The sequence below is a fragment of the Cohnella sp. GCM10012308 genome (assembly GCF_042649185.1).
Classification (GTDB): Bacteria; Bacillota; Bacilli; order Paenibacillales; family Paenibacillaceae; genus Cohnella.
Genome location: NZ_JBHRYU010000043.1, coordinates 1 through 57671, shown reverse-complemented (window position 1 = coordinate 57671; position 57671 = coordinate 1). Strand labels below are relative to the sequence as shown.

34 protein-coding genes (1 of these 34 running past the window's edge) are annotated in these 57671 nt (G+C 60.3%); 11 read left to right on the top strand and 23 right to left on the bottom strand.

Annotated features, from left to right (window positions below):
- Window positions 1-1674, bottom strand: partial view of a glycoside hydrolase family 2 protein gene (locus ACFOTD_RS30985; protein ID WP_378123808.1) — the 5' portion only. The gene continues 1119 nt to the left of window position 1, outside the view; the window shows 1674 of its 2793 coding nt (coding positions 1-1674); it begins with the start codon at window positions 1672-1674; its stop codon lies off the left edge, out of view.
- A 146-nt stretch (window positions 1675-1820) separates the two neighbouring features.
- On the opposite strand from ACFOTD_RS30985, the gene ACFOTD_RS30980 reads away from it, so the two are divergent.
- Window positions 1821-2846, top strand: a complete 1026-nt coding sequence (locus ACFOTD_RS30980; RefSeq protein WP_378123807.1) for a LacI family DNA-binding transcriptional regulator — start codon at window positions 1821-1823, stop codon at window positions 2844-2846.
- A gap of 128 nt (window positions 2847-2974) precedes the next feature.
- On the top strand, window positions 2975-3391 hold the full coding sequence (locus ACFOTD_RS30975; RefSeq protein ID WP_378123805.1) for a pyridoxamine 5'-phosphate oxidase family protein: 417 nt from the start codon (window positions 2975-2977) through the stop codon (window positions 3389-3391).
- 569 nt (window positions 3392-3960) lie between these two features.
- Here ACFOTD_RS30975 and ACFOTD_RS30970 read toward each other — a convergent pair.
- A complete protein-coding gene (locus ACFOTD_RS30970) occupies window positions 3961-4521 on the bottom strand; it encodes an NUDIX domain-containing protein (protein ID WP_378123814.1) in 561 nt (186 codons plus the stop codon).
- A gap of 2 nt (window positions 4522-4523) precedes the next feature.
- A complete protein-coding gene (locus ACFOTD_RS30965; RefSeq protein WP_378123804.1) occupies window positions 4524-5321 on the bottom strand; it encodes a Cof-type HAD-IIB family hydrolase in 798 nt (265 codons plus the stop codon).
- Between the two features lie 172 nt (window positions 5322-5493).
- On the opposite strand from ACFOTD_RS30965, the gene ACFOTD_RS30960 reads away from it, so the two are divergent.
- The gene (locus ACFOTD_RS30960) at window positions 5494-7131 is read left to right on the top strand and encodes an MDR family MFS transporter (RefSeq protein WP_483862642.1); all 1638 of its coding nucleotides are present in this window, start codon (window positions 5494-5496) and stop codon (window positions 7129-7131) included.
- 81 nt (window positions 7132-7212) lie between these two features.
- Here the strand turns inward: ACFOTD_RS30960 and ACFOTD_RS30955 are convergent, their stop codons facing one another.
- The 4 genes from ACFOTD_RS30955 to ACFOTD_RS30940 all read right to left on the bottom strand — a co-directional run bounded on the left by ACFOTD_RS30955 (window position 7213) and on the right by ACFOTD_RS30940 (window position 18643).
- Entirely contained in the window at window positions 7213-7725 is a 513-nt protein-coding gene (locus ACFOTD_RS30955; protein WP_378123802.1) for a MepB family protein, read from the bottom strand.
- 29 nt (window positions 7726-7754) lie between these two features.
- Window positions 7755-8330, bottom strand: coding sequence for a 5' nucleotidase, NT5C type (locus tag ACFOTD_RS30950; protein ID WP_378123801.1), 576 nt, complete (start codon window positions 8328-8330; stop codon window positions 7755-7757).
- A gap of 133 nt (window positions 8331-8463) precedes the next feature.
- Complete coding sequence (locus ACFOTD_RS30945; protein WP_378123800.1) at window positions 8464-18057, bottom strand: S-layer homology domain-containing protein; 9594 nt, start codon at window positions 18055-18057, stop codon at window positions 8464-8466.
- Window positions 18041-18643, bottom strand: coding sequence for a cupin domain-containing protein (locus ACFOTD_RS30940; RefSeq protein ID WP_378123799.1), 603 nt, complete (start codon window positions 18641-18643; stop codon window positions 18041-18043). Before ACFOTD_RS30940 ends, ACFOTD_RS30945 begins: the two co-directional genes overlap by 17 nt.
- A gap of 228 nt (window positions 18644-18871) precedes the next feature.
- Here ACFOTD_RS30940 and ACFOTD_RS30935 point away from each other — a divergent pair, with 228 nt between their 5' ends.
- The 4 genes from ACFOTD_RS30935 to ACFOTD_RS30920 all read left to right on the top strand — a co-directional run bounded on the left by ACFOTD_RS30935 (window position 18872) and on the right by ACFOTD_RS30920 (window position 24709).
- Window positions 18872-19384 (top strand): SRPBCC family protein, encoded by a 513-nt coding sequence (locus ACFOTD_RS30935; RefSeq protein WP_378123798.1) that lies wholly within the window; start codon window positions 18872-18874, stop codon window positions 19382-19384.
- A 58-nt stretch (window positions 19385-19442) separates the two neighbouring features.
- On the top strand, window positions 19443-19772 hold the full coding sequence (locus ACFOTD_RS30930; protein ID WP_378123797.1) for an ArsR/SmtB family transcription factor: 330 nt from the start codon (window positions 19443-19445) through the stop codon (window positions 19770-19772).
- A 195-nt stretch (window positions 19773-19967) separates the two neighbouring features.
- Complete coding sequence (locus ACFOTD_RS30925; RefSeq protein ID WP_378123796.1) at window positions 19968-23327, top strand: DUF4073 domain-containing protein; 3360 nt, start codon at window positions 19968-19970, stop codon at window positions 23325-23327.
- A gap of 185 nt (window positions 23328-23512) precedes the next feature.
- Window positions 23513-24709, top strand: coding sequence for a ParB/RepB/Spo0J family partition protein (locus ACFOTD_RS30920; protein ID WP_378123795.1), 1197 nt, complete (start codon window positions 23513-23515; stop codon window positions 24707-24709).
- A 214-nt stretch (window positions 24710-24923) separates the two neighbouring features.
- Here ACFOTD_RS30920 and ACFOTD_RS30915 read toward each other — a convergent pair whose 3' ends face one another.
- Both ACFOTD_RS30915 and ACFOTD_RS30910 read right to left on the bottom strand, forming a co-directional pair.
- Window positions 24924-34010, bottom strand: coding sequence for an S-layer homology domain-containing protein (locus ACFOTD_RS30915; RefSeq protein ID WP_378123794.1), 9087 nt, complete (start codon window positions 34008-34010; stop codon window positions 24924-24926).
- A 111-nt stretch (window positions 34011-34121) separates the two neighbouring features.
- Window positions 34122-38159 (bottom strand): cadherin-like beta sandwich domain-containing protein, encoded by a 4038-nt coding sequence (locus ACFOTD_RS30910; RefSeq protein WP_378123793.1) that lies wholly within the window; start codon window positions 38157-38159, stop codon window positions 34122-34124.
- 432 nt (window positions 38160-38591) lie between these two features.
- Here ACFOTD_RS30910 and ACFOTD_RS30905 point away from each other — a divergent pair, with 432 nt between their 5' ends.
- Entirely contained in the window at window positions 38592-39224 is a 633-nt protein-coding gene (locus tag ACFOTD_RS30905) for a zinc-binding dehydrogenase (RefSeq protein WP_378123792.1), read from the top strand.
- Window positions 39225-39298: 74 nt separating this feature from the next.
- Here the strand turns inward: ACFOTD_RS30905 and ACFOTD_RS30900 are convergent, their stop codons facing one another.
- The gene (locus ACFOTD_RS30900) at window positions 39299-40153 is read right to left on the bottom strand and encodes an AraC family transcriptional regulator (protein WP_378123791.1); all 855 of its coding nucleotides are present in this window, start codon (window positions 40151-40153) and stop codon (window positions 39299-39301) included.
- A 166-nt stretch (window positions 40154-40319) separates the two neighbouring features.
- Between ACFOTD_RS30900 and ACFOTD_RS30895 the strand changes: the two genes are divergently transcribed.
- The gene (locus ACFOTD_RS30895) at window positions 40320-41663 is read left to right on the top strand and encodes an alpha-L-fucosidase (RefSeq protein WP_378123790.1); all 1344 of its coding nucleotides are present in this window, start codon (window positions 40320-40322) and stop codon (window positions 41661-41663) included.
- Window positions 41664-42047: 384 nt separating this feature from the next.
- On the opposite strand, the gene ACFOTD_RS30890 is transcribed toward ACFOTD_RS30895, so the two are convergent.
- The 4 genes from ACFOTD_RS30890 to ACFOTD_RS30875 all read right to left on the bottom strand — a co-directional run bounded on the left by ACFOTD_RS30890 (window position 42048) and on the right by ACFOTD_RS30875 (window position 46529).
- On the bottom strand, window positions 42048-43292 hold the full coding sequence (locus tag ACFOTD_RS30890) for a M48 family metallopeptidase (protein WP_378123789.1): 1245 nt from the start codon (window positions 43290-43292) through the stop codon (window positions 42048-42050).
- Between the two features lie 120 nt (window positions 43293-43412).
- The gene (locus ACFOTD_RS30885) at window positions 43413-44600 is read right to left on the bottom strand and encodes a polysaccharide pyruvyl transferase family protein (RefSeq protein ID WP_378123788.1); all 1188 of its coding nucleotides are present in this window, start codon (window positions 44598-44600) and stop codon (window positions 43413-43415) included.
- A 180-nt stretch (window positions 44601-44780) separates the two neighbouring features.
- Window positions 44781-45329 (bottom strand): NADPH-dependent FMN reductase, encoded by a 549-nt coding sequence (locus ACFOTD_RS30880; protein WP_378123813.1) that lies wholly within the window; start codon window positions 45327-45329, stop codon window positions 44781-44783.
- 504 nt (window positions 45330-45833) lie between these two features.
- Window positions 45834-46529 (bottom strand): hypothetical protein, encoded by a 696-nt coding sequence (locus ACFOTD_RS30875; protein WP_378123787.1) that lies wholly within the window; start codon window positions 46527-46529, stop codon window positions 45834-45836.
- Window positions 46530-46783: 254 nt separating this feature from the next.
- On the opposite strand from ACFOTD_RS30875, the gene ACFOTD_RS30870 reads away from it, so the two are divergent.
- A complete protein-coding gene (locus ACFOTD_RS30870; RefSeq protein WP_378123786.1) occupies window positions 46784-47392 on the top strand; it encodes a TetR/AcrR family transcriptional regulator in 609 nt (202 codons plus the stop codon).
- Between the two features lie 379 nt (window positions 47393-47771).
- Here ACFOTD_RS30870 and ACFOTD_RS30865 read toward each other — a convergent pair whose 3' ends face one another.
- Window positions 47772-48533, bottom strand: coding sequence for a TSUP family transporter (locus tag ACFOTD_RS30865; RefSeq protein ID WP_378123785.1), 762 nt, complete (start codon window positions 48531-48533; stop codon window positions 47772-47774).
- Window positions 48534-48539: 6 nt separating this feature from the next.
- Window positions 48540-49763: an MFS transporter gene (locus ACFOTD_RS30860; protein ID WP_378123812.1), complete on the bottom strand. Its 1224-nt coding sequence runs from the start codon at window positions 49761-49763 to the stop codon at window positions 48540-48542.
- Window positions 49764-49954: 191 nt separating this feature from the next.
- On the opposite strand from ACFOTD_RS30860, the gene ACFOTD_RS30855 reads away from it, so the two are divergent.
- Window positions 49955-50362, top strand: a complete 408-nt coding sequence (locus ACFOTD_RS30855) for a VOC family protein (RefSeq protein ID WP_378123784.1) — start codon at window positions 49955-49957, stop codon at window positions 50360-50362.
- Window positions 50363-50764: 402 nt separating this feature from the next.
- On the opposite strand, the gene ACFOTD_RS30850 is transcribed toward ACFOTD_RS30855, so the two are convergent.
- The 7 genes from ACFOTD_RS30850 to ACFOTD_RS30820 all read right to left on the bottom strand — a co-directional run bounded on the left by ACFOTD_RS30850 (window position 50765) and on the right by ACFOTD_RS30820 (window position 57199).
- A complete protein-coding gene (locus ACFOTD_RS30850; protein WP_378123783.1) occupies window positions 50765-51181 on the bottom strand; it encodes a VOC family protein in 417 nt (138 codons plus the stop codon).
- A 123-nt stretch (window positions 51182-51304) separates the two neighbouring features.
- Window positions 51305-52072, bottom strand: a complete 768-nt coding sequence (locus tag ACFOTD_RS30845) for a DeoR/GlpR family DNA-binding transcription regulator (protein ID WP_378123782.1) — start codon at window positions 52070-52072, stop codon at window positions 51305-51307.
- 39 nt (window positions 52073-52111) lie between these two features.
- The gene (locus tag ACFOTD_RS30840) at window positions 52112-53167 is read right to left on the bottom strand and encodes an aldose 1-epimerase family protein (RefSeq protein WP_378123781.1); all 1056 of its coding nucleotides are present in this window, start codon (window positions 53165-53167) and stop codon (window positions 52112-52114) included.
- A 77-nt stretch (window positions 53168-53244) separates the two neighbouring features.
- Window positions 53245-53796: a D-lyxose/D-mannose family sugar isomerase gene (locus ACFOTD_RS30835; protein WP_378123780.1), complete on the bottom strand. Its 552-nt coding sequence runs from the start codon at window positions 53794-53796 to the stop codon at window positions 53245-53247.
- Between the two features lie 198 nt (window positions 53797-53994).
- Entirely contained in the window at window positions 53995-55194 is a 1200-nt protein-coding gene (locus tag ACFOTD_RS30830) for a carbohydrate kinase family protein (RefSeq protein ID WP_378123779.1), read from the bottom strand.
- Between the two features lie 2 nt (window positions 55195-55196).
- Window positions 55197-56360: a Gfo/Idh/MocA family protein gene (locus ACFOTD_RS30825; RefSeq protein ID WP_378123778.1), complete on the bottom strand. Its 1164-nt coding sequence runs from the start codon at window positions 56358-56360 to the stop codon at window positions 55197-55199.
- Window positions 56360-57199 carry a class I fructose-bisphosphate aldolase gene (locus ACFOTD_RS30820; RefSeq protein WP_378123777.1) on the bottom strand — a complete coding sequence of 280 codons (840 nt, stop codon included), beginning with the start codon at window positions 57197-57199 and terminating at the stop codon, window positions 56360-56362. Before ACFOTD_RS30820 ends, ACFOTD_RS30825 begins: the two co-directional genes overlap by 1 nt.
- Window positions 57200-57671: the final 472 nt, after the last annotated feature.

The window sequence follows — 57671 nt, the reverse complement described above, 5'->3', positions numbered from 1 at the left end:
GAACTTTTTCAAACTCTTGACCGCGCTCACGCCGTCGACGCCGAATTCGCTGTGGAACAGATTGTCCACGTCCGAATACAGCTCGTAATGACCGGGGTTGCCCTGGTATTTCCAATGGCCGTGCACATCGTGGCTGACGCCTTTCTCGGGCGTAATATACTGCACCGGTCCCGACGCCGACGTCGGCAGGAACAGCCGCCGCGGATCATGCTGCTCGACGAGCTTTTTCAGCATCGCCAGGTTCGCGTCTTCATAGGTCGAAGGCACGTTCGGCTCGCTCATCAGCTCGTTGCCGCCGCTCCATACGGCCAGCGAAACGTGATTGCGCTTCGCCTTCAACGCGCTCACGGCCGTCAGCGTGATCAGCTCGAGGAACGCCGGCCGCTTCGAAGGAATGTTGTCGATGCCCGAGCTCGACTGGATGAACTCCTGCCATACAAGAAGGCCATGTCGGTCGCACAGGTCGTAAAAATACGCTTTTTCGATAATGCCGCCGCCCCACACGCGCACCATGTTAACCCCTGCGCGTTTCATCAGCAGCACGTAGTATTCGTATTGCTCCGGCGTCACGTTGCCGTACAGATGATCGAGCGGCGTCATGTTGACGCCTCTGACGTAGATGCGCTTGCCGTTCACGACAAACGTGTAAGGCAGCGCCTCCGCCGGGCTCTCCTCGTTTTGCGCGTAGGACAGCGAACGAATGCCGGTCTTGAACTCGCGCTCGTCCATGACGGCGCCGTCCGCCTGCAGCGTCAGCCGCACGCCGTACAACGGCTGCTCGCCGTAGCCGTTCGGCTGCCACAGGCGCACCTGAGCGATCGGGATACGCAGCTCCCCCGTTCTGCCGTCCGTGCCGATCGGGGACTCGCTATGCGCGACAATAGCGCCATCGGGATCGGTCACGTCGATCCGCAGCGTCAGCGCGTGCGCGCCGCCCTCATTTGCGCCTCCGGCATCCCCTTCCGCACCGCGTTCCCCGTCCCCGCCCGCAGCCTCCCGGACCGTGAAGCTGCGGACTGCCGCCGAGACGAAAATCTCGCCCGTTCCAGCGTTCGGGTCGGCATCCGTCGTCACCGAGACGTCGTCGAGCGTCCAGGCCTCGTGCACGCGTAGCAGCACGTCGTCCCAGATGCCGATATTCACGAGCCGCGTGGAAAAGTCCCATTTATAGTTGAACCTGCTTTTTTGCGTATGCGTCCGCGAGGTCAGGCCGATCTGCGACATCTCGTCCGGCGCTTGCTTGAACATGACGGTCACTTCCATCCGCTCCTGCGCGCGCGCCGCCTCGGTCACGTCGAATACGGCCTCGTGGTACATGCCTTCGTGCTCGCCGAGAAGCTTGCCGTCCACGAACACCTGCGCCTCGTAATCGAGCCCCTTGAACACGAGCTCCGTCCGGCCGCTCCCCGGCTTCGGGCAAGCGACGGATGCGCGGTACACCCACCACCGGTTTTCCACCCACTCGCATTTCCAGCTGTTCAAGCCGTACCACGGATCCTCGATCAATCCCGCGCGCAGCAGATCCGCATGCACGCCGCCCGGCACCGTCGCAGGCATCCAGTCGGTCACGCCCAGCAGCTCCTGGCCGATCTCCATGCTGCTCACCTTCAGCGGCACCCACGGCCAATAGCCTTTAACTTCCCATGTCTCGCCGTTCAGCAGCCATTCCTTCATCTCGCGTTCCGCCCCGTTCCTCGTCCGTATGTCTTCCTTCGCACACATCATAGAGCATTGCCTTGCGCGCATCAATTGACAAACCGCTTGACAAACTTCAAAGTGTAAAGCAGCAGCCATTCATCCAGATTCGAGGTTGAGCGACCATGCGCGGCAAAGTATCCATGCAGCAGATCGCGGACGCGATCGGTATCTCCAAAAACGCCGTATCGCTTGCCCTGAGCGGCAAACCCGGCGTAAGCGAACCGCTGCGCGACCGCATATTCGAGACGGCGAACCGGCTCGGCTACCGGGCGCGGACGGACAAGGAAGGCCGGCGGACCCGCAACCTGCTCGTCCTTATTCCGAAGTATATCCGGCATGACCAAGGCTTCTACAGGGAAATCTATTGGGCAATCGACAGGCGGGCGAAGGAAACCGGGAGCACGGCGGTACTGTGCGAGATCACGGAGCGAATGGAGGAGGCGTTACTGCTGCCGGAAGAATGGCACCTGGCCGTATACGAGGGCTTGCTGCTCGTCGGTGTCTTCCGCGAAGCTTACGTCCGCCATCTGCTGGATCTCGGCGCGCCGCTCGTCATCGTCGATCACGACTATGACACGCTGAAGCTCGACGCTGTCGTGACCGCCAATACGACCGAAGCCTTCCGCATCGTGTCGTACCTGATCGGCCTCGGGCACCGGGAGATCGGCTTTATCGGCGCGATCGGGATGACCCGCAGCTTTATGGAGCGCTGGCTCGGTTACTGTCAAGCGATGAGCAAGGCCGGACTCGCCATTCCCGAGGCATATTGTTTGACCGGCGAGGCGCCGCTTGCGACGCTCCATTCGCAGCCATCCGAGGTGCAAGCCTGGCTGGATGGGCTAAGCGGCTATCCGACGGCGTGGTTTTGCGCCAACGACCGCATCGCCGTCAACCTGATCGAGATGCTGACCGCGATGGGCGTACAGATCCCCGGCTCGCTGTCCGTGGCAGCCTTCGACGATATCGAAGAAGCCGCCCGCACGAAGCCCCCGCTTACGACGGTCCACGTACAGCGCGAGCAGCTCGGCTACGAGGCCGTCGACTTTCTGATCCGCAAGATCGACTATGGCGGCAATCCGACCAAGCTGTCCATTTATGGCGCGTTTATCGAGCGCGCGTCCTGCGCCCCGCCGTCGGAAGAACGCTGAGAAGACGCCAGCCCCTTCAGCTGTGCCATCGCCGATAACATCGCTGCGCATAGTGCCGGCCGCTGATGGTTGGCGATTCCAAGATCCGGGTACGATAAACGAGACCAAACAGACGGGAGCTGATCTGCATGAGCGATCTGGAGAAGAAGCTGACAGAAGCAATCGGAAAATATAAATTCGGAGCGTTCGCGACCGTCCACGACGGCCAGCCTTCGCTGCGTTATATGAGGGTGTTCAACGACGGACTGACGATCCTGCTCGCGACGCACCGCGATACGCACAAAGTCGATGAGCTTGCAGCCAACCCGAAGGCATCCGTGCTGCTCGGTCTCGAAGGCCGGCTGTGGCCGGGCGAGATCGTCGAAGTGCAAGGCGAGGTGGCGATCTCGACGGACGAGGAGCTGAAGTCGGAAGTGTGGAAAGGCTACTTCGAGAAGTGGCTCGACGGCCCGCAGGATCCGGACTACGTCATCCTGAAGATTAAGCCGACGCTCATTTTGTACACGGAGAAAGACGGGGAGCAGCAGGCCTGGCGCCCGTCATAACACACATTGCAACTCAAAAAGAGCAGCTCGGACGTCTGATTCGACGATCCGATGCTGCTTTTTTGAAGTAGCTTCACTTTTGCGTGCAGTTGCGGCACACAAAAGTTCGTTTTAGGAACAATTTCCGGAGTTGCATCCGAATAACGATGCCGCACATCGTTATTCCGCCGAAGTAACCGAGTTTCATCCAAATAACGATGCCGCACATCGTTATTCCGCGAGAGTAACCGAGCTCCATCCAAATAACGATGCCGCACATCGTTATTCCGCAAAAATAACCGAGTTTCATTCAAATAACGATGTCGCACATCGCTATTCCGCAAAAGTAACCAAGTTTCATTAAAATAACGATGCCGCACATCGCTATTCCGCCGAAGTTACCAAGTTCCATCCAAATAACGATGCCGCACATCGCTATTCCGCAGAAGTAACCAAGTTTCATCCAAATAACGATGCCGCACATCGCTATTCCGCGGGAGCCCCTCTTCAGCGAGCAATAGCGGCACAGAGATGCCTTATGCCCCTGGCTGAACCCGATTACTTACGCTCTTTTTCGCCCCAGCCGCCGCTTAAATGCGAAACAACCCGTACCCCGGCAGCGGCACGATCGGCGCTTCGTCGACGGCCAGGCCCGCGGACCCGCCGCGCTTCATCGCCACGTCGACGAGCCAGCGCGTGAACGGCGCCACGTTCATCGTCTCGAGCTCCGCCAGCGAGTAGAAACCCGCCGCGTCCACTTCCACGCCGTCCGGCACCGGCTCGCCGCCGACGTACGACATCGTGAAGGCGACGTACAAATTGTGTATGACTCTCGGCTGATCCCGCAGCGCCGCGACGCCCGTCACCACCGCATCGATGCCGGTCTCCTCCAGCACCTCGCGCCGCACCGTCTCGTTAACTCGCTCCAGCTGCTCCGCGTAACCGCCCGGATTCGTCCAGTACCCTTTGCCCGGCTCCTGCGCCCTGCGGACGAGCAGAATCTTGCCGTCCCGCTCCACTAGCGCGCCGACGCCGATGCTGTAGTTGCCCCAATGCACGAAGCTGCATGCGGTGCACGCGCGCCGCGGCGTGCCGTCGACGTCGCGCGTCTCCATGGCGGACCCGCACGACGAGCAAAACTTCACTTCCATGCTCATACCGCCGCCCCCTTCCCGTCCGGAATGCATTTCGCATAGACCAGCCCCTGACGGATGCCGCCTTCGTCCGCGCGCGCCGTCACATAGTCCGCATGCGCCAGCAGTTCGGGGTGGCTGTTGCCCATCGCGATGCCGAGACCGACGAGCTCCAGCATCTCCTTGTCGTTCAGGCCGTCCCCGAAGGCGATCGCTTCTTCGACCGGAATGCCGAGCGTGTCCAGCATCGCCTGAATTCCCTCTGCTTTGGAGCCGGTATGCGGCAGCACGTCCAGCGCGTTCGGGTGCCAGCGGATGAACCGCAGACCCGGCAGCTCCGGCAGATAGGCCGCTTCCTCGCCTTCCGTGCAGTGAAGGAACACCTGATAAATGCCCTCTCCCCGCCAAAAATCGGCATTGAACCCGGGCCGCTCCACTCGGAGCGAATCGACGGCTTTCCAGACGCCCTCGTCGTTCTCATGGTTCGTATGGTACGCCGCTTTGCCCTCGAATACGAGCGGATGCCCCGCGCGTCCCGAGAGCTCGACGAGCTTCTCCAGATCGCCGATCGGAATGTGCCTGTTGTATAGCTCCTTGCCCTTGTACACGACATAGCCGCCGTTCAAGCTGACGAACGACTCGATATCGAGCTCCTCCAGCAGCCATTTGAAAAAGTACGGCGCGCGACCTGTCGCGATGACCGGCTCGATCCCGCTCGCCTTCAGCTCGGCGATCGCGAGGCGCGTATCCTCGGGAATGCGCTTTTCCTCGTCCACCAACGTTCCGTCGATATCAAAAAACACGATTTTGTAGCTCATGCTCGCTCCCCATCCTGAAATCTGTCTATTCTGAATCATTCCCTTTATCATCTAACAAAATGGTCCCCGCGTAAACGGAAATCTCGCGAACACTGACAGACTGTTGTCATGGACGCTCCCATACAATGAATACAGACAGCAAGACGATACAGAAACAAATCAGCGCAAAGGAATGATTCGAGTGGTACGAACAACGCAAAACACCGGCATCGTGATCGCGGGGCTCCTGCTCTCCATCCTGATGGCCTCGATGGACAACTCCATCACCGCGACGGCCATGGGCTCCATCATCGGAGAGCTCGGCGGTCTCGACAAATTCGTATGGGTAACGTCGGCCTACATGGTCGCGGAAATGGCGGGCATGCCGATCTTCGGCAAACTGTCGGATATGTACGGGCGCAAACGCTTCTTCGTCTTCGGCGTCATCTGCTTCATGATCGGCTCGGCCCTCTGCGGCACGGCCGATTCGATCCTGCAGCTCAGCCTGTACCGGGCCGTGCAGGGGATCGGGGCGGGCGCGCTCGTGCCGATCGCGTTTACCATCATGTTCGATGCCGTGCCGCCGGAGAGCCGGGGCAAGCTGGGCGGCCTGTTCGGCGCGGTATTCGGCCTGTCCAGCATCTTCGGTCCGCTGCTCGGCGCCTATATTACCGATCATATCGGCTGGAACTGGATCTTTTATATCAACCTGCCGCTCGGGCTGATCGCGTTCGCCATGATCGCCTTCTTCTACAAAGAGTCGGCGCAGCACGAACGTCAGGTCATCGATTGGACCGGCGCCGCCTCGCTCGTCGGCACGATCGTCTGTCTCGTGTTCGCCATGGAGCTCGGCGGCAAGACGTTCGCCTGGGACTCCGCGGAAATCATCGGCTTGTTCGCCGGAGCCGCCGCGCTCGCGCTGCTGTTCGTATGGGCGGAGCGGCGCGCCGCCGAGCCGATCATCTCGTTCGCGATGTTCCGCAGCAGGCTGTACGCGACGAGCAATGCGCTCGCCATGCTGAGCGGCGCTGCCTTCATTACCGCGTCCGTCTACATTCCGATCTACATGCAAGGCGTCCTGGGCGGTTCCGCCACGAACTCGGGCATGGTCCTGCTGCCGATGATGCTGGGCACGGTCGTGACCGCGACGCTCGGCGGGAGCCTGCTTAACAAGCTGTCCTACCGCACGATCCTCATCCCGAACGTCGTCATTCTCGTCGCCGGCATCGCGCTGCTGACGACGCTGACCGCGGATACGCCGCGCTGGATCGTCACGGTCTACATGGTGCTCGTCGGACTCGGCGTCGGCGCGACCTTCTCCGTGCTGGGCAACGCCGCCATCCACGCCCTGCCGGCCAACAAGCGCGGCTCCGCCAGCTCTACGCTGAACTTCCTGCGCTCGCTGGGCATGACGCTCGGCATCACGGTGTTCGGCATCATCCAGAGCCACGCGATGGCCCGCAAACTATCGGAGGCGCTCGGCGGCGCCGCGGTCGCGGACGGCAAGGCCGGGACGGCCGGCGACGCGGGTGGCGGTTCGATCGGCGGCGCAGCCGCGAACGGGGGCGCCGGCGGAACCGTCGGGGCGGACGGTCTTGGCGGTCTCAACCTGAGCGACCCGCATGCGCTGATGGAGCCTGCCGCACGCTCGCATATTCCGCACGACCTGTTGGCGAAGGTTACGGACGGCCTCTCGTCCTCCATCTCCGCCACCTTCATGTGGAGCCTCATTCCGGCCGTGCTGGCGCTCGCAGCCGCGCTCCTCATGAGCCGCGAGCGCATGGACCCCGCCGCCGAAGCGGAAGCCGAAGCTTACGCGGCGCAGCACTAGCGCCGCACTGCGCACAGCAAGAGCCCGTATACGCCAACCGGCGTACGCGGGCTCTTCTTTTTGCATCATGCCAAACGCCCGCTATCCGGTATAAAGCCCGATCAACCGCTGTATTCGCGAATGGTCGTTGTCGTTCAGATTGATGAAGTACGGCAGTTGCCATGCTTGCGTGGACATAGCCTGCTTGCTGACGGGCGTATCCCAGCTCGGATATACTCTCGTGGCCATTTTCCCGGGCGTTGCGGCAGTTTTGAGAATGTTTTGGTTCACAAGCGCGTCCTTCGGGAAAACGAACTGTCCCGAACAGCCCTTCGTATCGGCGAAAGCGTGAACGACCAGCAGGTCGGTTGCGGTATCCGGCGAGTAAGCGGCGTTTTTTCCCGATTCGTCTTTTTCCCAGAAAACAACGAACTGTCCCGCCTTGCGGGGCGTAATCTTAGCGACTCTCAAGCGGACCGATCTCGCATTCAGCCGGAATACGCCGCCGCCGTAATCCGAATTCTGGGCTTCCTCCCGCGCCGCTGTCAGCGTCAGTCCGTTCGGTTTATAGATGCGTTCGTTGACCTCGTCCAGCATTTGAAAAAATGAAACCATCGCCCGCTCCTTGTGTCCTCCGGCTCCCGTTATTTAAGCGGAGAAATATTCAACAGCCCCAACAATTCGCCCCATGAATGAATGCGAGGCGCGTCCAAATGCCGGTTGTACGGCTGGTCGCGGACATACACTTTTATCGCCAGCTCGGCTAGCGTATCGATGACTGCGGGCTTATCGTCGAAATAATAATCGAGCGCGAGCTCGCGGATGACATGGATCTTTTCCGCGTCGCCCATGCCGCAGTAGAATCTGCCCCGAAGCACCGGGAACCCCGCTGCCGTCAGCCATTCCAGCGTCTTGTCGCAATGTCCCTGCGCCCGGGCGGTGATGTAGTAAATCTCGTGCCCCTGCCGGATCAGCTCCCGCAGCACTTCTACCGCGTCGGGATAAGGCGGGCAATCGCTGAAGTAGATCTCCTCGCGCAGCTCGGCCCACATCCGCTTGCCTTCCTCCGCGTTAAGGCCGAACGCCTCGTGTATGGGGATGCAGTTCAGCTCGCGCATGCGCGCGATATCGACCTGCGTGCCCAGCCTCCGGTTGTATAAATGAAAGGCGTGCTCGCGCAGGTTGATCAGCGTGTCGTCGATATCGAAGCCGAGTTTCATGAGGTTCTCCTTGGTATAGTGAGTGTCCGCTTATTTTACCAAATGGGCGACTGACTTCCTAATAGCGACTCGGAGCCCGCTTCCGCAAAACGAACCCCGACCTCAACGGGTACGGGGTTCGTCTGCTTGCATTCTAGGACTTCTTCGCAATTCTGCCGAGCGCGTCCAGCGCGCGGAGCACGACGGTCGCGGACTCGGCGCGCGTAGCCGTCGCGCCGGGATTCAGCTTGCCGCCGCTGCCCTTCAGCAGCCCGCTTTGCACGCCGTACGCGACCGCAAGCCGCGCCCAGCCCGACACCTTCGCGCCGTCGCCGTAGGCCGAGAGGATGGCATCGGCGTTCAGTTTAATATCCGGCGCGACGCCCTGCGCGCGGAAGAGCATGACCGCCATCTCCTCGCGCGTGATCGGGTCGTTGGGCCGGAACTTGCCTTCCGCCCCCTTCACGATGCCTGCCGCTGTCGCCTTCGCCACGGCATCCGCATACCAGGCGTTCGCCGGCACGTCGGCGAAACGCTCGGCCGCGATGCCCGGCCCGGAGCCGCCTGCGAGCAGCGGCAGCACAAGCTTCACGAACTCTGCCCGCGTCACGCTGCCGTTCGGACGGAACGTGCCCGCCGGATCGCCGCTCACGATTCCCCGTGCCGCCAACGTCTCGACGTCTGCGCGGCTCCAGTGATTCGCCAGGTCGGAGAACGCATACTCGGCGATCAGCACCGCATACGTGCCCGGCTCCGTAACCACCGCTTCTACGCTGCCCGAAGTCCCGTCGACGATGCCGCCGACATACGTCCACTTGGACTTGTCGCCGGCAGCCTGCAGGTACACGCCCAGCTTGCGAATATCCGCCCCTGCCAGCTTCGAGGCGTCATAGGCGATCGTCAGCTTGCCCGGCGCCGCGAGCTTCGCGCCGGCTTGGAGCTTCCAATCGTAGACGTCCGACACCAGCTTCAGATGCGCATCCGCAGGCGCCGGCGTTCCCTCAACCTTCGCCGCCGTCACCTTCTTGGCCGCTCCGGCTGCGCCGCCGCTGCCCGAAAGCCACAGCTTCAACTTGCCGCCGAAGAAGCTGAGGGAGCCGCCTTCAGTGCCAACCTCGCCGGACTCGCCGCCTTGCTGCTGCGACGGATCCTGCGGATTGCCGCCCGGATTGCCGGGATTGCCCGGATTGCCGGTGCCACCGCCCGCCGCTTTCGTCGTGACGAACAACGATGGCTCCGAGGAGGCATTGCCCGCGATATCGACCGTCCAGATCCGGACCTCGTACGCCGTCGACGGCGACAAGCCGGTTATCGTGTACTTGCCGACGCCTTTCAGGACGGTCGCCGGATCCAGCGCGAACGCCTCTCCCTTTTTCGCCCATTGCAGCTTGACCGCGAACAGGTCGGCGTCGGACGGATCCGTCCATGCGATCGTCGCCTGCGTCGCGTCCGCCGTCATACTGCCGACGATCGCCGGCCCCGGCGGTGCGATATCGGCGGAAGGTTCCTGAATGCCCGCCGTTTCCGCGATCGTTCTGGCCGTGCTGTAGTTGCCTGCCGCGTCGTAGGCGCGGACCTCGACGTCGTAAACTGTGTCGGCTTCCAGCTCTTGAAGCAAGGCGTACTTCCGCCCCGCCGGAATCTCGACCGATGCCCACTCGCCTGCCGCTCCCTGCGCTTTGTAGTAGACGGCAACCTTGATCGTCTCCGCGTCGCGGCCGGCCTTCCAGGTGACCAGCGCCTGGCTGTCGTCTCCCTCGGCGGCAAGCTCCGTCACGGCCGCGGGCGGCGTAACGTCATGCTCCGTCACCAAAACCTCAGTCTCGTAGTTGTCTCCCATCGGAATGCCCGCATAGCTCTGAACGGCACTGTCCACGTATACCTTGTACGTGGCGCCGATCTCAAGTGGAGCATCCGGCGTAAAGCGGACATGCATTGAATTTCCATCGCTCAAGGGCTCGACAAGCGTCCAGACGCCGGGGACGTCCGCATCCGTCGCCGAATCGACGACCGCGAACAGGCTGCCCGACACCGTACTGCCATTCACGTGACGATCGAACAAAATGTCGACCGCTCCCCCTCCCGGCGCCGACTCGACCTTGACCGGCTTCGCCGACAGCGTCGAGATCATCGGGATGTTGACGTCGAAGTGCGGCGGCAGCACCGTCAATTCTTCGCTCTCGGCAGGCAGGTAGCCTTCCTTTTCATAGAGCACCTTCCATTTGCCTTCCGGCACGTCCCATGCATACCGGCCGTCCGCATCCGTGTAGAGCGGATTGTCTTGACCGTACCAGTCCGCATCCCACACGTCCCAGCGCCGCTTCTCCTCGTTCCAGCGCAGCGCCGTCGCCTTGACGCCCTCGATCCGGTTATCCTCCGTCACCTCGTACACGTAGCCGCTCGGATCGTAGATCCACTCCGGATCGGCGATCGGTTTTTTCGGCTTCTTCGGCACCTTGCACAGATCGTCGATGTCGTCGTTGAACCGCTTCATTTGCGCCGCGAGGCTGGCATCCAGCACTTTGCCGAACGCGTTGCTCGCGATGAAGAGCGCGACCGTACCGACGCCGAACGTCGCCGGTCCTGCGACCGTGCCGGCAATCGAAATGCCGTATTTAATAAGCTCGTTGCGAATGATCTTCTTGCGCAGCAGCTCTACGTACTCCATCTCGACCGGGATGAGATTCGGCGGACAGTATCTGGCGATCTTATCCATGATGTAAGCCAGATCGTCCAGCGAGTCTCCGGTTCCTCTGCCGTCATATAAACTGTAAGCGGCGTCGGCCACCTTCCACGTATTCTCTCCGGCCTTCGAAGCGAATGCCATCTCGATTCTCACCGCCACGGCGGCGACCGCACTGTTCAACGTCTTGACCGGGGCGGGCTTGGCTTGGGCGGACGGGACCATATCCTTGTATACGTCCAAGTCCGCCCCCGCGCTCATGTAAGCCAGCGCCTTTCCGACATCCAGCCCCGAGGAGAACTCGTCTGCGGGCAGATAACCTTTCAATTCGTATTTGAGCGTACCGTTGTCGAACGATTCGCCGATCTGCAGGCCGTAGAGCGGTATATTCGTTTGATCCGCCAACGTCAGGTCGGAGCTGCTCGGCGTATACGACATCCGCTCGAGCGTCGCGCTCAGCGACATCTCGGCATCGCCGCCCGCAGAAGGCAGCGTGCCCTTGAAGGTCATCGATTGCTTGCGGTCCCCGCCTTCGCGGGGCGATACATAGAGACGATCCTGCCGCGCATCCCTGAATGCGGGCGGCATCTGCGACTTAAGCTCCTCCGTCGGCGTCGGCCCTCCCTGCAGAACATCCGCCGGCTCTCTCGTAATATAGTCGATGCCGATCGCGCCGACCGCCGAGCCGTCGGTGACCGCCTGGTAGACGCCGTCTTTCAGGCTCGCGGCAAACCGTCCGTTGCCTACGAGAAAGACGACGTCGCGCACCAGCTCCGGATGATTGAACTTCACGGTCAGATGGAGCGGCCAGCCGGGCGCCAGGACGTAGGGGAACGTCGCCTCGCCTGCGCGGGGGTCGACCACCATCGTCCGGCCGTCGGGCTGGCTCATCGTGAACTCGATCGGCTCGGCGACGTTCACGTCGTAGCTGACCGTCGTCTGTCCGCTGCTCCAGGTGCCGCTATCCGTGCGGGCCGAGGCTTGCAGCGTCCATGCGGCCGTCTTTCCTTCTCCTTCCATATTCGCAGTCAGCGACCAGCGGCCGGCGGGCGACGTCTCTGCCGATCCGACGATGCGGTCCCCCGCAAATACGCTGACCCGGCTGCCCGCCGGCGCCGTACCCGTTACGGCGAACTGACGGAACCCGGTTCTGGACGGCGCAATCAGCGTCACCAGCGCGACATCGGCCATCGCAGTGCCCAATTCTTCTTCGCTGGCTTCGCCGTTCAGCTCGTAACGAATGCGCGGGATGACAGCCAGGCGATCGCCGTCCGGTTCCTCCGCCATACGCAATTGGTATTGCAGCGTTCCCGACGCCTTGCCGGCAACGGTACCCAGCGGGACAAGATACCGTCCGTCCTTCTGCTGCGGCGCCACCGGTTGTCCATTCCGGAAGACGCTGCCGGCGATCAGCGCGGCGCCCGACGGAATATCCAGTACGACGGCTCCGCCCGCCAGACTATCGTTACTCGAATTTGCATACTGCACGCGTACCTGCAACGCGGCGCCGGGCGCCGGCCTGCTCGTGCCGAGCAGCACGCCGTTGCCCTCCCGTCCGGCAAACCTTCCTTGCTCCCCGAACGCCAGGCCGCCCAAGTTTATCGCTTCGCCTTCGGCGACGTTAAAGGCGCGAGTCAGCGTTTTGCCGTCCAGATTGCTCTTGAGTACAAACTCGTAAGCGCCCGCTCCCGGGAGCTTGACCGTAAAATCTCCTTTGGACAAAAAACGTCCCGTGACATATTTGCGATTGGCGCCGTTCTCGAGCGCATAGACGACGGAGTTGCCCTGAATGCCGTCTCCCAGGCTGCCGACGACCTGCGTGCCCGTATCGGTCATCCGCAGCTCGACGACGCCTTTGCGGTTCGCGTCGATCACGGTCGTGCCGCAGACCTCATTGTAGCCTGCCTCGAGGCCGTTCGCGCAGATTTTCACCGTTTGTCCGGCCTCCGCCTCTACGGAGAGCGGGTTCCCGCCGCCATAGCTGCGGACCGAGCTGTAGACGTGGTAGTGAACCATTTCTCGCCAATCCAGATCGTAGGGACCGACCCATTCGCCGTCTCCAGATTTGGTATACAGCTTGATCCGGATCTGAGCCGGTATGCGCTGTTTGTAAACGATGTCCACATTCTGCGTCCCTTGAACCGTTGTCAAATACTTTACTTCCGAGCCAAAGGAGCCTCCGGCGAATGCCTGAATGTACATGTAGCCCGGAGGCACGCCCAGCGCATACTTGCCGTCGACGTCCGTAACGGCCGTATATGTGCGATCGAATACGGCCTTGACCGTCGCGCCTGCGACCGGCCGCCCTTCCGCATCCTTGACCGTGCCTTCAATCTTTGCGTCCGTCTTCCGAACAAGCGTGATCTCCGCCCGGTTAATCCCGCTGACCAGCGTCACGATTTGTTCGATCGGATCATAGCCGCTGTCCTCCGGTTCAATCCGGATATGAACCCGCTGACCGATTCTCTTTTTGAAGGCGGGCAGATTAAACCGGCCGTTCGACGTCGCACTTCCCGCTCCCAGCAGATTGCCCGCGTCATCGGTGACGATAACGCCGTTGCCTTTCCCTCTCCAATTGGGGTTCGATATCGTAATGGAGAGAGCCGCGGGCAGCAGCGGATCGACGCTCACCGTCTGCCTTCCTCCGGCGTCGACATCTACATCGGGCAATCCCGATTCCTCGAACAGGTCGTGCCCGCCGGCGCCTAGCAAGCTCAGCTTATAATCGTCGGCTTCGGGCAGGCCCTTCAGCTCCACCGTCTTGCGCGAGCCCATGGCGACGGATTGATACGCGCGAGCCTTCTGGCTGTATATGCTCAGCAAGGCGTCCTCCGGCACGGGGACCGTGCCGCTCAGCAGGACGCTGATCGTGCCCCCGACCGCTACCGGCGCGCGCAGCGCCTCGGCTTCGGCGGAACTGCCGTCCCGCGTAACCGTTCCCTTGATCGACACCAGTTTTTTCGCATCTTCCGGCACGACGTACTCGCCCTTATAGACACCTGCTTCCCCCGCCTCGGTCAGCGCCGTCTCCAGCGTCTTGGATAAGCCGTCGACATTATCATAGGCGAGAACCGCCTTTGCGGACGCGCCCGACGGTCCCCGCAGCGTGAGCTGCGCCGTATCGCCGTGTCCGGCATTCTGACGCAGGTACAGCGGGAGCCCGATCGAGAAAGACGAGATCGAGAAGCTGCCGGCGGCAATGCTTTTCTCGACGGAATAGGCCGCTTCCTGCTGGCTGTCGTCCACGCTGCGAACGACATAGCCATACGTCTTGCCGGCTAACGCCGTCTCGTCCGTATAACTGCGCGCAGCGGCGTCAAGGATCGTCGTCAGCAGGGTCCAGTCCTCGGCTCCCGTTTTGCGCAGCACGCGGAAGGCCGAGATCGTCCCTGCGCCCGGCGCCGGATCGCCCCAGACCAGCGTCACCTTCGATCCCGCCGACGTGAGCGTCAGATCTGCTAATCCCTGGCCGGCCGTTGTGCGGATCTCGGTCGTCGGGCCATCCGTCGTCCATTGTCCGGCGGCCGAAGCCGCCTGCACGGCGAACGTATACGGCGTATCCGGCGCAAGTCCGGACACGACGGCCTCCAGCGCGCCTGCAGGAACATCGACTGCCGCCGGACCGCCGGTGATCCGGTAGCCGCCATCCGCGTGCGCGGCAGCGGTCCAAATCAGCTTGACGCTGCTCTGTCCGACATCGGAAGCGGTCAGCGTGCTGCCCTGCGGCCAGCTTGCCGGCAAGGCCGTCTGCGCGATACGCTGCAAATATACGCCCATCTTGGAGCGCTCGCTGCCGAGTACCATGTTCATCATGCTCGACTTATAGGCGATTCGGGTCCCGTCTGCGCTGATCAGGCCATTGTACGAAGGGCCCGCGATCGGCAGCGAGGCGTCATAGGGCTGACTGACCATCGAGGTCGTATGCAGCGTACGATCCCTTACGAAGAGATTTGTCATCGTATCGTTATCCCCCGGCACAATCCCCTTCTCGCTTGACGAAAACAGGACGTAGCGGCCGTCATCGCTGATGTTGTGTCCGGTAGCGGCTCGCGGCGACTTGTCTCCGTTGCCTTCAGGAATGCCGATAGGCTCAGCCGCGGTTCCCGCCGGCGCCTCCCGATCGAAGACGTAGGTAAAGTAATTTTGATTGCGCCTTGCGGAGCTGTACATGACATATCGGCCGTCGCCGTCGATGGCGAGGGAGCCGATCGACCATTTATCCTCGCTGCCGGCCGTCACCCAAACGAATTGATCGGCGTCTCTGTCGAATAAATAAATGTCGTTGTCGCTGTCGGTATCCCCTTCCGCATGCGATACGGTCGTGTTAAAGGCGAGGACGCTCCCATCCCGGTTAAGCGCCGCGCCCCTGTCCAAAAAGGTTCCGTCCGGCAATCGGACCGGCGACAGTTCCCTCGTCTCCGGATCGTACATGACGGTATACTGACTGTATCCTTCAGGCGGGTGCTCTACCATATTCTTGGCATTCGTAATAAAGAAAACGACCCCGCCGTCGTTGCTGATATCCGGGCTGCCGCTGAAGTCGTTCGACTGGCCGCCGTTCCACGGCGTGCTGATCCTCGTCATGGAGGTCGCGCCGGGCTCGTCGAACACGCCGTTGCGATCCGTATCCCTGTCATACAGGAATACGTCGTGCCGCCCGTTCGTGTCCGCATCTCCGGTCAGGTTCGTAGCGTAGGAATAAAAGACGATCAAGCTGCCGTCGTCGCTCATTTTGCCCCCGAACGTTTCTCCGTTGCCGGCCTGCCCCGATGGCGTTCGGCTGATGAGCTGGATCGAACCCAGCTCGGCGTCGTACAGGAACAGGTCCGTCTTGCCGTTGCCGTCGCCCGCGACCAGGTCGGCAGCATCGGAGAGAAACAGCGTGTACCGGCCGTCGCCGCTAATATCGTTGACGCCGACATTGTCGCTGCCGGATGGCTTGCCGTCCGACGTCCGAACATCCATCCGGATCAGCGCCGGGCCGACAGGCAGCCTGACGAGCGTCCATTCGCTCAAGGCGCGATTGCCGTCCCCGTCGATGAAGGCGGCGGCGAGCTCATACAATTGGCCGTTCTCCAGATTTGGCACGACGGCGCTATTTACGCTCGCCGGATAGATCGCCGATTCGTGCTCGGTCCCGCCCGGCTTGCGCCATAGCAGCTTCGTGCCTACGACATCCGGATCCGGCGACGAGGGCCACGAGACCATCGCCCCGCCGGACAACGGCGTCACGCCGATCGCCGCCGCCTGCGGCGGCGTCGCCTCGGGCGTGCCCAGCGTCGTGGCCGCGACTTCCGCAGACCAATCCGACCAGCGATAGTCCCGGCTGCCAGCCGCCACGCGATAACGATGCGCCGTGCCGGCCGCCAATCCGTCGGCCGCATAGGACGTACCCGTCACGATCGCCGCCAGCCGATCGTCTTGCAGCACGCGATAGTAGGACGCGCCGTTCACCGCCGGCCAACTCAGCGCGACATAAGCCGCGCCAGGCTGCGTCGTCACCGACGCCCCCTCGGGCCACACCGGAGTATCGGTTGCCGGTGCGGCGTCCAGCGCTACGGCATAAACGTCGCTTGCCGCGTCCGACTCGGCGGACTGCTCCAGATTTTTAGCGGCCGACTCGAAGACGAGCGTGCCGCCGTCCGCGCTGAGCGCCGCCTTGACGACGGCTGCATCCGCGTTTCCTCCGCCTGCCGTCCGGGTCGCCCAACGCGTCTCGCCCTTAAGACGGTCTCGTATATAAATGTCCTTCTGTCCGGTATCTGCGGGATCGTAGGCATCTGACGTCTGAAAGGAAACAAACCGCCCGTCCGCGCTAATCGACGCCATCTCGGCACCCGACGCGCCCGGCTTGCCGTTCGCGCCGAGGCTCGCCAGTTCGGTCGTACCCGAGAGGCGATCGTACACGTAAACATTCGCCGCATTAACCGTCGCGCCGGTCACGAGGTTGCTCGCATTGGACTCATAGGCGACATAGCGGCCGTCCGCGCTCACGACCGGATACTGGCTGCTGGCATTGCCCGTCTTCCCGTCAGGCGCGCGGCTGATTTTTTTCATCTCGCCCAATGCGGTATCGTACAGATACACGTCTCGATACTTGACGCCGGAGAATACGCTGCCCGTGTCGTCCGGCACGATATCCCGGGAGTAAGAATCGAAGGCGACGTAGCGGCCGTCCGCGCTGATGGACAGGCGTGACCGCGTCGTTTCGTAGATATAGCTCTGCCGCGTGATCAGCGTCACGCTCTTCGTCCGGCGATCGAGCAGCCAAATGTCGCACGTGCCTGCGCTGTTCGTCTTGCCGGCATAAGCGACATAGCGGCCGTCCGCGCTGATCTGATACGAGCTGCCGTTGCCCGCGAACTCGGAGCCCGGCACGAACTCGGCCGCCCGCTCGACGGCGCCGCTCGACGCATCGTATAGAAACAGGTCCTCGGAGACGTTCGTATCGGAGGAAGCCGTCAGATTCGTCGCTTTGGAAGTAAATAAAACATAGCCGCCGTCCAGGCTGACAAACGGCGCGTAGCTGTCGTTGTTCGCTTGCGCGCCGCCGGGGCCCAGATTAATGCGCTTAATCGTCCCTGTCGCGCGGTCGCTCAGGAAAATATCCTGCTTGCCGTTCGTATCCCCTTCGGTCAGGTTCGCCGAGGCGGACGCAAAAGCGACAAACCTGCCGTCGCCGCTCACGGACGCCGACTTGCTGTCGCCCGTGCCCGATGCGCCCGGCGCTCCGCTGATCTTGACCGGCAAGCCATAAACGGCGCTTGCGATGGTTAGCGGTGCCTGCGCGTCCCCATAGACCCCTTCCTCCACCGAGAGCGGGTCGCCGGTTTCCAGTTCTCCGGACAACTGCCCCAGCAGTTGGGAAAACGAAAGCTGACCGTCCTGCCGTCCGGGCTCCGCATAGGCCGGTCGCTCCAGCCCGCCGGTCAGCATCGCTGCTGCCAGCAGGCCTGTCAGTCCGCGCTTCCATCCCTGCTTCCATCCGCGAATGTGACTGCTCTCCCGGTCTCCGGACCTTCGCTTCGCCGGCTTGGTTTCGCCCCGGTCAAGAAATGCCCGCATACCGTTCGTCCGCTCCTTTCTGCTGCTCCGACTCCGGACAATACGTTGCCAGCAGCCGCCGCTCCACGCCGCGCCACCGCGCGATCAGGTACAGCAGCCCGAACATGCCTTTCTGAAACCAGACCGGCGGACCGATCAGATAGCTTTCGCCCATACGGATCACCACGGCCAGCTCCAGCATGCTTTTCGGCATTCCGTTCGCGCCCGTCCTGCCGTCCCTCGCCAATCCGTATTGCATGCGAAGAAACTTCTCGAAGCTGCGCGCCGGCAGCACTTTCACGCGGAACGCGATCTCCGTCTTCTCCTGGTTGTAAAAACGATGCTTCGAGCCCAGGGGCGCCACCGCTTTCTGGCCGGGCGTCAGCAGCAGCGTCCTGCCGTCGCAGTCGAGCGACAGCCTGCCGTCAAGCGCTTCGAACTCCTCCTCGAACGTCGTATGATAGTGCAAGGGCGTGCCGCCTCCGGGTTGGAGACGAACCTCCACCCACTCGTAAGCGCCGCCCGATTCCTGTGCTGTCGTCAGGAAGGTCACGGCATCCCCGATCTGGGGATTGCGAATCGTCCGTTGAGATGCTGTTGCAGTCATGTCGGATCATTCTCCTTATTTGGCGATATTGGCTATTTCTAGCGTAAGATTTAGATGCCGATCCCACTAGTGAACAGCCGTCATCGCTTTTGTCATGCCGGTCATGACTTCGCGAGACCCGAGTCATACGATCCGGGGCAAAGGTTACAACTGTGCTGGGAATATATCTTGACAGCTATATATCCATTTGGATATATTAAAAGCAACAAATGGAAGGAGGCAAAAACCATGAGTCAATCTGAGACAAATCAGCCGATTACGCATATCGATGGACGGACGTTCGTTATAGAGCGCGTATTTGATGCGCCGAAGGAAATGGTGTACGAGGCGTTCGTGAATCCCGCGTTGTTGTCGAAGTGGTGGGCACCCAAGCCTTATACGATTCCGGTCTGCCGGATCGACCTCAGGCCGGGCGGAAAATGGCACTACTGCATGCGTTCCCCCGAAGGCCAAACGCAGTGGGTGCTGGGCATTTATGATGAGATTCGGCCGGCCGAGCGGGTATCGTATGCCATTACCTTCGCGGACGAGCAAGCGAATCCGACGGACGTGATTCCCAAGCAAGAGGTTACCGTAGCATTCACGGAGGCGGGGAACGGACGAACGACGCTCACCCTGAGCTTCAGACTGCCTACGGAAGAAGAACTCCAAGCGACGCTAAAAATGGGGATGCGCGAAGGAACCGCGATGACGCTGGACACGCTCGCGCAAGAGGTGCTGCCGGCGATGAAGCGCGGCTGATCCGGACGCGTACAAGCCTGGACAAGCAGGAGAAGCGCAACAAGCAGGAGGTTCGCCAATGAATACAGCGACGTTCGGCGCGCTCGCCGAGCCGCATCGGCTCGGCATGGTAGAGCTGCTGCGAGATGGCCCCCTCTCGGTAGGCGACATCGCCGACCGGATGGCGCTGGGTCAGCCCCAAGCCTCCAAGCATCTGCGCGTGCTAAGCGACGCGGGGCTGGTCGAATCGCAGCCGGCCGCCAACAAGCGCATTTACAAGCTTCGTCCGGAGCCGCTGCAAGAGATGGACAAGTGGCTCTCCGTCTTCCGAGCGTCTTGGGAGGCACGATTGGACCGGCTCGATGCGCTGCTGGCCGAGATGCAGGGCAAGAGCAAACGGGACGAATAGCGATGAGAGGAATAGCGCTGAAAGAAATAACTTTTATGGGTTCTGCTTCCGGGCAGAACTCTTTTTTCGTTGTCCGATTTTGTCAATTTGAGAAAATTCCCCTCTATTTTTGCGCTAATTAATATGTTTAACAACTTTTTCTAGCGTTTAACGTTTTATGAGATTAAAAATCCAACTAGAGAAGGGAACTGAGAGATGAAACTTAAAACCTTGCGAATGGTCGCGATGCTGCTCGCCTTCCTGCTCCTGCTTCAACCGTTGCTGGGCGGACTCGGCACCGCGGGGCGCGCGGCGGCCGGGCCCGCGCCTACTCCGCTCGATCAAATTAACGAAGCGCTGAATGACCACGATGGCGAAGCATTAATGTCAGCGCTTGCAGACCCGGATGCCCATCTGACGCTGCCGGTCGGCTTTGCCGCTTGGACCGCGGCAGACAAAACCGACGTCTCCCAGTTTCTTGCGGATTTCATCCAACCCGGGCAAAATAACGGGTATGAGAGTTTGGACCAGGTTCAATATATATTGAACTTGGTCGGCATATTGTACGCGTCGCGCGATGGCGTCAGCTTGGACATCATCAGCGACAAGATCAAGAAGATGCTCGTCTTGTCGTCCGACATCAAAACGCTCTTCCCGAATTCCCCGGACATTGATATGTACAAAGAAACGGTCGACCAGATCACGGCGCTGTCTCCCGCGGACCGTCAAATCTTCGACACTTTTATTCAAAATCAGTATGTCATGAGCACCGTTCAGGGTAATAATACCCCTCTCGTCATTGCGATGATGGTCTTCTATCCTGAAGGCCAGGCACTCAGCTTTAGCCAGCCCCAGACCGCCGAGCAAATGTTCGAAGTTCTATATGGCCTGCTCAATTATGCGGAAAACATCGCCGGACTTAAAGAAGAGTACGAGAATATTCCGGTTGCGGACATCGGAATTGATCTTAACAAAGCCCTAACTGTACTGGGAACCGATCTGGAAGGGGACGAGCCGACGTTACGAAATTGGTTGGCGCTTGCCCAACAACTGCTCGATCAGCGTCCTGAAGCAGGCTATGCGAGCGTAGCGGACATTCAGTCCGTCATCGACGACTTTTTGACGCTTCGCGCCGTGAACCAAGCCATCGAGAACGATGACGTCGAGGGCTTGCTGTCCGCGCTGATCGACGAAGATCTCGGCCTGCGGCTGCCCGGGGGCTTCAATGGATGGAGCGACACAGCCAAGCGTTCCTGGGCCGCGACCTTCATGAGCCTGTTCGGAAATGACAGCGGAAGCGGCAGTCCGAGCCCAAGCAACCGCTTCTCGTACAGCAGCTTGGCCCAAATCCAGTATGTCTCGGATCTGGCCGCGATTCCGGTTGTCTTGCTGAAAGACCAGAGCCTGCCGACGATCGGCAAAGCGGTCGATGACGTATTCGCCAAGTTCGCCGAATTCGGCACGGTTTTCTCCGATTACGAAGGAGCCGAGATGATCGCTCAGATGAGCGAAGCCTATTCCGCGCTGACGCCGGTCGAAAAATATATTTATAAATACTCGCTCTATATTTTGCTCACGACTGCGGTGAACGAACAGCCGGTCGATAACGGTGAAGAAACCGGCAATGGCGAAGGAATGGGAACCGGCAGCCTGATTTACTTCCTGTTAGGCTCCTTCGCTACCTATCCGCAAATTGCCATAAACAGCGTATCAACGCCGGAAATGATGTCCACTTCGCTCGGGGTATTGTTCCAGCAAGTCCAGGCGGCATACGAGAGCTTCAAGCAGGCACACCCGGAAGTCGATATCGAAGCTTGGGAGCTCGACCTGTCGAAAATGGGTAATTTGAACCCTGAGGACGAAACAATGGCCGAACTCAGCGACTGGATGCTCGACAAGCGCCCTGAAGGCGGCTATGTCGACCTGGCCGCAATCCAGTCGACCTTCGACCAGTTCTTCACGCCGGCCGCGCCTTCGGTCACGGCGGACGACGCTGCGGACAAGCTCGTCGGCGCCGATGCAACGATGGAGTATTCGACCGACAACGGAACGACGTGGACGAGCTACGATCCTGAAAAAGCGCCGGTCTTTTCCAATTATGTCACCGTCCTTGTACGTTACAAGGAAAACGGCGTAAGAAACGCTAGCCCGACGACCAGCGTTTCGTTTAACGTACCGTATAGCCCGCCTAGCAACACAAACTCGGAAACTATTTATGTAGACGTACAAGGCAGCAATGGCAGCGGCCTGGCGCGTACGCAGGTGACGCGTACGACGGATGCGTCCGGCAAGGTGACTGACACCGTGACGCTGGCGTCCGACATCGCCAAGGAAGCCGTGGACAAAGCCAAGGCGCAAAACGGCACCACGGTCCGCATCGTCCTCCCCGACTCGGGAGACAAGGTGTCGGAAGTCCGGGTGAACATTCCGCAGGCCGCCTTGACGCAGCTCAACGACGGGAAGATGAACCTTGAACTGTCGACCGGCGACGGCGTCATCACCGTACCTGTCGCTTCGCTCTCCGGTTTCGGCCAGGATCTGTACTTCCGTCTTGTACCGGTGAAGACCGAGGACGGGCGCGTGGAGATCGAGACAAGAGCCAAGCAGCAGACCGCCGTTCAGCAATACCTGCAAAACGAAGCGGTTAAGGTCTACGGACGTCCGATGGAAATCGAGACGAATCTGCAGAGCAAGGAAGCGACGCTCTTCATGCCGCTGAAGGACGGCCTCCCTGCAGATACGACCGAACGCAATCGCATTCTGAACCATCTCGGCGTCTATGCCGAGCATAGCGACGGCACCAAGGAATTGATACAGGGCAAGATCGTCACCGTCAACAATGTGACGGGCGTTCAGTTTACCGTTCAAAAATTCAGTACGTTCGCACTGGTCTATTTGGCCGGCTTGAACGGTACCGAGGTCTCGTCCACGCACACGCCGTATATTAACGGATTCGGAACCCAGTTCCGTCCGGAGGCGTTCGTGACCCGCGCCCAGATGGCTGCGATGCTCGCACGCAACCTGCCGGACACCACGGTTACGACGGGTACCACGGTTACGACGGGTACCACGGCAGGCTCGGACGTGCGTTCCGGACACTGGGCGATTAACGAAATTCTGAAAGCCAAAGCCGCAGGCATCATGGGCGGCATCACGGAGGATATGTTCGATCCGGAAGGCGCCGTGACGCGGGCACAGATGGCTGCGATCGCCGCACGCTGGCTGCAAAAGGGACCTACGCCTTCGCAGGTGACCGGAATCCCGGGCAGCACCGCAGGCTATAACGACGTAGCCGTCGGCCACTGGGCTGCGGATGCCATCTCCTATGTCTCGTCGCGAGGCATCATGACGGGCTACGCGGGTCAAACCTTTAAGCCCGATCAGAAGCTGACGCGGGCCGAGGCCGTCAAGGTATTGAACCGTCTGTTCGACCGCGGTCCGCTGAACGGAGCGACTGCAATCACCTTTACAGACGTGCCGGCTACCCACTGGGCATACGCCGACATTGAAGAAGCGGCGACCAACCACACGTTCACGGTCGACGCGCAGGGCATCGAGCACATCGCTGCACCGTAAAGGTAATATTAGGGATAGAGGCTGCGACGCTTCGGCGTTCGCAGCTTCTTTTTATCGCAGGAAGGAATTGATCGTCAAGACATTGGGGAGCGTGCGTTCCTATCCGATACAACCTGTACTATAATAGATACATAAGCAGATGGCGCCCGTGCGGCGTCCATTACTCGTACAGGAGATTATGCCGCATGCAAATTACCGAATTGCCCATGAATCTGATCGACGAAGACAAGGACCAGCCCCGCTACCGGTTCGGCGAGGAATCGCTGCAGGAGCTGGTGAACAGCATCGGGGAGATCGGCCTGCTGTCCCCGATCAAGGTGCGCAAGGCCGAGGGCGGCCGTTACAAGATCATTTACGGCAACCGCCGGTACCTCGCCTGCTCCAAGCTTGGCCGCGATACGATTCCCGCCATCGTGTCAGAATCTACGGACGAGACGGAGATATACCTCGAGCAGGTCGCCGAGAACCTGACGCGCGAGGGCTTCACCCCGATCGAGGAAGGCGAAGCGTTCGACAAGCTGCTGAACGACCCGAAGTTCGCGAGCTCGGTGAAGTTTCTGGCCGCCAAGCTCGGCAAGCCGGAGTCTTATATCAAGAACAAGTGCGAGCTGCTGAAGTTCGGGCCCGCGGTCAAGAAGCTCGTCGTCAGCGGCACCGATATCCGCAAGGGCACGCTTACCGAGGACCAGCTGCTCCCGCTCAAGGATCTGCCGATGGAGTACCGCGACCCTCTCGCGCTAACGATGGCGAAGGATGAGATGCCCGTCATCGACGTCAAGCGGATCGCCAAGCTGTTCAAGGACGCGTCGATCTCGGAGCGCACGAAGAGCCAATTGTTGTACAAGGACGGACCGGGTCTCTTGGACACCTGGTCCGCGTACGAGGCGAGCCGCAAGGAACGAGCGCGTGCGACCGCGGACGCTGAGCGGCGCAAGGCGGAAGCCGAAGCCGAGCGCGAGGAAGCGGAGCGCGAAGAGGCGCAGCGGAAAAAGGCGGAGGCCGCGCGAAATAAAGGCGCGGACGGTTCCCAGCAGCAGGCTGCCGCGGGGTTGGCGGGCACAGCCGCACAGGCAGCAGCAGCGACGGCGCCCGCTGCTGTAGTGACGCAGCCGGGTGCGGCGGCGCTTGGCGAGGCCGATGCGGCTGCGCCTGCGGCTGTGGCGGCAATGGCAGCAGCGGCTGCCGGCGCGCGGACGATGGCCACGCTGCGCGATCTGCTCGCGGCGCTGCCGGCGCCGGACGCGCTGGCGGCCGAGCTGGAGGCGGCCACCTCCGTCGACCCGGAGGCGCTGCGGGACGGGCTCGACGATCTGATCGGCCGGCTCGAAGGCCACTTGAATGCTTGCCGGACGGCAAGAGCCGAAGTCGTTAAGCGGATTTAAAAAAGAGGAACGTCTGGAGCGAGCTCCTGACGTTCCTCTTTGCATCTCGCCGCGTAAATAACCATGTCACGCATCCTTATTCCCTCGCAAACGAGCCCATTCGCCACATTAACGATGTGGCACATCCTTATTCCCTCGCAAGCGAGCCCGATTCGCCACATTAACGATGTCGCGCATCCTTATACCGCCACGAGCATCCGCCTGTTACGAACCCTTAAGCGTCAATCAGCCCCATCAGCATGACCACGATCTCAGCTCGCGTCGCATGGGATCCGGCCATGAACGTTGAATCGGGATAGCCGTTGATTACGCCTCGGGACGCGAGCGCGCTTACGCTGTCTATTGCCCATGAAGGAATCGCGTCTCCGAAAGACTTGCGATTGCTCGCATTCGCAGCCAGCCGATATGCATTCTGCAGCAGTACAGCAACTTCCGCTCTCGTAATAGGCGAGGCCCCATTGACATAGTGCTTGCCGTCGCGAACGGTCCCGGTCACCAGTCCGTTCGCAAAAGCGGCAGCAATATAGGGCTTGCTCCATTCCGCCAGTCCGTTCCAATCGTCGAAGTAGGCGGCTGCCGCATCCAGATCGGCCTGAACGCCCAGGGACAATTGCCTGGCTCTTGCGAGCATTACGATCGCTTCATCTCTTCGCGTTTCGCTTTTCGGAGCGAACGCTTCGGGCGATCTGCCGGATACGATGCCCAGCTTGTACGCTCGCTCAATAGCCGCCTCGGCCCAAGGCGTCTGAGCATGCACATCCCTAAACGAGGAGCCTGCAGGCGTTCCGCTATCCGTCCCGCCGCCGGTTTGTCCTCCGGATTGCCCCGGCTCCGTCTGGCCGCCGCCCGTCTGCGGCGTGTTCGGATTCGTTCCTGGATTCGTACCCGGGTCGGTACCAGGCTGCGTGCCTGGGTCCGTGCCTGGATTCGTACCCGGGTCCGTGCCTGGATTCGTACCCGGGTCCGTGCCTGGATTCGTACCCGGGTCCGTGCCTGGATCCGTCCCCGGATTCGTACCCGGGTCCGTGCCTGGATCCGTTCCCGGATTCGTACCCGGGTCCGTGCCTGGATCTGTACCTGGGTTCGTTCCCGGATCTGTCCCCGGGTCCGTGCCTGGGTCCGTTCCTGGATCTGTCCCTGGGTCCGTGCCCGGGTTCGCCTTCACAATCGTGACGTCATCCTGCGCGACGTTGCCCACGGCGTCGATTGCCGTTATCGTGCTATAAGCTTGCGTGCCGGCGCCTAACGTACCGGCCAAGCTAAAGCGGCCTGCTTCGTTTGCCGTTACGCGATTGCCCTGACTGTCCATCACGGTCGCATACGGCACGGTGCTGCCTTGAATCTCGTATTTGCCCTCCGAGTCGGCCGCAATCGACCCGTCCGGCTCCGTATTGACGAACAAGGCCGGCGGGAGGCTGCTGTAGTGCACGGCCAGACCATACTCGGATACGTCGCCCTGATCGTTCTCGGCTACGATGCGAATCAAGCTCGAGCCCGCGTCTCCGTCTACAGCGACCGGTACCGCGATATGATTTTCATAATCGTCACTCGCGTAGATGCGCTTAAAGCTCGGCATATTCGTCGCTTCGTCCAGCGTTCCGTCGCTCTGCCAAACTGTAAACCTAGCGCCCAGATCCTGGGACTGTCCGTCTTCGGCGCTGACATAAGTAGTCGCAACATTCAGTTCGAAGCCGCCGTTCACCGCAAGGACATTGCCCAGCACCGAATCGCTCGCGATCGCCCCGAGGCTCGACGCCACATGCAGGACCGGCATCTTGACCAGCGGCACTTGGACAACGTCCGTCGTCGTCGTAGCGCCGTAGATGTAGGACGAGCCCGCTTCATCCGCGTCAGCAAACGGCGTCACCGCCAGCTTGTAGCTGCTGCCGGATTCCATCCCGCCAAAATCAAGTTTAAACTCTCCGTTGACCGCATCGTCCGCCGAGATCTGATACTCGAGCGGCCTGCCCGCATGCGCGATCTGATTGCCCGTCGGTTCTCCGTCGCGATCGACCTCATCCGTATAGGCGATCGACGACATGACCGAGTTGCCCTCGGCATCGAGCAAACGAACGAGATAGCCGTCCGCGCCCGTAACGGCGCTCCAAGCCGCGTGGATCGTACCGCCGCCGCCTGCGGATACCGATACAGCGCCGAGCGAACCGGGCGCAAGCGGGTTGACGACGCTCATCGCTTGCTTCGCGTTCATGCTCGCATAAGGAATCGTTCTGGACGTGTCGGCCTTCGGCGTTCCGACCAGCGTGATTCTGGGAAAATACGACCCGCTCTGCAAGTAGCGCAAGTCTTCCGGCGTAAAGGCATAGCTGCCGCTAACGGCCCGGTCCGTCACCTGCGCGGCATCGATATCGACCGTATGGACGAGCACGCCTGCGCTCGTGTCCGCCGGGTCGTCGCCGTTGTCGGAGGACAAACGGACTTCGACGCGGTAGTCTTCGGTCTCGGTATCAAGTCCTGTCAGCTCCCAGCTTGCCGTTTGCGTCCCTGCGTCGTATGGCGCGCCGACGAGCTTCGGAATCGGCGCGATCGCGATAATCGAGCTGTCGAAAGATTGGCTCGACGAGATCGTCCAAGCGCCCGTCTGCGCGCCCAGTCGAATCATGACCGTGCGATCGGACACGACCGCGGCATTCGCATTCGGATCGTCATAAAACGGCGTGTCGTCGCTTAACGTGCCGGGATAGGTCAATCCGTACGGATTGCCTTCCGGATCCAGGATGCGGATATCCTCGGGATCGGCGTTGACGAGCACGGCATAATCGTCCGTCAAGCCGTCAGGGAACGTCACCGTATGAACGGTACCCGCGTCATCCGTCGCGATCGTCGGCGTAAGCGCAAGTCCTCTCATGAGTCCGGCCGAGCCGCTTGATGCGACCACGCTCACATTGGAGAAGGCATTCAACTGCCCCACCGCGTTGCCGTTCTCATCGTAGACGGTCTGTCCGGTCGATGCCGCGGCGATGCTTCTCCGCCCGACGCTGACCGAGCCGCTTCCGAACGAATAGTTCACCTTGAGCCCGAAGCCGAGAATGCTGAAGGCCGCGTAAGCGTTGGAGTTGCTCAAGCCGACCGTCTGGTTGGCCAACGTATACGGACCGATGTCGAATACGCCGACATCGATCTTCGGAATCTGGAGGCGACCGTACAATTGACCGTTTAAGTTGAAGCCGTTGTTGCTGTAATAGGTGAGGTTGGCATTGCCGCCCGCCAAAATGACCGAGAAATTTTTCAAAATATTGGCGGCGATATTCATTTGATACGATACCGAGGTGTTCGTGATGTAGATTCCCGCCTGGAACTTGTCGAAAAGCTCCATCTTGAGCAGTGTCGGGTTGCCGGACAGCGTAATTCCGGAAGGTCCGATCGCAAGCTCTACGTCGTTGAACTCAAGCAGTCCCTCGCCGGCGACGAGGCTGCCTACTTCGAGATCGCCATTGATCGTGATCATGATCGGCGCCACGCCTTTATAATTGCCGGTCATCGTGTCCGCCAGACCCGAGACGCCGCCGCCGATGCGCGTCAGCTTCGCGATCGGTACCATCGGCGTAACCGGAATGCCGTTGGTTAAACCGACGACGATCTTGATCGTGTCGGGGATAAATTGTCCGTTCGCGCCGTTTTTCTTCAAGCTCATGCTCGCCGCGAAGTTCGCCAGCTTCGCATCGATGTCGAAAGCGACCCCGTATTCTTGCTCGAACGTATCGATCGAGCCTTCGGCCGTTGCGCCGATGCCGAAGCCCCCGAGCAGCTTCTTGGACATGTCGTTGCCGGGGGTAAAGTAACCGTCCGCCTTGACTCCCTGGAAATCCAGGCTTCCCTGGCCGTTCATCCCGTATTGGAGGCGATCGATCGTAAGACCGAAGCCCACGTTGCTGCTGCCGGGCAGCGCCATTCCGAAGTATACCTTGCCTTCGAACATGACGGCGTTGCGGAGCATCGTTGCCCCCGTAATTCCGGCCTGCATCCCGCTGCCCAGCACGGTAAGCCTGTTCTGATTGCCGATGGCCAGCTCAATGTTCTGCTTGCCGTCGTCCAGCCAATCGCCTTCCGGGTCCTTCGCGTATTCATCCACGTATTCGATGCCTTTTTCAAGCGCGATCGAGCCGTCCGACGTCGTCAGGATGCTGAAGGAGCCTGCTGTCAGGTTGACGTCATCCATCGTGATCGCGACATTGCCGTCGGCATCGTCGCGAACGCGAAGCTTGCTCTGCGCGGTCGGCAGATAGGTCGTCATCCCGCCATTAACGATCGTCGTACCGCTGAAATTATATTCGCCCGGCACGTTCGCATTCGCCGTAAAAGCGCCTTTCATGGTGATGAGCGCTTTGCGGTTGCCGAGCTGCTGACTGAGTTCCTTCTCGCTTTCCGCCACAAGGACGGAATGATTGAATTGCGTGTCGGATACAATCGCCATATTGCCGAAATTGGTGTGACTTAACGTTTGCGCCGACGCGATCGTGACGGACCGCTGCACGCCGTTGCTGGCTACGTAATAAGTGACGTCCATGCTGCCGGACAGCATATTGGCCGGCACGTTTATGACCAACGAATTGGCTGTCACATTGGTGACGGAAGCAGCTACGGTCGGATTCGGCGACGTGCCGATGTACAACTGCCCTTTGCCGTCCATATTCGCGCCGTACACCACGATGGTCTTGAAGATGCCCGCCAGCTTGGAGTTAGGCGCGATGGACGCGATGTTCCGCAGCTTGGCCGCTCCGGGCGTCGTGCCTTCCACATCGATCGAATCGTATAACAATTCGACCGAAGCGATGCGGCTCTTCGTGACGGCCGGGCACGTATACACGCTCTTCGTCTGGTCCTGCGGATCTGATCTTACGTAAGTGCACGTATATACGGTCGTGACGTCCGGATTCAGCGCATCGCGGAGCTTGATCTCCGGCGTATAGATCTTGCTCGGATCGTTCGGCGGCGCGAAGGAGAACGTAATCGCCTGGTTCATGTTCACCTGCGCCGGATAGTTCGAGAACAGCGCGTCGCTATTCGTCGTGACAGGGATCGTGATCTCGGCAAACTGGACGACCACATGCAAGGACCCGCTTGCCGACAGCTGCGCATTTGCGGGATAAGGCGTGATGCTGAATTCCATCTTCGAGGCGTAGGGGTCGGCCGGCTTCCCCTGCTTGACCAGCTGAAGGCTTGCCCCGAGCGAACGCTTGACCTGGATGTTGGTCACATATCTCGTCGGATCCGTGTTCGCAATCTGCAAGTTAATCGTATCGCCCGGATAATAATCCTCGAGATTCAGACTCACCTGCGCGCTGCTGTTGTTCGTAATCTCCACGATAAGCGGGTTGGACACGACCCGGTCGACGAGCACGGTGACGATCGCGTCGGTAAACGGCATCGCGAACGAATAGGTGCCGTTGCCGTTCGCCGTAACCGGCAATGTCACATTCAACAGCTCGGATCTGACTTCAATGCCCTTAACCTTGTAAATTCGTGTATTATAGCTGCCCGGATCGACGGTGACGATGTCGCCCGAATGATCCGTCGCAGGCTTCCCTCCGATCGCCTGTACGAAAGTAGAGCCGCCGGACAAAGACGGCGAGACGGCGCCAGGTATCGTTGCCTTCACCAGAATGTCATGCGCGGCCTTGCCGTCCGTCGAGGTCACCGACAAGAAGACAGGTTCGCTCGGCATCGTAAAGGTATAGCGGAATTGATAATTGACCGTATCGAACAAGGTATTCGTCACGGGCGTCGTTTTGGACGTATTCTTGCCTACGAGCTGGACGCCTGCCGGAATAAGTCCGCTGGACGAGGTCTTCATCGACAACTCATCGCCTTGAATGAAGTAATAGTAGTTGCCGTATTCATAAGGGAATGTTTTTCGCAAGCCCGACGGATCCACGTGCTCGATCGTCGGACTCGTGAATCCGATCAGATTGCGGATATCGACTCTCTGCGCGGTCGCGCTCACGACGGTCACCTTAATCGTTCTGGCCGCCGAAGAAGCGTTTTTGGCGATGGTCAATTTCAAGCTCCATGGATGATGCTCGGCAACGCCGGCCGAGACCGCTTGAACGCTTTTCAGCACATTGTTGCCCTGCGCGTCGACGGCAACGACATTGTACACCATGGCGGCGGTCAGCGGCGCGGATGCTTCCGTCGTATCGATGGAACGGTTCACTAGCGTAATGCTGTAATCGTCTTCCGCGGCCACGGTCAATCCTTCTGCAGGAATCAGCATGCTGCCCGAATACGTTTGAAAGTCGCTGCTATTGGCCGAGACTACCTTGACCGTATCGGCGACCGCCGTCGCTGGCCAGGAGACGACGATCGTCAGCGTATCGTTCGACACGCTTGTCGTCGTCGCCTGGGCGGTAAAGGTGCCCGTGCCCAGATTGGCAACGACGATTGAATCGTAAGCGCCTGCCGCCCCCTCGAATCGATACCCCGATGCAGCGGTAAGCACATACTTGGTCTTGTAGCTCGTTCCGATCGCGAACGACCCGCTCGCCGGCTGATAGGTTCCGCCGTTATCCGCGGACCAGGCTACGCTCGCCGTCGCATGCCGGAAAGTGCTGCTGCCGTTCGCTTGCGGGGCGCCCGTCACCGGCGCGGTCGTGCCGATCGCAATATCCGCAGGTGCAATTGCGATGGCGTTCGTCGCCGGCCACGAGACGACCAGCGTCAACGTATCGTTAGCGGCGTCTGTCGTCGACACGGTCGCGGCGAACGTGCCGGTGCCGAGATTGGCAATCCGGCTCGAGAGATCTCGCGCACCATTCTTGTTGTAGGCGCCCGCGGTTGAATCAAACATGTAACCTGCCGAAGCGGTCAGCACGTATTTCGTCTTGTAGCCCGTGATCGGCGCGAACGTGCCGCTTGCGGCCGCGTAATTAGCGCCGCCGTCTCTCGACCAGGTAACGACCGCCGAGCCGTACGCGAACGTATTCGTGCCGTTCGCCTGCGCAGCGCCCGTAACCGGCGCAACCGTGCCGATCAAGAGGTCCGCGGCGGCGATCGTGGCCGCCCCCGTTGCCGGCCAGGTCGCCACAATCGTCAATGTATCGTTCGTCTCGCCAACCGTAGACACATTGGCGCTGAATGCTCCCGTGCCGATGTTCGCGACGGCAATCGCATTATAGGCATTCGTCGCCGAGCTGAATTTATAACCGTTCGCCGCAGTCAGCACATACTTGGTTCGATAGACCGTATTCGGGGCGAAAACGCCGCCGGCCGCCGAATAACTCACGCCGCCGTTGCCCGACCACGTCACGGTGGCGGTGGCATGCGGGAATACACTGGTGCCGTCCGCGATATGCTCGCCCGTCGTCGGCGCGATCGTCCCGATGGACAGATCGGACGCGGCAATCGCCGCGAAGGCCGTCGCCGGCCAGGTTACCGTGATCGTCAGCGTGTCATTCGCCGTGTTCGTCGTCGATACGACGCCCGTGAACGTCCCGGCGCCTATATTCGCGACGGCAATCCCATTGTAAGCACCCGCCGTCGCGTCGAAAATATAGCCCGCGTCCGCAGTAAGCACGTACTTTGACTTGTAAGCCGTTCCTGGCGCGAACGTGCCGCTTGCCGCCGCATAGCTCGCGCCGTTATTGACGGACCATGTCACGCTTGCGCTTGCATGCGCGAACGTATTCGTGCCGTCCGCGATATTCTCGCCTGTCTCGGGCGCAGCCGTACCGATCGACAGCCCCGACGCAGCGATGGTCGTCTGCGGCGCGGAGGCCGTTTTCGGCCAAGTAACCGTAATTGTTAACGTGTCTTTCGACGCGCCGGATACGACCGCGGTGTAGGTGCCGGAACCGAGATTCGCAATACGGCCGGTCAATGCTTTCGCGCCGCTTGCTCCATATACGCCTGCGGTATCGTCGAAAAAATAGCCGGAAGCCGCCGCGATTACGTATTGCGTCTTGTAAGTGGTCTCATAAGCAAATGTCCCGCTTGCCGGGTCATAGGTCGCGCCGTTGTCGGCGGACCAGTTGACCGTGGAGGACAAGGCGTGGCTGAACGTATTCGTGCCGTTCGCCATGCTCGCCGTCGGTACGGGCGCAACCGTGCCGATCGAGAGATCGGAAGGTACGATCAATCCGGTTTGCGGCCAGATCACATCAATATACATGTAATCGGCGGTTCCGATTACGTTGAACGTGCCCGTGCCAAGGTTCGGAATCCGGCTCGACAAGTCTCTGGCTTGGCCCTTGTTGTAGACATAAGGCGTGTCGAATGTGTAGCCGTTCGCCGGGACGAGGACGTACGATGTCTTATAAACCATCCCGGAAACGAATGGTTCGCCAGCGTTCAGATACTTAAAGGGACTTTCCTGATTCCATTCTATATAATCAACCGTTGCATGATTGAATACATTCGTGCCGTCCGACACGAGCGCCGAAGGTGCCGGAGCGGCGGTGCCGATCTGAATGTCGCCGGCCCCGATGATGGTCTGCCCCGATGCCGTCACCGTCGTGTTCCACATCACGACGACGGTCAAGGTGTCGCCCGCGCGCACCTTCGTCGAGACGTTCGCTCCCGCCAGGAAGCCCGTGCCGAGATTGGCGATGTGGCTCGCCAAAGACTTCGCCCCGTCGTTGTAAATCCGGCTGGTGGTGTCGAACGCGTACCCTGCGTCGGCCGTAATCTCATATTTTGTGAAATAATCGGTGCTCGGCGCAAACGTGCCGCTAGCCGGATTGAAGCTGGTGCCGTTGGCGGACCAGGTGACGACGGCGGTAGCATGAGCGAACGAATTCGTACCGTCCTCGATGGCCGCGCCCGTTGCCGGTGCGACGGTGCCGATGGAGATGTCGGACGGTTCGATCGTCGCATTGGGCCATGTGACCGTGATGGTTAACGTATCGTTCAGCGTAAATGCTTGGCTTACGGTTGCGGTGAATGTTCCCGGACCCAGGTTGGCGATGCTGCCAGTCAAGTCCCGCGCCCCGCCGTGTTGATAGGCACCGGCTGCGGGATCGAATACATGACTTGAATCCGCAGTGAGTACGTACCGGGTCTGATAGATCGAGCTTTGCGCAAAAAAGCCGCCAGCTGCGGCATAGGCGCCGCCGTTCGCGGACCATTGTACGGACGTCACCGATCCGCCGCCGAACGCAATCGCGCCATCGGCGATCGCCGCGCCGTTAAACGGCGCCGGCGTCCCGATCGAGATGTCTGCCGCTGCAACGATATCCTCCGCGGATGCCGTGACAGGCAGCATCGTAAATACGATGGCAATGGATAAAATCATCGACACCAGCTTCGAAGCCAATCTTGCTCTCATATAAAGCTGCAACCGTTTCATGGAATCCTCCTAAAAATGACTAGGCCGATTTTATACAAAAGTAACAAAAGCGCATCTATAAAAGGTTATAGACGCGCACCGTTGTCAAAAAAGCCGTTTTTAAGTTGTTCTTTATACGTCTATGAGCTGCACATCGATGTTGCGGCTCACGGTCAGCATCCGAAGAATCATCGTTACCGCCTGTTCGCGAGTCGCGACGGCATTCGGATAAAACTTGCCGTCCTCCAAGCCTTTGACAATATCGGCGCCGGCCATTTGCCCGATATACGCGCGCGCCCAGCTGTAGGTCGTATCCGGGAAATCGATATCTTCGGTCGTCTGATCGAGAACCATCAGCCTTGCCAGGATGGCCGATATTTCGGCACGGGAAATCTGCTGGTTCGGCTTAAATACGCCTGCGCCCACGCCCTCGACAACGCCGGCAGCCGTCAGCGCTGCGATGGCCGGTTCGGCCCAGTGATCCTTCGTATCGGAATAGATCGAGCCTGCACCGCTTGCCGCGTCGAGATGCAAAGCATTCGCCACCATCGCGACAAACTCGGCGCGCGTAATCGAGTCGCTCCCGTGGAAGCCGCCGTCCGATCTTCCCCGAACGATGCCGAGCTGCTGCGCGACTTGAATCGCCTGGGCGCTCCAGCTGTCCGCCCGAACATCCGCGAATGGTTGAGGCGCGGCCCGATTAAGCGCAGCTAGCAGCGTTTCTTTGACCTTCGCCACATTCGAGATTTTCTCATTCAAAATAGGTCCTCGGGATGCTGGCGGGGTGTCGTCGGTTGCAGGCGGTGTATCAACGGTGGCGGGCGGCGTGACAATGCCGTTTGCCCTGGTTACGATCACGTTGTACGTGTTCGTCGTCGTTCCGTCCTCTGCCGTGACCTTAATCGCAATCGGGTTGCCGCCCACGCTCAGCGGGATTGCGCCGGATGCCGAGCCGCTCGTCACAGAGGTGCCGTCAACCTTCACCGTCGCTGTGCTGTCGCTCACCGTCGGCGTCACCGTGATGCTGTCCACGTCGTTCGCCACGCTTGCCGTGTAGCTTGTCGTCCCCTCCGCAAACGCCGGACTCAGACTGCCTCTCGACAAGCTCAAGCCGCTCAAGCTCGCGTTCGTGCTCAGACTTGGCGCCCGCGTCACCGTTATCGTATACGTTTGGGTCGTCGTCCCGTCCTGTGCCGTCACCTCGATCTCGATCGGGGCATTGCTCCCTACGTTCAGGTTGATTCCGCCCGATGCCGTGCCGTTCGTCACCGGCGTGCCGTTCACCTTCACTGTCGCATTGCTGTCGCTCGCCGTCGGCGTTATCGTGATGCTGTCCACGCCGTTCGCCACGCTTGCCGTGTAGCTCGCCGTGCCCGACGCAAAAGCAGGACTCAGGCTGCCGCTAGACAAGCTCAAGCCGCTCAAGCTCGCATTCGTGCTCAGGCTCGGCGCTCGCGTCACCGTCACGGTGTACGTTTGAATCGTTGTCCCGTCCTGTGCCGTCACTTCGACCTCGATCGGAGCGTTGCTTCCCACGCTCAGGTTGATGACTCCCGACGCCGAACCGCTCGCGACAGACGTGCCGTCAACCTTCACCGTCGCTGCGCTGTCGCTCGCCGTCGGCGTCACCGTGATGCTGTCCACGTCGTTCGCCACGCTTGCCGTGTAGCTCGTCGTGCCTGACGTAAACGCCGGACTCAGGCTGCCGCCCGACAACGCCAAATCGCTCAGATTCGCCTCATGGGAGGGGGGACCCACTCTCCGAATCCGATGATTGCCCCCATCCGCGATGTACAGATAGCCGTTGCCGTCGACAGCCGTTCCATACGGCTGGTTCAGCTTGGCCGACGTGGCGTCTCCGCCGTCTCCCGAATAGCCGGCCGCCCCCGTACCCGCCACGGTGGTGATGAACCCCGACGTATCGACTTGTCGAATCCGGCTTTCATCGGCGTCCGTTATGTAAAGATTGCCGTCGGCGTCGACGGACAATTGCGTCGGATAGCTCAGGTAGGCCAAAGTCGCGAGCGCCCCGTCTCCCTCGATGCCGCCGCCGGCCACAGTGCTGATGTAGCCTGATGCATTCACTTTGCGAATACGGTTGTTAAGCGAATCCGATATATACAAATTATCGTCGCTGTCGACCGCAATCCCTTCCGGACGAGCGATCTGAGCGTCCGTCGCCAGGTCGCCGTCTCCCGAATAGCCTTGCGTGCCGTCCCCCGCCGCCGTGCTGATGATCCCCGTCGACGCATCCACTTTCCGGATTTTGTTGTCGGCTTGATCCGCGATATACAGATTATCGTGGCTGTCTACAGCCAGCGCCAACACGCTTCGAAGCCGGGCCGACGTCGCCGGGAAGCCGTCTCCCTGATCCATGCCGGACATATTGCCCGCCACTGTGCTGATATAGCCCGACGTGTCCACCTTTCGAACGACGCCGTAGTTGTCTCCGATATACATATTGTCATGGCTGTCGAAAACGATGGCATCCGGCAATTTCAGCTGGGCCGCTGTCGCCAGATCCCCGTCTCCCGAATAGCCGGACGTCCCCGTGCCTGCTACCGTGCTGATCCTCCGCGTCGTTTTATCCACTTTCCGGACTCTTTTGAAGTCGTCCACGAAATACAGATTCCCTTGATGATCCAGCGCCAATGCGCTCGGCTCCGACAGCTTGGCCAACGTTGCCAAGCCGCCATCCCCCGAAAAGCCGCCCGTTCCGGTGCCCGCTACCGTGATAATCTTGCCAGGCGCCCGCGTCACCGTCACGGTATAAGTCTTCGTCGAGCCGTCGTTCGCCGTGACCGCGACCGGAATCGGGTTGCTGCCCACATGCAAGCCGATCGCGCCGGAAGCCGAACCGCTCGTTACCGGCGTTCCGCCGACGGTCACCGCCGCGGAGCTGTCGCTCGTCGTCGGCGTCAGCGTGACGCTGCTGACAGCGTTCGCCACGGAAGCCGTATAGTTCGTCGTGCCGGCGGAAAACGCCGGACTCAAGTCCGCGCCTCCGCCGGACAGAGACAGCCCGCTCAGATTCGCATTGTTGGACGGAACAATCTTCCGAATCCGGTTATTGCCCGAATCCGCGATATACACCGTACCGCTGCTGTCGACCGCTACCCCCGTAGCGGAATTCAAAGCGGCCGATGTCGGCAATCCTCCGTCCCCCGAATACGTCTTTTGGCCGTTTCCCGCAACCGTGACGAGTCGCCCCGACGTATCGATTTTTCGAATCATGCTGTCGTTAAATAACGCAATATACAGATTCCCGTCGCCGTCGAATGCCAACCCGACCGGGACGCCCAAGGCGGACGTCTCCGCCAGGCTTCCGTCCGGCGAAAATCCGGAACTTCCGGCTATGCCGGCCACTGTGCTGATGTCGCCCGACAGATCGACCTTCCGAATGACGTGATTGTTCGAGTCTGCGATATACAGGTTGCCGTGGCTGTCAATGGCCAATCCGAGCGGACCGGACAATTCGGCATCCGTCGCCGGTCCCCCGTCTCCCGCATAGCCGTGAACGCCATAAGAGCCCGTGCCCGCCACCGTGGAGATTTTTCCCGACAGACGATCTACTTTTCGGACCCGGTTATTCGACGAATCCGCGATATATAAATTGTCATTGGCATCGATTGCAAGCCCGACCGGAGCGGATAGCTCCGCATCCGTCGCCGCGTCGCCGTCGCCCGAGTTTCCGTCATTTCCGTTGCCGGCTACCGTGGAGATATTCCCGTCCGTATCTACTTTGCGAATCCGATGGTTGCCCGAGTCCGCGATATAAAGATTGCCGCCGCTGTCAAACGCGATTGCCTCCGGCGCAAACAAGCTCGCAGACTCGGCCGGGCCCCCGTCTCCCCCGGACCCGAAATTCCCGTCTCCTGCAACAGTCGAGATTTTTCCGGTCGATCGATCGACCTTTCGAACCCTGGATCCGAAAAATTCAGATATATACAAATTGCCGCTGCCGTCCAAAGCGACATTTTTTGCAAAGTTCACTTGCGCATCCGTCGCGTCGCCGCCGTCTCCCGAACTGCCGGGAACGCCCGTACCGACTGCCGTCACGATCATGACCCCTCCTGCGGCATAGGCTCTGCCCCCGAACCATTCGGGCAGGGAGGTTGTCATCAGCATAAAAATTAGGATGTAAGCGATCGGCCGGTTTATCTTTCGCACGCTTGTTCCCCCTATGTTTTCTCTGGGCTAATTCAACAGCCGCAATTCTCTTACCGTTTATCGCCCATATGGATGTAAAATCGACTACAATCGACAGCATCGTCTGTTAATCGCATAAACTAGGCCGATTTTATCAAATAGGAATGAACAAAACCTAAAATAGGACTGAACAAAACCTAAACAACCAGGACATTTAGCCCACTCATTGACTTTAAAAACAAAAAAAACCGCGCCGCAGCAAGCGATCGCGATCAGTAGCGAAGATCCGGATAGAGAAAATCCAGATAGAATAGAAGATTCCTTCAACACCTAGGAACGTACGGACGAATCCTCTGCAAAAAATTGAACCTCAAACTCCCTGAACATGCGCGCCGCCTGGGAAAAATATGAAGTTAAGCCGTTAAAATCAGGGTACGAAGGGAGACGAGGCAAATGAAAGCAATCGTCGTTGAAACGTTCGGAGGACCGGAAACGTTGAAACTGTCCGAGATCGCCGTCCCGCAAGCCGGACCCGGAGAGGTTCGCGTCAAGGTCATGGCGGCGGGCGTCATGCCGATCGACGGCAAAATCAGGCAGGGCTACGCGCCGCCCGGCGGATTGGGAACGTTCGCTGTCCAGCTGGCGCTGGCCTGGGGCGCGGGCTCGGTCATTGGGACAGCCAGCGAGCACAACCATGCCTACCTCCAGAAGCTCGGAGCCATCCCCGTCGCATACGGCGAAGGATTGGAGAAACGGGTTCGCGCCGCCGCGCCAAGCGGCATAAACGCGGCATTCGCGGCGGTGGACAGCGAAGAAGCGCTGCGCGTATCCGCGGCGCTCGTGGCGGACAAATCCCGGATTCGCTCGATGCTGCCCCGCCCATTGATTAGAGAGCTGGGCATCCCGCCTCTGGAAGGCGTACGCAGCGCGTCCAGGTTGTCCGAACTGGTGCAGCTGTATGAGGAAGGAAAAGTGAACGTACGCATTCGGCGCGTCTATCCCTTGCGCGATGCGGAGCTCGCGCATCGCGAGATCGACGGCGGGCACGGCAGCGGGAAGATCGTGCTTCGAATCGGAGAAGCATAGTGAAAGCAAATAGCCGACGACGAAGCCGTCGGCCCCACGCCGTCTTGCATGCGCCGGCGGTCTGATCCCGTCGATTATCCCCCGCCCTCTCCTCCGCCCCCCGTCCGGTACGCCGACGGACTCGCGCTCGTCTCGCGGCGGAACGCTTTGGCGAAGTGGTTCGTGTCCGGATAGCCGACGGTCGCGGCGATTTCTTTAATGCTGCGATCCGTCGTCCGGAGCAGCAGGCGGGCCCGCTCCATGCGCTTGCGGTTCACGTACCGGATCGGCGGCATGCCGAAGCGCCGATTGAAGTATTTGACCAGATAGTTCGGGTGCAAATGCAGGTATTCGGCCAGACCGTCCAGGGTCAGCTCGTCGGCCAGATGCGTCTCTACATATCGCGAGATCAGCATGATTCGCTCCGCATCCTCGGCCGTGCCGCCCGTACGGCTGAGCGATGCCCGCTCGACGACCGGCGCCAGCAGCTCCAGCAGATGCGCCTTCTCGCGAAGCCTTGCGCCGATTCCCCGTTCGGACGCGCATGCGACGAGCGATTCGAACCTGCGACCGACCTCCTCCCGCCGCTCGACGTCCACCGTCATCCGGTATGGCACGTCTAGCCACGAGAACAACCCCGCGTCCCCGAGATCCGCGTTGAAATGGCACCAATATTTTAAAAACGGCCTGCGTCCTTCGATCGCCGAAAACGACTGGAGCACGTTGGCAGGCATCAATACCAGCTCCCCCGGCTTCGGCATGAACTCTTTGTCGCCGATGCGCAGCCAACCTTCGCCCTCGCATATGTAATATAGCTTGTTGTGGGCAGGTACATAATCGATCTCCCGCCACACGGGACTGCACTGCGAATAATGCGCCTCGACCACGTCGATTCGGAGCTGAGGCAGTATATCGTCAAGCGCGCCGATTCCGGCCGTTCCATCGCCCATCGTTTTTCCCCTGCGCTTTCAGGTAAGGATGACAGCGTTCTCGAACGAGGTTAATCTTATACCCGCAAGCCTTAACCGCGTCCCTCCCCGCCTCCCGCCCGATGCTGGTACACTGGGCTGGCAAGGCCGAGAGCCTATCCCTATTATAACGGAGGAAGTCGCGACGATGGCACATAATCAGGAATGGCTGGACCGCCAGGAGCGGACGCGTTGGTTTCTGCAGGACCGGTTCGGCATGTTTATCCATTGGGGGCTGTACGCGATCCCGGCGCGCGGCGAATGGGTCCGCAACGTAGAACGCACTTCGGTCGAGGATTACCAAGCTTACTTCGACGAGTTCGACCCCGTAGATTACGATCCGCGGGCCTGGGCGCGCGCCGCGAGGCAGGCCGGCATGAAGTACGCGGTGCTGACGGCCAAGCATCACGACGGCTTCTGCCTGTTCGACAGCAAGCTGACGGATTACAAATCCACGAATACGAAAGCCGGGCGCGACCTCGTGGCGGAGTTTCTGGAGGCGTTCCGCGCGGAAGGGCTCAAGGTCGGGCTCTATTACTCGCTGATCGACTGGCATCATGAAGACTTCCCCGCGCACGGCGATCTCTACCACCCGATGCGCGACAATGAATCGTACAAGCGCGATCCCGCCACCTTCGGGCGTTATCTCGACTACATGCACGGCCAGGTTCGCGAGCTGCTGACAAACTACGGCAAGCTCGACCTGATGTGGTTCGACTTTTCCTACGACGTCATGCAGGGCGAGAAGTGGCGCGCCTCGGATCTGATCGCCATGATGCGGGAGCTCCAGCCGCACATCGTGATCGACAACCGCCTGGAGGCAGGCGGCGAAGGCGGCGGCAGCATTTATACAAAGGCGCCGCTCGCGTACGCAGGCGACTTCGCCTCGCCGGAGCAGATCATCCCGCCGTCCGGCGTCACCGACGAAGACGGACAGCCGATCCCTTGGGAAGCTTGCGTCACGCTGAACAACAACTGGGGATACGTCGCCTCCGACACCAACTACAAGTCCCCGTCCATCGTCATCCGCAAACTCGTGGAGTGCGTCAGCAAAAACGGCAACCTGCTGCTCAACGTAGGTCCCGACGCGCGCGGGCGCATCCCCAAGCAGTCGCTGGACATTTTGGCGGAGGTGGGCGACTGGATGGCGCTGAACGGCGACAGCATCTACGGCTGCGGGCAGGCGGAGCTGCCCAAGCCCGATTGGGGACGTTATACGCAAAAGGGGAACACGCTGTACGCGCATGTGTTCGAGGAGAGCGTAGGCGCGATTAATCTGGCCGGGCTCGCCGGACGCATCAAGCGCGCGCGGCTGCTCGCGGACGGCTCGGAGCTGCCGGTATCCCGCCCGTGGAACGCGGCGCTGTTCGAAGCCGATGCCTTCTTCAACTTCGCAACTCCGGTGCACTATACCTACCCGCTGCCGGATGCGCGCGGGACTGTCGTCGAGCTGGAGCTGGAGCTGAAGCAGCAGCAGCAGAAGCAGGAGTAGGAGTAGACTACCATTCGGAATATAAGCGCAGGCACGCCGAAAGCATGCTTTCAGCTTGCCTGCGCTTTTCGGATGTTGGCGGGTCGAAAAGCCTGCATCTATACATGTATTTTCTACCGACCAGCGACACTGAATGAAATGCCTGCAAATGTGCAGGTAAATTCAATGTGTAAGCCCGAAATCCGTCTGATAGAGGAAAATACCTGCGTTTTTGCATGTATTCGTGTCAAAAGGATAGGCATCGGCGGAAATAGATGTACATTTGCAGGCATTGCGCCGAAAGAACGGTAGCAGGTGGCACAAGAACGGCGCAGGACCCGATCTGCCCCTCATCGGAACAGCTGTCGGATGAGCCGCCGATCGGCGTTCCGCGACGTCAACGACTCAGCGCCCCGCCGCCTCCAAATACCAAGCCTTGTAGTCGTCGAGCAAGCCGTTTTGCATTTCCCGCTCCAGCTCGGCGAACTCGGCCTCCATCTCGGCGACCAGCGTCGCCGACAGACGAAGCGCGGGAAGACAAGGCCGGCTGTCCAAATAGTCCAGACGATAGGCGGTAGGCGGATGCGTGGTATCCGCCCTCGCCGTTTCCGAGTGCAGCAGCCGGTCAAGACGGAGCTTCTCCATATCGGGCACGTGCGCGATCCTGCTGCGAAATTCCTCGAACAAATGGCGATTGAATTTAAACCTTGCCAACCGTTCCACGGTCAACATAAAGGTCGGCCCCAGATGAAACTTCTGCAGGGAGCTTCGCATAGGGTCCGTGCCGACGAGCTCCGCCGCGCGACGATCCGCGTAATACTCGGCTTGTTGAGATTCCCGCCACACCGACAGCCCGAGTAAATACCACGGCCAGAACACGAGCTTGGCCAATTGCACGCGCACCCAGTAGAGCCGCGGCCAGAGCGTAGGATTGTTAGGGTCCGGCGCAACCATGTTGTGCCAGACTGCCAGCGTCCGCCAGGCGCTGCCGACGAACCAGCGGCGCGTGATATCCCGGTTCGCATGGTGAGCCATCTCGTGCGCGAGAATGGCGATTTTCTCATCGGGCGCGAGCGTCGCGAAAAGCGGCAGTCCGATGCCGACGATTCGCCTTCGCCGCCATCCCGCCGTCGTGAGGAGAGCGGTGTATTCCCGCAGCGCGATCACATGATCGATCTTGGAAGCTCCAAGACCCGCGGCAAGCTCGTCCAACACCCGGTAGATGGCCGGATAACGCCTGCGATCCAGCAATGGCTTCGGCAGTTTTCGCACGGGAGGAAACAAATTTAATGAGATAATGAGAAAAACCATGCCGAAAAACAGGTCGCCTATCGTTCGCATCGTGTACAGGTGAATGACAACGCGCGAGTAGCAATAGAGGGATAGAAGATGCACGGCCGCCGAAAAAACGTATGCTGCGAAGATTCGCCAGCTCCACTTGTAAGTCATCCTGGGCTCGGCCAATACCTGGCTCCGCAAGGCATCGACCGACTTTTGTCCCAATATGCGATTCAAACGGCCTGCCAGCGACCGCCTTTCCTTTGCGCGGTCCGGATCGATATTCCAGTTGCATGCGGGACACCAGGTTACGAACCCCGGATTGACTTGCAGATCCGCGCCGCAATTCGGACAGCGCTCGGCCTTTGACATGCGCGCTCCTCGATTCTCCTAAAGTTACATTCCTTCCCTTACAATAATTCAAGACGAAAAAGCCGTCTACGCCCATTCGCTCGAAGGGCCGATAGACGGCTTCCGTGCTGCTTGTCCTCCCTACAGCGCGAACGCCTCGGCAAAAATACTTTCCCGGTGAATCTCTCTGAGCGTGTCGTCGATCTTGACTGCTTCGGCGTCGCGGTGCTCGATCATGGCGTCGAGCTTCGCGATCATGTTGGCTTCGATATGCGCGCTGTCGCGTACGTCGAATACATACTCCCCTTGACCGAACCGTCCCAGCAGCTCGCGGTATTTGGTCGCCCAGCCGAGCGCCACGACCGGAATCCCGTTCTTGTACGCGTGTACGATCGAGTGATAGCGGGAGGCGACGAGAAATTCGAACTGCACGAGCACGTCGTGAATCGCGATGCAGTCGTATTCCTCCTCCAGCAGCACGACGCGCTCGTCGTTCGGGAATCTGCGCTTGATCTCCTGGCAGATGATCAGATCCTCCGTGGAGTGACGGAACAGATAGACGTTTTTGCCGCGATCCAGAAGATGCTGCGTCATGCGCTCGTACATCGCGAGCATCGATTGGCGCGTGCCGTACTTCATCGTCTTGACGTTGGGCACGATGCCGACCGCATGCGGCTTGATCACGAGCGGCTCGCCCTTTATGTAGTTGCCGTCGCGGAACAGGTGGGACAGATTATACGGATTCGCGCCCTGCAGCACGATGTCCACGGACCTGCGCAGATTGCCGGACGTATACTTGCCGAGAAAATCGGCGCCCTCTTGTTCGCGAGCGTAGATGTATTTAGGATAGCGAATGTATTTTTTGATCATCGGCGGGATGACGTATTTGTAAATGCCGGTGTACTCGAACGGGCCGAACGACTGGGAGAGCAGCACCATCGGTATCTTGTTCTGCCGGGCAAGCCGGATATTCGCCAAATAATTGATCGTGTGGCGGATGCTGAACTGCGAGGAAAGGGCGAAGCCGCTAATGTCGACGATGAGGTCGGTTTCCTTTAGGATCTCCTTCATCTGCGTCTTGGTGATGCTGACGCGCTCGTCGTTCGGGATCAGCTTGCCGATCAGCGTGTAGACGCCGCCCAGCAGCTCGATCTTCATTTTCTTGCCCATCTTCACCAGTTGAAACGCATAATTGCGGTCCTCGTCCGGACAGACAAGCACGAGCTCTTTATCCGGATATCGCATCTTGATTTCGTTCACGACCGTGAACGTCATCGCCTGGGCGCCCTTATTTTCCATTTGGCCCCCGACAATCAATATTTTGCCCATGCGTCGATCTCCCTTTCGCTTTAACTTGTTGGAATGGCCGGCTGCAACTTAACGATATCGTCCGAAAGAGACGGAAAACATAGAAGATAGTCGCTTTTACCCCCTGCCTGGCCATACCAAACAAGAAAGAGGCCCGGATGCCGCCGGTGCGGACATTCGGACCTCATGCGTTTGGACGGATTATCGCTTCTTGATCAGTTCCAAAAAGCGGTCGACGACGACGTCGATGTGCGTCAGCGTGCGATCGTCCGTCAGGCGTGCGCCGCCTTCGCCGAACTTTTGCGGCGCTTGCGCGACCGCGATCTCGTTGCCTGCCGGAGGCAGCATGACCGCCTGGATGCCCGGGCTCGACAGAATCTCCCGCAGATGCAGCTGGCCCCGCAGCGTACCGTACATGCCCGGACTCGCGCCGGCCGCGAGCACGGGCTTGCCAATCAGCACCTTCTCTCCGCGGGACAGCCAGTCCAGCGCATTTTTAAGCACGCCCGGTACCGACCAGTTGTACTCCGGCGTCAGAATCAGCACGCCGTCCGCTGCGGCGACCTGCTCGCTCAGCTTCTGCACGGACTCAGGCGGATTGTCCTCCCCGTCCTGATCGAAAAACGGCAGCATGCCGATATTCGCGATCTCCAGCTCAAACTTGCCGCGGTACCTCTCCTGCATGGTCAACGCCAGCTTCAGATTCACGGATTCCCTGCGCAGACTGCCTACTAGCGCGATCAACTTCATCTGGTTCAACAACCTTTCTCCCGATTATCGGTCATAGCAAAACAATACGACTCCCTCACCATAGCAGGCCGCATCCGGTTATTTCAAGCGAAGCTCGCTTCTGTATCGCCCCAACCGCCTCAGTAATAGGGAGTTTCGGCTAACTCGCCGCTCCTGCCGCACCCCACCGCCACAGTTACTCGGTTTTTCCCGCTAACTCGCTCTTCCCGACACCCGGCCGCCCGAGTTACACGGTTTTTCCGGCTAGCACGCCCTCCCCGACACCCTGCCGCCCGAGTTACACGGTTTTTCCGGCTAACTCGCCATTCCAGCCACTCTGCCGCCCGAGTTACACGGTTTTTCCGGCTAACTCGCCATTCCAGCCACTCTGCCGCCCGAGTTACACGGTTTTTCCGGCTAACTCGCTCTTCCCGACACCCTGCCGCCCGAGTTACACGGTTTTTCCGGCTAACTCGCTCTTCCCGACACCCTGCCGCCCGAGTTACACGGTGTTTGCTCCTGATCCTACCGTTTTCTCAGCAGCTCTTTGCCCTGCTCCCCGATCGCATAGCGATGACACCTTCGCTCTCCGCCCCCGACGCGCACGAGCAGATGGGACAACGCCATGCTACGCAAAATGATTCGCGCTTTGTCCTGCCGCACTCCCAACCAGTCGCACACGTCATTCGGCGTGAAATCAAGCACATCGACTGCCATTCTGAGCAACTCCCGCTCATAAACGTCCAATTCCTGCAACCCGCCGCCCCCTCGGCCGCGCTTGCCCAACACCTCGTACACCGCTCGTCTGCACATCTCCGTTTTTTTGTCCAATTCGTCCCAGCTAAACGGGAAATATGCATAGCCGCCAAGCGTGAACGTCCGCATCCGCATGCGCTCGAGCGAAAAGCGGTCCCTCGTAATGAGCTCGGCATGCACCACGTAGCCATCGCACTCAAACACCAGTCCAAGCGGTTCATAGTACACGTCCGCATATATTTTAAAGCCATTAGCCCCCACGATCTCATACTCCAATTGAAACCCCTCGAGCGACCCGAACACCGGCAGCAGAAGATCGGTCAACAACTTAATCGTGCCGCTCAGTTCCCGCTGCAGCATCTCGAGCCGCTGTCCCTTCGCCATCCTCCTCTGCGCTTCGATAAACTCGTTTACGATAGCATTTGCCGTCTGACCCGCGCTGTGACGTTTCTCTTTTTTAGCCATAAACCCGCCCCCTCCGATAAGTCTAAAAACACAAAAAAGCCGCTCGCTCCCCATGGGAGTAAGCGGCGTGTGCTTCACGCGCATATTCATAACTTTGAGTCGGTCAGCATCAGAATAGCATACTGCCATGGAGCTGCCAAGCTCCCCATCGATTTCCTAAGCTATTGCGCGCGCCTTCGCATCACGGTATATTCAACCCATAGCGTAGAACCGTGGAAAAACAGCAACTTCGACACTGGAAAGGAGAGATCGCGATGTCGCCCAAAGTGACGGAAGCGTACAAGGAAGAGAAGCGAACCACCATTCTGGCCGGTGCGCTGCACTGCTTCTTGGAAAAGGGATTTCAAGCGACGACCACAGACGACATCGCGCGTCATCTCCGCATTAGCAAAGGCACTTTATATGGCTACTTTGCCAGCAAAGAAGAGATTTACATCCAGCTGGCTCATGCCCGCATGGACGATATGGTCGAGACCCTCAACACGCTGTACATGGAGACCTCGAGCGCCAAGGCAATGCTTCGGCATATGTTCGAGCGCTTCCGCCGGCAGCCGCTGGACGAGCTTCGGAAATGGCTGACGTTTCACCTTGAGTTCACGACTTATGCCTCGCGCCGCCCCGAGCTCATTGCCTCGAACCGCACGTACCTCGATAAAGCGCTGAACCTGCTGAACCGAATCCTGGCGGCGGGCAAGCGGTCCGGCGAGTTCCGCGCAGAACTGGACGAATCCTCGGCAGCCTATTTGTTCTGGGCCGTCCGGGACGGTCTGGCGCTGAGCTTCCTGCTCGACGGAGACGAGGCCGAGTACCGGCGAATCCTGGACGACATGGAGACTATGGTTATGAAGCATTTGACGGCGTGACCGTCGAGTCGCGGTCGCTGGATTTAGCATTATCCCGCGTCGTTATTGTTGCCCGTGGACACCGGTGCCGCTATTTTTCAAATATGTAGTGTGTTTGACGGCTTAGCGGACAGGTAGTCCGCTATTTGCCTTTGCCGAGGCGAATTCCGGTAGTTTTGGAGGGTATAGCGAATCCGCTGTCCGCAAGCATGAGCCATTCGCGCGGATTGCGGAAAATAGCGGATGCTGTGTCCGGAAGTGAACGGGATGGGCAAGGCGAGCTGGTCGTTACAGAGGGGGTATCTGCCAGGCCGTGATTGCACGCCCCGACGGACGAGGCCAGCGAGAACGTGCGGAACAGCGAAGTAAAGTAGCTAGAAGCTGGAGATAGCCACTTCGCCTACAGCAAATCCAGCAGCTGCTTGCCGATCAGCAAAGCGCACACGACGAGGAAAAGCGGTTTGATGTAGGCACGGCCGCGGCGGATGGCGAAGCGCGAGCCGATCCAGGAGCCGGCGATCATCGCCGCGCCCATGAGCAGGCCGACGCTGTAGTGGACGGAGCCGAGAACGAGAAAGGTCGCGAGGCTCGCGAGGTTGCTGGCGAAGTTGAGCGCCTTGGCGTTGCCCGCTGCCTTCACGAAGTCGTAGCCAAGCAGCAGGAAGGCGAAGATGAGGAACGACCCGGTGCCGGGACCGAAGAAGCCGTCGTAAAAGCCGAGCGCGAACGCGGCGAATCCCGTCAGCCAGGCGGTGCCTGCGGTGAAACGTACGACAGACGCCCGCTCCCCCCATTCCCGGCGCAGCAGCGTGTAGACGGCGATGACCGCCAGCATGACGACGACCATCGGCTTCAGGAAACCGGAAGGCACATGCCGAAGCGTCAGCGTGCCCGCCGCCGCACCCAGCAAGGATAGCGGGATCAATCCCCGCACGGCACGGACGTCGACATGGCCCGAGGCGAAAAAGGACAATGTGCTCGTGAGCGATGACAGCGTGCCGGCCAGCTTGTTGGTGCCGAGCGCCGCCGCGGGCGGCAGTCCGGCCGTCAGAAGCACGGGCACGGAGATCAGTCCGCCCCCGCCGACGACCGAGTCGACGAAGGCGGCCGCGAATCCGCCGACGACGATCAGCACGATCGTGCCGATACTCAGATGGTCCATGGCTGCTTAGTACCTTTCCCCTCTTTTACGCAAATAAAGATAGAGCACGATACAAGCAGCTGTACACAGCAACGCCATCGCACCAATGAACCCGTAGCCCGCCTGCAGGCCGAGCACCTGGCTCGCGCGCTCCCCTCTGCCCGCATACAGGTTGCGCACCCCTTCGATCAGGCCGCCGATCGCGAGATTGCCGAGCACGCTGCCGATGCCCATGAGCGTGACGGTAAAGGTAATCGCCGTTCCTGTGCCACGGGGATACCGCTTGGTGAGCAGCGCCATGACGGTCGGATAGATCGGGGCGATGCCTACGCCGGCCAGGGCGAACAGAATCGCGCCGCTCTCCCCTGCGAACAACGCCGCGATGCTGCAGATGCCCGAGCTCAGCGACAATACCATGATGGACATCGTGTAGCCGAAACGATCGGTTAGCGGACCGATCAGCAGCCGCGCGAGCGTGAAGCAAAGGAAAAAAGCCGACAGCATGCCCGACGCGTCTGTTGGGCTCCAGTCATACGCTTTTTCCAAAAAGTTCACCAGCCAGCTCCCGATCGACAGCTCGGAGATGACGCCCGAGGTAAGCACGAGCACGATCAGCCAAGCGACGGGGTCTCGCAGCAGCTTGCCGTAGGAGATTCGTTCCTCCGCCTCGTCGTGCGCCGGCTCGACCGGGAGACGTCCGAGGAGCGCAGGAATGATGGGCAGCAGCGACAGCATCAGCACGATGACATACATCCCCCGCCACCCCAGTGTGTCGCCGCCCGGCAAATGCCAGCCCATCATGGATGCGGCCGCAATCGGCGCGACGATCGAGCTTAAGCCGTAGAAAAAGTGCGAGAGGTTCATCAAGAAGCCCGTATGCTTGACGAAGATACGCGCAGCTAGAATAGCGAGCGCGATCTCCAGCATGCCGTTGCCGATGTACATGAAAAAGTACGAGGCGGTCAGCGCCTGAAAGCCGTTCGAGACGCCGATCAGCACGCCCCCCGCTGCCATCGACACGAACGCGGCGATGCTGGTTGCCTTGATGCCGACTTTGTCGGCTAGAAAAGAAGTAAAGCTGCAGGCGACCAGGTAGCCGAGCGAGTTGAGCGCGAGCATAAGGCCGAGCTGTCCCTCGTTCAAGCCGAAGTCCAGCTGCATCCGCGGAATGGCGGGCCCTTTTACGTTTTCCGACAATCCGAACACGAGAAAGCCGCCGAATACGATCGACAGCAGCCATATCTCGTTCATGCTTATTTTCGCAGCGCGCTTGATCAATGTGCCTAAACCTCCGTATGATGCGTTAACATATCCGCCGAACAACAGGAACATTGTCCCTCAAAGCGCGCAAAAGAGCAATCGAAAAGAAATCGGCGCAGCGCCCGGATGATAGAATAAAAGAAGCGAGGCAGACGCATGATGAACACAGGAGGCGGATAAAGATGGCAAGATTGGTTCCCTATATTTTTTCCGAAGACGCGAGGTCGCAATCCCAGTTTTACGTGGACGCGCTGGGCGGCGAGCTCCTGTCCGCCATGACTTTCGGCGACGTGCCGGGCACGCCCGAAGCGCTGAAGGAAAAAATCATGCACCTGCATTTGGTCGCCGGCGGCATCACGATCTTCATGTCCGACAGCCCGAGCCGGCAGATCGAGCGGGGCAACGGCACGGCGCTCAGCCTCGTGTTCGACACCCCCGAAGAAGCCCATTCGGCATTCGACAAGCTAGCGGCCGACGGCACGGTCCACGATCCGCTCAAGCAGCAATTCTGGGGTGCCTTGTTCGGCGCGTTGCAGGACAAGTACGGCGTCGAATGGCAAGTGTCTACGGAGCAGCAACAACAGGGCTAATAGCGCGAGAGCGCACGTAAAAGACCGCTTCGGCGGTCTTTTTTACGCGCATTTCTTGCGCAACAGCTTGCGATTGCGCGTTTTGTTCTTGGTCGGGACTTCCCGGGCGCGTGGAGCGGCGGGCAGATGCGATTTGTTCCTGGCCGAGATTTCTGGGTCGTGGGGAGCGACGCGCTGGTATGATTTGTTCCTGGTCGGGACTTCCGGGGCGTGGGGAGCGGCGGGCTGGTGCGATTTGTTCTTGGTCAGGACTTCCGGGGCGCGTGGAGCGGTGGGCTGGTATGATTTGTTCCTGGTCGGGACTTCTGGGGAGAGGGGACTGCTGCATTGCAAAAGCCCGCTATGCGTCCATGCGGACGGGATAGCGGGCTTCTAACGGCGACTGCCGCAGTGTATGATGAATCAGCCTTCGTGCACGTACGACGGATCCATATGGAACACTTCCCACAGATGGCCGTCCGGATCCTGGAAGCTCTCCGTATACATAAAGCCGTGATCCTGCGGGTCATTGGAGACCGAGCCGCCGGACGCCAGTGCCTTGCGGACGAGGTCCTGCACCTCTTCCTTGCTGCTCACGGAGACGGCCATGATGAATTCCGTCGTCTTCGTCGCGTCGGAGATATCCTTTTTGATGAACGTCTTAAAGTACGACTCGGTCAGCAGCATGGCGTACGCCGTGTCGCTCAGGATCAGACAGGCGGCATTTTCGTCGGTGAATTGCGGGTTAAACGCGAAGCCGAGCGCCTCGAAGAAGGCGATGGAGCGCTTCAGATCCTTGACCGGCAGATTGAGAAAAGTTTGCGAAATTTGAAAAGCCATCGTCGTCACCTCATGGTATCGTTTTGTTGTCCCAATCGGACCTTAACGATATTTTACCACGCCGCGCGGACGCTTATTTCTTCTCGATTGCTAAATGTCGACAAGGGTGAGTGCGAAAGGCGCCTATTCGGCGACTTCTATCCGAACGCCGGCCTCCGTGCAGGCCCGCGCGAGTTCGCCGTCAGGCGGAAGGTCGGTGACGATGCGATTCACGTCCGCGAGCCCGGCGAAGGATACGAGCACGCGCGCGCCGAACTTCGTGCGGTCGAGCACGACCGTCGTCTCCCGCGCCTGGCGGATGGCGATCCGCTTGATCTCGGCCTCGTACAGATTGGAATTGCTGAAGCCGTGCGCTTCGCTCAGTCCCGTCGCTCCGAGGAAAACGCGGTCGAACGCCATACCGGACAGGCTCTGCGCGGCGATCGGACCGACGAGCGAATGCGTGGATTCGAGCAGCATGCCCCCGGTCATAATCGTCGGAATCTGCTTGGACGCAAGCTCGGCCGCGATATTCAGCGCGTTGGTCACGACAGTGATCTGCTGGCCGGATCTCAGCGCCCGCGCGATCTGCAGCGTCGTCGTGCCGCCGTCCAGGAACACGGACTCTCCGGACGCGATCAAGGAAGCCGCCTGCCTGCCGATCCGTACCTTCTCGTCCATATACAGGCCGGTTCGGTCCTGCAGCGCGACGTCTCTGTAGACATAGATCGCCCCGCCGAACGTGCGCCTGACGGTCCCGCCCTCCTCAAGCTTCTCCAGATCTCGCCGGATGGTCATCTCGGTCACGCCGTACCGTTCGCTCAGCTCCGAGATTCGGACCTCCCCGCTCTGCGCGATCTGCTCATGGATCTGGCGCTGCCTCGCGTTCCAGTCCGCCTGATTGTGGATCATCTGTCGCCGCTCCTCCCGTCCGCCTCGCGCGTCCGTTCGTTATTCCTCTATCATCGCTTGTTCGGCCGCTATTTTCAACTCCAGCCGGTGCGTCACGCATGCCCCCGGCGCGAGCATGACCGGTCCGCCTTCGCGGACCTCCGCTTCGTAGCCTTCGACCCGGCAGTTGGCCGGCTCAAGGCCGAGCACGTGCGCGCCTGCGCCCGGCATGCGCCACTGCACGAGCCGGGGCAGCGTGTCCGCGGACCAGCGCAGCCTGACCGACACGGCCGCGGTGGCCGGCCCCGCCGGGAAAGCAGGCTGGCGCACGCAAGCTTCGGCCATGCGCTCGCGGTCGTCCAGCTCGTGATAGAAGACGCGTTCTCCGGCTTCGGGATCTGGCCGGTCCCAGCGCGTGCAATCGGCTACGTTCCCTTTGACGCCTCGCTCCCAAGTGACGGCGGGCGGAAAAGCAATCGAGGCGCGTTCGTCCAACAGCGGAAATCCGAAATTGAAATGGTACAGCATCATATGGGGCGACGGGGCGAACCCCAGGTTCTCCACGCGGTCTTCAATACGAAGCTCATTGACGCCGAGTTTGCCAGAGATTCGCCGATGAAGCCTGAGATTCGCGCCGAACAGCGCATTTTCCTCGATCGTGCCCTCGACGCTCCAGACGAGCTCGTCGCCCTCCCATGTCTCGCGCGCTGCTACCTGCGAAGCGGGCGTATGATGCACGCGGCCGTGCAGGCCTTGCGAGCCGCCGGGCGTTTCCGACGGCGAGCCGACATGGGTCAGGCCGCAAGTCATCAGCAAGCCGCCCGACGCAGTCCGCAGCCAGCCCGTACCGGACGCTTCGTAATAAGCGGGGTGCGCGTCCCCTGCCGCGGACTGCCAGGACAGCGGCGCGCCCCACAGCTCCGCGCGCGAAATGTCCAATCCCTTGGACGGTACGATATCCAGCGTCAGCCCCGCGCCGGTCGTCACGCGGATCAGCTCGACGCCCGCCTCCTTGCCTTCCGACAGCGTCATGCGCCGCACGCCGCCGATCTGGCTCATGCGCCCGACGCGCGCTTCGAGCTCGCGGCGCGTCCAGTCCTTGCCGTACAGCCTCATTCGACCGCCTCCGCTTCCTCATGGTCTCGCAGCGACGCTAACCGCCCGGTCCCTCTTCCTCCAACAAGCCTTCTCTCTTAATCCTCGACGATCGGCGGGATGCGGACGACGGCCGGATCGGTGAAGATGTCGAACTCGTCGCGGCTCGTGCTGGAAAACTCCGATACGATCGCGCCTTCCGGACCGCCCTGGAACCAGTGCTTCGTATTCGGCGGTATCGTATACTGCTCCCCCGGCGTCAGCACGATCTCGTGCCGCACGGTGTAGTGCGCCGCGCTCCGCTCCGGAATTCGCGCCTTTACGTCAGAGACCGGCTCGCCCTCTACATACAAGTAGACGAGACCCCAGCGGCAGCGGAACGTCTCCATTTTGCCCGTCTGGCCGTCGACGTCGGGATGCAGATGCTCGGGACAAGTCTGATAAGGGAACAACGCCAGCTCCTTGGCGCAATAACGGTCCGTATTGACGTAAGTAACGAGCTCAAGCCCTTCCGTATCCAACTCGCCGAGGCCAAAGCCCGCCACCTCGATGCCGGCGCGCTCCTCCTCCGTCAGCACGATGCCTGCCTTGCCAAACAGTTCGTCGGTGCGCCGCTGCGCCTCGCGAATCTCGCTGCGTCTGATGCTCATCGGTATCGCTCCTCTCTGAAATGCTTGTCTGTATAAATTACCGTTGCATAATTTAGGTTTAGGCTGCGGGCGTGCCAGTTGTGCGGTTAAACCATGTAACTCCGGGAACCGCGGGCGGCGTGCGCCAGTTGGCGATAAGCGCTTATGCGCCCTATCTGCCAACCGAGCCGGCGCCACCTGCACGCTTCCCGCCAATATCTAATGCCCGCCGCTCCATAGACCGCTCTCCGCAAGCTGCGCCCAGCCCGGCAGCGCCAGAACCGGCGTCCGCTGACGCCAGCCGGCGTCGATGCGGCGCTGAAGATCTTCCCAGCGCGGGATCCCGCTGACGGCATCGGCGCGCTCGACGTTGCAGGCGCCCGTGCCGACGGCGCTAAGCAGCGAGCGCTCGAGCGTCAAGCCGCTCGCGAGCCCGCCGAGCAGCCCCGCGATCGTGCAGTCGCCTGCGCCCGTCGTACCCTCGACGTCGACGGCGAAGCACGGCGCGAGCAGCTCCCGCCCCAGCCAGTCGCCGATCGTATCCGCATTCGGCGCGCAGGCGCCCATCGCGGCAAAACGCGCGGCATCCGCCGTCGTGCGGACGTATAGCCCATGCTCGCCAAGCTTGATGCCGGCCACCGCTACGCCAAGGGCCAGCAGCTCCTCGCCGAGCGAAGACAGCAGCGCGCCGTCCGCCAGGCCGAGCAGCTCCTCGCCGCCGCTGCGCGCGGACAGCTCCGCGTACGTGTCCGGCCGGAGCATGAACAGAATCTCCTCCAGGCTCGGCAGGAACACGTCGACATGCGGCAGCGCTCGGGCAAGAATCGCGGGCCAGTCCGCGCGTCCGGCGTCGGACGCCGGATCGGGCCTCGCCATGTCGAGCGACACCGTCGCGCCGGCCGCCCTTGCCGACTTTAGCAGGCGTTCGAGCTCCTCGCCGCCGCGCTCGTACATCCCGCGCATGAGCGGCGGGTAGCCGAAGTGGAACAAGCGAATGCCGGCAAGCGCTTCCGAAGATACGTCCGAGGCGGCAAACGTATCGTTGGTTCCCGTCGCGTGCAGGAACAGGCGATCGATCCCCGGCGGGCTGATGACGATCGTGTAGGAGCTGCTCTCGCCCGCCGACACGATCATGCCGTCGCTCGCGCCGGCGCCGTAGGCGTCAAGGCATTCCTTGATCGAGCGCCCGAAGGCGTCGTCTCCGATCTTGCCCATGAGACGCGCGCCGAAGCCGAGCCGCCGCAGGGCGAGCCCCGTGTTCGCCACGGCGCCGCCCGTCGAGAGACTGGCCGGCCCGATCTCGACCAGCTTGCCCGGCGCCAGCAGCTGGCTTAAGCCTTCGGGATGCGAGGGCAGCGCCGGTATGATATCCAGACAGATATGTCCGGCGACGACGATGTCCGCTGCGCGGTCGGTCACGTTTATTCCTCCCAATCGATCGCGATCGTGTTGCCCGTGCGCTCCGACTCGAGCGCGGCGGTGAAGACGCGATGGCTGGCGGACGCCTCTTCGGGCGTCGCGCAGCGGAACGGCTGGCTCATCCCTTCGCGGCTGACCAGCTCGTCGCAGAAGGCCGCCCACATTTGCAGGATCGAGTCAGAGAATCCGAATTCGAAAATGCCGCCCGTAATCGTCCCGTAAGCCGATTTGTAAGGCGCATCCACGACGTGCCAGGCTTGCGCGGCGCCGGGTTCATAAGGAAGCGATGCGACCTGCTTCGGATTTTTGGTCGTGAACTCGGCCGAGAAATCCGTGCCCTGGATGCGGATAAACCAAGTGTTGGCATGCCCTGGCGCGATACGCTTGGTGGACAGCACCATCGGGAACTGCTGGCCGTCCGTCTCGACGTCGCAAGCCAGAATCGCGTTGTCCCACGTTTCGCACGGCACCATGCCGCCCTTGCCGTCCGGACGCTCCGGTACGATCTTCGACAGCAAGGCGCGCACGCTCTTCGGCTTCCAGCCGAAGCGAAGGGGCAGATGCAGCACATGCATGCCCAGGTCGCCCATGCAGCCATATTCGCCGTTGGTGGCGATGCGGCGCTTCCAGTTGATCGGCTTCGTCGGATCGAGATCGCTCGAATGCCAGAAGCCCGCTTCCACTTCGATGATCCGGCCGAATCGGCCCTCGTTCACCCATTTTACGATCTGCTGCGCGCCAGGGTAAAACGGAAATTCCGACGAGCAACGCACGATGACTTCAGGATGCTGGGCGAGCGCCTCGGTAACCGCGGCGTTGGCTTCGCGGTCGATGCCGAACGGCTTCTCGCCGAGCAGATGCTTGCCGGAACGGATGATATCGATATAAATCTGCTGATGAAGATTATGAGGCACGGCGCAGTAGACGGCGTCTACGTCGGGATTGGCAAGCAGCTCGTGATAATCGCCGTATGAATGGACGACGCTCGGCACGTTGTCGACGAACCACTCCGTTGCAGCCGGATTGGCGTCGCAGACGGCGACGATGCGCGGCTCGAAGCCGACGTCCGTCAGATGGCACCACCGGGCGGCGGCGCTGGCGAATTCCTTGCCCATGAGGCCGCAACCGATAACGCCGAAGCGGATAATGCGTTTGTCCTTCGCCATTATGCCTGGCCTCCCTTCAAAATCGAGAGCGCTTCGTCCGCGGACGCGCCTTGGTGCACGATCGCCATGAGCGCGGACGTCATGCCCGCCGGGTTCGGATGCTGGATGACGTTGCGGCCGTAGACGATGCCGGCGGCGCCCTGGTTCATCAGCTCGACGGTGCGGGCGACGATCTCCTCGTCGCTCGCGCGGCCGCCGCCGCGGACGAGAACCGGAACGCCGGAAGCGATCTCGATGACCCGGTGATATTCGGACACGTCGTCGCACGGATCGGCCTTAATGACGTCTGCGCCGAGCTCGACCGCCTGACGGACGAGCGGCATAATCTTTTTCAGATCGCCGTCGACCATGTAGCCGCCCTTCGCTTCGTTCGGCAGCATGACGAGCGGCTCGACCATGAGCGGCATGCCGTAGCGCTCGCACTCGACCTTCAGCGCGGTCACGTTGCGCACGCATTGATGGTGCAGCTCCGGCTGCTCGGGCAGCATCAACAGGTTGACGCACACCGCGACGGCGTCGAGACGGACAGCCTCCTCGATCGCGTTCGCGATCAGCTCGCTGAACAGGAAGCGCGGCAGTACGCTGCCATAAATGTTGGCTGCATCCGTGCGCAATACGAGACCCGGCTTCTTGCCCGGAACCGACTGCAGGCGGCGTGCTTGACCGGTGCTGAGCTGCACGCAGTCGGGACCGGCCTCGACGATCGTGCGGACGGCGGCGTCCATCTCCTCGATTCCCGCCAGAAACGTATGCTCGTTAAAGAAGCCGTGATCGATCGCGACGTCAAAACACTTTCCTTGGGCGCTGAACATCCGGTTCAAACGGTACTTGTGGGACATTTCCGCATCTCCTCTGTTAGACAATGTTATTTTGTAACATCAATTTATCATAATTAACACTGCCTTGCTACTATTAAATTTTCAAAAAGAAACTTTTTTTTCGTTTTTAACATTTTAAATCAAGCGGATAGATCCCCCTGACTTCTCTTAACGTTTAACGGACATCCGAAAACGCCAATTAATGCCCCATCCGATGGCCATTACAATGGGACCCCCGTATTCGTGGCCCGTGTATCATGGCCCGTGTATCATGGCCCGTGTATCATGGCCCGTGTATCATGGCCCGCATGTCATGGACCGTGTATCGTGGCTCGCGTCATTCTTTCGCCGCAATGCCTGCAAATATCAGGCTGTTGAGAAAGTCCCCTGCATTATTCAATTAATACGTCACCGCGTTAATTTGGTATAATAGATAATATTATGCTGAAAGTGGTGGTCCATTTTGTTGCAACATGGCCAAGGTAAACCAGCA

Bases quoted from the DNA above. Each gene is read 5' to 3' on its own strand.
- ACFOTD_RS30890 (WP_378123789.1), bottom strand. From the start codon at position 43,292: ATGTCAAAGGCCGAGCGCTGTCCGAATTGCGGCGCGGATCTGCAAGTC.
- ACFOTD_RS30845 (WP_378123782.1), bottom strand. From the start codon at position 52,072: ATGATCCACAATCAGGCGGACTGGAACGCGAGGCAGCGCCAGATCCAT.
- ACFOTD_RS30955 (WP_378123802.1), bottom strand. From the start codon at position 7,725: ATGGTTTCATTTTTTCAAATGCTGGACGAGGTCAACGAACGCATCTAT.
- ACFOTD_RS30980 (WP_378123807.1), top strand. From the start codon at position 1,821: ATGCGCGGCAAAGTATCCATGCAGCAGATCGCGGACGCGATCGGTATC.
- ACFOTD_RS30975 (WP_378123805.1), top strand. From the start codon at position 2,975: ATGAGCGATCTGGAGAAGAAGCTGACAGAAGCAATCGGAAAATATAAA.
- ACFOTD_RS30965 (WP_378123804.1), bottom strand. From the start codon at position 5,321: ATGAGCTACAAAATCGTGTTTTTTGATATCGACGGAACGTTGGTGGAC.
- ACFOTD_RS30885 (WP_378123788.1), bottom strand. From the start codon at position 44,600: ATGGGCAAAATATTGATTGTCGGGGGCCAAATGGAAAATAAGGGCGCC.
- ACFOTD_RS30970 (WP_378123814.1), bottom strand. From the start codon at position 4,521: ATGGAAGTGAAGTTTTGCTCGTCGTGCGGGTCCGCCATGGAGACGCGC.
- ACFOTD_RS30905 (WP_378123792.1), top strand. From the start codon at position 38,592: ATGAAAGCAATCGTCGTTGAAACGTTCGGAGGACCGGAAACGTTGAAA.
- ACFOTD_RS30865 (WP_378123785.1), bottom strand. From the start codon at position 48,533: ATGGACCATCTGAGTATCGGCACGATCGTGCTGATCGTCGTCGGCGGA.
- ACFOTD_RS30820 (WP_378123777.1), bottom strand. From the start codon at position 57,199: ATGTCCCACAAGTACCGTTTGAACCGGATGTTCAGCGCCCAAGGAAAG.
- ACFOTD_RS30935 (WP_378123798.1), top strand. From the start codon at position 18,872: ATGAGTCAATCTGAGACAAATCAGCCGATTACGCATATCGATGGACGG.
- ACFOTD_RS30850 (WP_378123783.1), bottom strand. From the start codon at position 51,181: ATGGCTTTTCAAATTTCGCAAACTTTTCTCAATCTGCCGGTCAAGGAT.
- ACFOTD_RS30855 (WP_378123784.1), top strand. From the start codon at position 49,955: ATGGCAAGATTGGTTCCCTATATTTTTTCCGAAGACGCGAGGTCGCAA.
- ACFOTD_RS30880 (WP_378123813.1), bottom strand. From the start codon at position 45,329: ATGAAGTTGATCGCGCTAGTAGGCAGTCTGCGCAGGGAATCCGTGAAT.
- ACFOTD_RS30835 (WP_378123780.1), bottom strand. From the start codon at position 53,796: ATGAGCATCAGACGCAGCGAGATTCGCGAGGCGCAGCGGCGCACCGAC.
- ACFOTD_RS30900 (WP_378123791.1), bottom strand. From the start codon at position 40,153: ATGGGCGATGGAACGGCCGGAATCGGCGCGCTTGACGATATACTGCCT.
- ACFOTD_RS30915 (WP_378123794.1), bottom strand. From the start codon at position 34,010: ATGAAACGGTTGCAGCTTTATATGAGAGCAAGATTGGCTTCGAAGCTG.
- ACFOTD_RS30950 (WP_378123801.1), bottom strand. From the start codon at position 8,330: ATGAAACTCGGCTTCGATATCGACGACACGCTGATCAACCTGCGCGAG.
- ACFOTD_RS30875 (WP_378123787.1), bottom strand. From the start codon at position 46,529: ATGGCTAAAAAAGAGAAACGTCACAGCGCGGGTCAGACGGCAAATGCT.
- ACFOTD_RS30840 (WP_378123781.1), bottom strand. From the start codon at position 53,167: ATGAGGCTGTACGGCAAGGACTGGACGCGCCGCGAGCTCGAAGCGCGC.
- ACFOTD_RS30945 (WP_378123800.1), bottom strand. From the start codon at position 18,057: ATGCGGGCATTTCTTGACCGGGGCGAAACCAAGCCGGCGAAGCGAAGG.
- ACFOTD_RS30960 (WP_483862642.1), top strand. From the start codon at position 5,494: ATGATTCGAGTGGTACGAACAACGCAAAACACCGGCATCGTGATCGCG.
- ACFOTD_RS30825 (WP_378123778.1), bottom strand. From the start codon at position 56,360: ATGGCGAAGGACAAACGCATTATCCGCTTCGGCGTTATCGGTTGCGGC.
- ACFOTD_RS30940 (WP_378123799.1), bottom strand. From the start codon at position 18,643: ATGACTGCAACAGCATCTCAACGGACGATTCGCAATCCCCAGATCGGG.
- ACFOTD_RS30930 (WP_378123797.1), top strand. From the start codon at position 19,443: ATGAATACAGCGACGTTCGGCGCGCTCGCCGAGCCGCATCGGCTCGGC.
- ACFOTD_RS30895 (WP_378123790.1), top strand. From the start codon at position 40,320: ATGGCACATAATCAGGAATGGCTGGACCGCCAGGAGCGGACGCGTTGG.
- ACFOTD_RS30870 (WP_378123786.1), top strand. From the start codon at position 46,784: ATGTCGCCCAAAGTGACGGAAGCGTACAAGGAAGAGAAGCGAACCACC.
- ACFOTD_RS30920 (WP_378123795.1), top strand. From the start codon at position 23,513: ATGCAAATTACCGAATTGCCCATGAATCTGATCGACGAAGACAAGGAC.
- ACFOTD_RS30925 (WP_378123796.1), top strand. From the start codon at position 19,968: ATGAAACTTAAAACCTTGCGAATGGTCGCGATGCTGCTCGCCTTCCTG.
- ACFOTD_RS30860 (WP_378123812.1), bottom strand. From the start codon at position 49,763: ATGAACGAGATATGGCTGCTGTCGATCGTATTCGGCGGCTTTCTCGTG.